Origin of the sequence: Achromobacter spanius (genome assembly GCF_003994415.1) — a bacterium.
GTDB classification, from domain to species: Bacteria; Pseudomonadota; Gammaproteobacteria; order Burkholderiales; family Burkholderiaceae_B; genus Achromobacter; species Achromobacter spanius_C.
Window position 1 is genome coordinate 281,558 of sequence record NZ_CP034689.1, and the last position, 57,671, is coordinate 339,228.

The following is a 57,671-nucleotide window of genomic DNA, read 5'->3' on the forward strand; positions in this document are numbered from 1 at the left end:
GACCAGCGGCTCGCTCTACATCGTCGACACCTTCCTGACCGTGGTGTTCGGCGGCGCGGCCAGTCTTTTCGGCACCATCGCATCGGCCTTCGTCATCGCGCAGACGCAATCGATCTCGGAGTTCTTCCTGACGGGTTCGATGGCAAAAGTGCTGACGCTGTCGGCCATCGTGATCATTCTGATGCTGCGCCCGCAAGGCCTGTTCAGCATCAAGGTACGCAAGTAGGGGGCGGATCATGCAGAAATTCTTTCGCAATGTCGTGGGTGGGCGCGAAGGGCTGGCTGGGCTGGTGATACTGGCGCTGCTGCTCTTTGTGGTGTTTCCGCTAAGCCTGGACGTCTTCCGGCTCAACCTCATTGGCAAATACCTTTCCTATGCCTTTGTCGCGCTCGGCCTGGTGCTGTGCTGGGGCTATGGCGGCATTCTGAGCCTGGGCCAGGGGGTGTTTTTCGGCTTGGGCGGTTATTGCATGGCCATGTTCCTGAAGCTGGAAGCCTCGACGCCGGAGGCCACCAAGATTCAGTCCACGCCCGGCATCCCCGACTTCATGGACTGGAACCAACTGACCTCGCTGCCCTGGCTCTGGGTGCCCTTCAAAAGCTTCTGGTTCACCTTGATGGCGGTACCGGTGCTGCCCTGCCTGCTGGCCTTGATTCTGGGCGCGGCCATGTTCAAGCGCCGCGTGGGCGACACTTACTTCGCCATCGTGACGCAGGCCGTGGCCTTGATTCTGTCGGTGCTCATCATCGGCCAGCAAGGCTGGACCGGCGGCGTCAATGGCATCACCGATCTGAAGACGCTGCTGGGCTGGGATATCCGCACCGACAGCGCCCGGCTGGTGCTGTATTTCATCAACGGCGCGCTGCTGTTTGCCTGCATTCTGTTCGGCCGCTACCTGCTTTCTTCCAAGCTGGGCAAGCTCTTGATGGCCATGCGCGACAAAGAAGAGCGCGTGCGCTTCTCGGGCTATGACGTCGCCAGCTTCAAGGTCTTTGTCTTCTGCGTGGCCGCCGTGTTCTCGGCCATAGGGGGGGCCATGTTCACCTTGCAGGTCGGCTTCATGTCGCCGTCCTTCGTGGGTATCGTGCCTTCCATTGAAATGGTCATCTTCGCCGCGGTTGGCGGCCGCCTGTCGCTGCTGGGCGCGGTCTACGGCACGCTGCTGGTCAACTTCGGAAAAAGCTATTTCTCGGAGGCTTTCCCGCAGCTCTGGCTGTTCCTGATGGGCGGCCTGTTCATCGCCGTCGTGATGGCCTTTCCCAACGGGCTGGCTGGTCTGTATCAGCAATACGCCCAAAAACGCCTGACGCGCAAAGCATCGCGCCGGCAGGCGGATGGCGCCACGGAGGCCGCATGAACCCGTCCGAGTTCGCCTTGTACGTCGAAGGCCTGACCGTCTCGTTCAACGGCTTTGTCGCCGTCAACGACCTCAACCTGTATGTTGATCAGGGAGAGCTGCGCGTGATCATCGGCCCCAATGGCGCCGGCAAGACCACGCTGCTGGATCTGATCTGCGGCCGCACCAAGGCCACCGCCGGCTCCATCCGCTTCAAGGACACGGAACTCACCGGCCTAGCCGAGTATGAAATCGTGCGTGCGGGTGTGGGCCGAAAATTCCAGACCCCTTCCATCTACGAAACCCTGTCCGTGCGCGAAAACCTGGAAGTGTCGTTCCCGGCCGGGCGCAGCGTGTTTGGCGCGCTGACCTTTCGGCGTAGCGCGGCCGTGATCGAACGGGTCGAGCAGGTGGCCGAAGAGATCTTTCTTGCCGATCATCTGGACCGATCAGCGGAGCTGCTCTCGCACGGCCAGAAGCAATGGCTGGAAATCGGCATGCTGCTGATGCAGGAGCCCGAGCTGATGATGCTGGACGAACCGGTGGCCGGCATGAGCGTGTCCGAGCGTGAGCGCACGGCCGAATTGCTCAATCGAATCAGCCGCAATCGATCGCTCATCGTGATCGAGCATGACATGGAATTCGTGAAGAACATCGCGCACAAGGTCACGGTGCTGCACCAGGGCCGTGTGCTGGCCGAGGGCAGCATGGACAAGGTGCAGTCCGATCCGCGCGTGGTTGAAGTCTATCTCGGCCACTGAGGCCAGGAGGCAATATGTTCAATATCGCTGGCCTGGTTTCAGGCTATGGGCAAAGCAAAGTCATCCACGGTGTCGACCTGGCCGTGGCGTCCGGTGAAATCGTCGCCGTGATGGGCCGCAACGGCATGGGCAAGACCACGCTGTTCAAAACCATGATGGGCATGCTGCCCACCATGCAGGGCTCGATCTTGCTGGACGGCAAGCCGCTCGAACGCCTGGAGAGCCATCAGCGCGTGCGCAGCGGAGTGGCTTACGTGCCACAGGGCCGCATGATCTTTCCGACGCTGACCGTTGAAGAGAACATCCGTACCGGCATGCGCGGGCGGGCGCTGCGCGACACCATTCCGGAAGACATCTACGCCCTGTTTCCGGTGTTGCACGACATGCGCGGCCGGCGTGGCGGCGATCTGTCGGGCGGGCAGCAACAGCAGCTTGCCATCGCCCGCGCCCTGGTCACCAACCCGCGCGTGCTGCTGCTGGACGAACCCACCGAGGGCATACAGCCGTCCATCATCAAGGACATCGCCCGCAGCCTGCTGGAGATTCGCAAGCTGCGCAATCTGGCCATTGTGGTGTCCGAACAAGTCTTGAGTTTCACCATGCAGATCGCCGACCGGCTCATCGTGATCGACAAGGGCCGCTTCGTGCACGAAGACCCGCGCGAGCGCGTGGACGAGAAGACGATCAGCAAATACCTGTCTGTCTGAAGTCGTTGTCCATCTCAAAGGAGCATGACATGCCTGAAACCCTGATCAAGGTCGACCTGGCCCAATCCCCCTACGAAAACGAAGGCGTGCACAATCGCTGGCACCCCGATATTCCCATGGCGACGTGGGTCAAGCCGGGCGATGACTTCGTGCTTGAAACCTACGACTGGACGGGCGGCGCGATCAAGAACGATGACGATGCCTCTGACGTGCGCGATGTGGATCTGTCCACGGTGCACTTCCTGTCCGGCCCGGTCGGCGTCGAAGGCGCCGAGCCCGGTGATTTGCTGGTGGTGGACCTGCTGGATATCGGCGCCAAGCAGGAAAGCCTGTGGGGCTTCAATGGCTTTTTCAGCAAGAACAATGGCGGCGGCTTTCTGACCGAACACTTCCCCTCGGCGCAAAAGTCGATCTGGGATTTTGAAGGCATGTTCACCACCTCGCGCCATATCCCCGGTGTGCGCTTCGCCGGCCTAATTCACCCGGGCTTGATCGGCTGCCTGCCGGATCAGGCACTGCTGGACACGTGGAATGAGCGTGAACAGAAGCTGATCGACAGCGACCCCGAACGCGTGCCGCCCCTGGCCAATCCGCCCGCGCCCAAGACGGCGCATATGGGCAAGCTGAAGGGGGCCGAGCGGGATCGCGCTGCAGCCTCCGGCGCACGTACCGTGCCGCCGCGCGAGCATGGCGGCAACTGCGACATCAAGGATCTGTCGCGCGGTTCCCGGGTGTTCTTTCCGGTCTACGTCAACGGTGGCGGCCTGTCTGTCGGCGACCTGCACTTCTCGCAAGGCGATGGCGAGATCACCTTTTGCGGCGCCATCGAAATGGCGGGCTGGGTGCATATGCGCGTGTCGCTCATCAAGGGCGGCATGGCCAAGTACGGCATTCGCAATCCCATCTTCAAGCCCAGCCCCATCACGCCGAACTACAAAGACTATCTGATCTTCGAAGGCATTTCGGTCGATGAAGGCGGCAAGCAGCACTATCTGGACGTACACATCGCCTATCGCCAGGCCTGCCTGAACGCCATTGAATACCTGAAGAAGTTTGGCTATTCGGGCGCGCAGGCGTATTCGATATTGGGCACCGCGCCGGTGCAGGGCCACATCAGCGGCGTGGTGGACATCCCCAATGCCTGCGCGACCTTGTGGCTGCCGACCGAGATCTTCGACATCGACATCCAGCCCAACGCGCTGGGCGACGTGCCGCAGATAACGCGCGGCATGGACATGCCTATCGCCAAAGACCTTTAAGGAGGCGCCATGCCGCTCTATGACTATCGCTGCCAGGACTGCGGCGAGTTCTCGGTGCTAAGGCCCTTGTCGCAATGGCGTGACCCCGCGCCTTGCCCCGATTGCGGCGGCGCCTGCGAGCGCTTTGTGAGCGGCGCGCCGGCGGTCTCGGCGCTGTCATCGGCAATGCACCGCGCCCGCGCCGTCAACGAACGCGCCGCCCATGAACCCCGCAGCACCCGCAGCGGCCACGGCATGGGTTGCGCTTGCTGCTCAGGCGCCAAGGCTACTGGTCGAACACGCCAGACAGCCGACGGCGGCAAAACCTTCGCCGGCGCCCGGCCCTGGATGATCAGTCACTGAAAGCGGGCGGCGACAGCGTAAAAGACTCCCGCATGTCGCGCGCCTCTTCAACCGGAGTTCGCCCAAACAGGCGCTTGAATTCACGGCTGAACTGCGAGGTGCTTTCATACCCCACGCGGCCGGCTGCCGCCGCCGCAGTGAGGCCGTCGCGGATCATCATCAGGCGTGCTTGGTGCAGCCGAGTGGACTTGATGTACTGGATGGGCGACGTCTGCGTCACCGTGCGGAAGTTTGCGTGAAACGCCGGCACGCTCATGCCGGCTTCTTCAGCAAGGTGCGTCACATTCAGCGGCGCGGCATAGTCAATGTGGATGCGCTTCAGCGCTTTCGCGACGCGGCCGAATCGGCCGTGGTGGGCTAGCGCCGCACGCATCGCGCCGCCCTGTCCACCCGTCAATACGCGATAGCAGATCTCGCGCACCAGACTGGGCCCCAGAATCTTGGCGTCCCTGGGCACCGTCAGCGCCTCCAGCAGCCGCACCGTCGCGCTGGCCAGGTTGTCGTCAAGCTTGGTCGACACCATGCCATTGGGGGGTCGTCGGCCAGGCCCGTGGCGCCGATCTGTGTGATCAGGTCGCTGAGCTCCAGCAAATCCAAACGGATGGATACCGCAAGCATCGGTTCCTCTGGCGAGGCCTGCGTTTCCGTTGAGAACGGCAACGGTACCGACAGCACCAGGTAGTGCTGTGCGTCGTAGATATAGACCTCGCTGCCCAAAAAGCCCAGTTTGCGGCCCTGGCAAACGATCACGATGCTTGGTTCATAGAGCACCGGCGTACGACCTAGCGGGCGATCAGAGCGCATCAGCCGAACGCTTTCCAGCGTGGTCTGGGTGTAGCCCTCGTTAGGCGCCAGCTTTTGAATAAGGCTGACCATCTTGATCGAGGCGGGGGAACGGGCTGTCGACACCGCGGTCTCCTGGTGGTTCGCGATAGCCGGAATTCTAACTGCATGCTGCGCAGGGTATCCGCGCGAACGATAGGAATAGGCAATAACCGCATTGCTCCGTGTATTCGCCGGAGAGCTAGCCATCCCTATCATTCATTTAGCGGCACATAAGAAATGTCGCTTCATTCAGGGCCGTAACCCGGCAACGGCGGTATCAGGGATCAGCGTGGGCGTCGTCAGCCAGAGTCGAACCAACGATAGGAGTATGCAATATGGCACGAAATTCGAACGAGTCCAAAGTCATTCTGATCACGGGCGCCAGCAGCGGTATTGGCGAGGGCGCCGCCCGCTTGCTTGCGGCACAGGGCCACCGGCTTGTCATTGGCGCGCGCCGCACCGACAGGCTTGCCGAACTGGCTCAATCGATTGAAACGACCGGCGGCGTTGTTCGCTATCGCGAACTTGACGTGACCTTGGCCGATGACACGGCGGCGTTTGCACGCTTCGCCCTTGAAGCGTTTGGCCGCATTGATGTGCTGGTCAACAACGCGGGCGTGATGCCGCTCTCGCCGCTTAACGCGCTGAAGGTCGACGAGTGGAACCGCATGATCGACGTGAATGTGCGTGGCGTGCTGCATGGCATCGCCGCCGTGCTGCCGACGATGGAAGCGCAAGAACAGGGCCAGATCATCAACATTTCGTCGATCGGCGGCCTGTCGGTGTCGCCCACGGCGGCGGTGTACTGCGCGACCAAGTTCGCGGTGCGCGCCATCTCCGACGGGCTGCGCCAGGAAACGGACAAGATCCGCGTCACGGTGATCTGCCCCGGTGTCGTGGAGTCCGAGCTTGCCAACACCATCTCCGACGACACCGCGCGCAAGGCCATGCGGGAATTCCGCCGCATCGCCATCACGCCGGATGCCATCGCCCGCGCCATCGCCTACGCGGTTGAGCAGCCCGCTGACGTCGACGTCAGCGAGATCGTGGTGCGGCCTACTGCCAGCCCTTACTGAACGCCGCTGGCAGGGCTGACAGAAGCGCTGACGGCAGAAGTGGCCGAGCTGGGCATCCGTGCAACCGTGGTGTGTCCCGGCCGGCGCGTCCGACTTCCTGAGCAGCGACGCATTGGCCGTCGCCAAGCATAAGTCATTGATTTAAAAGCGTTTTGGATGGTTTTTGTTTTTTTGTTCAAAACCATCCAAAACGCAATGAAATCATGTGCTTAGCTGTTTGCAGCCGCCTGCGCACGCAACCACGCCGCCACCGTCTGAACCGGCGCCGAACTCGGCCGGTCGGCATACATCGCCAGGTGATAAGTGTGCCCATCAATCTCGGGCCCGAAGGGCTGCACCAAATGGCCGGCTGCCAACTCGTCGGCAATCAACGCCAGGCTGACCAGCGCAATCCCGTGCCCGGCCACGGCCGCTTGTATCGCATGCCCCTCATCTGAAAAGCGCAACTGGCTTGCTTGTTGCGGCAGCGGCAATTGCGCGACGGCGAACCAGCGTTCCCAGGTGGGGTTTTCGGGATGGGCCTGCTTCCAGTCGAAACGGATCAGGGGCACGCGCGCCAGATCCGCCGGCGATGTGGCGCCGAGACGCGGGTTCGCCACGGGGGCGAAGCGGTCGGTGAACAAGGGTTGCGTGACCAAGCCGGGATAGGGCCCACGACCGTAGCGAATGGCGATGTCGACCGCCGTGGATCGCAGGTCGGCAAGCTCGTCGCTGGCTTGCAACTGCAGGTCAATGCCGGGATGCTGGCTGCGGAAATCGCTCATGCGCGGCACCAGCCATTTCACGGTGAACGCATTGGTGGCCGAGATGCTGACTTGAATCCGCGTGCGCTGTTGGGTCAATCGGGCGAGCGTCGCCTCGAAGGCATCGAAGCCGTCACGCAGCACCGGGAACAACTGCGCGCCCGCTTCGGTCAGCGCCACCTTGCGCACTTGGCGGTCGAACAGCGCCAGACCGGTCTGCGCTTCCAGAGCGCGAATCTGATGGCTGACGGCGGTTGGCGTTACCGCCAGTTCGGTGGCGGCGGCCTTGAAGCTGCCCAGGCGGGCGGCGGCTTCGAAGGCGCGCAGTGCAGATAGCGGAAGGGTGCGGCGGTGCATGGCGGAATGAGGGCTGGGGTGGCGTATAGATGAATTTATCTCGTCTTATAGCTGACAAATGAACCTTTGTCAGCGCAGCGGCGCATTCCTACAGTAGAGGCATGGATCAGTCATCTACGGCTGATCTTCCAACCATCTACAAATGAGGAAATATTCATCATGCTGAAACGTGTCACGACCCAACCCGACAACTACGCGCCCTTCCTGCTGTCGCAGGGCATCCAGTTTGGCAATCTGCTTTTCATCTCGGGACAAGCGGGCGCCGCGGATGACGGCAAGATTGTGGAAGGCGGCTTCATGGCGCAAGGCGAGCAGGCTTTCTCCAACCTGCGCCGCGCGCTGGAAGCGGGCGGCTCCAGCCTGGACGACGTCATCAAGGTCACCATCTTCGTGACCGACATGGGGCACTTCAAGGACGTCGTGGCCCTGCGCCGCCGCTTCTTCTCGGCACCCTATCCGGCCGACACCATCGCCGAGATCAAGGCCTTGTACGACCCCGCCGCCATGATCGAAATCGAAGCCATCGCGGCCGTGCGCCACCAAGAGGGCGACTGACATGAACACGCCTGTCGATCGTCCCGCGAGCCACACGCCGACCGCGCACGCGGGGCTGTTCACGCCGCTGCGGGTAGGCACAGCGCTAAGCCTGCCCAACCGTCTTGTCGTTGCGCCCATGACCCGCGTCAGCGCCACGGCGGGTGGCCACGCCACGGCGTTGGTGGCCGATTACTACGAGGCCTTCGCGGCTGGCGGCTTTGGCCTGGTGATTACCGAGGGCATCTATACGGACAAGGCTTACGCGCAGGGCTATCTCTTTCAGCCGGGGCTGGCCGACGACGCGCAGCGCGATGCGTGGCGCGCCGTGGTGGACCGCGTGCACGGCCAAGGCGGCCGCATCGTGGCGCAGTTGATGCAGGCGGGCGCGCTGTCGCAGGGCAACCCCTATCGCGATACGGCAAAGGGGCCTTCGGCGGTGCTGCCGAAGGGGCAGCAGATGGCTTTCTATCGTGGCGAAGGGCCGTACCGCATGCCCGAAGCGATGTCGGCCGATGACATCGCCGAGGCGATCGACGGGTTTGCGCAAGCCGCGCGCCGGGCGCAAGAGGCCGGGTTTGATGGTGTGGAAATCCACGGCGCCAATGGCTATCTGCTGGACCAGTTTCTGACGGCCCATACCAACGTGCGCAATGACGGTTACGGCGGCAGCCTGGACAAGCGGCTGCGCCTGACAGTGGACGTCATTCAGGCGGTTCGGCAGGCCACGTCTGCGCCATTCGTGGTGGGAGTGCGCTGCTCACAAGGCAAGGTCAACGACTTCACGCACAAGTGGGAAGGCGGCGAGGCCGATGCGGCGCACATCTTCCGCACGCTGGGGGCGCAGCCCATCGATTACCTGCACACGACGGAATTCGAAGCCTGGCGGCCTGCTTTCGGTGAGCATGGTGCAAGCCTTGCGGCGCTGGCGCGCCAGCACGTTTCCGTGCCGGTGCTGGCCAACGGTTCCTTGCATGACGCCACGCAGGCCGAAGGCATGCTTGCCCGGCAAGAGGCGGACTTCGTGTCGCTGGGCCGGGGGGCGCTGACGCATGCCGATTGGCCCGCTAGGCTGCGCGCGGGTGCGGCGCGCGAGACCTTTGATCGTGGTCTTCTTGCGCCAATTGCTGACCTGGCCAACGCGATTCGGCATCGGGCTCAGCGCCAGCCTTCTGTTGCGGACGCGGCGGCGGGTTAGACGCCTTGTCTTCGGTGCCACTGCGCAGCTTCTCCGCCTGGTTCACCGGGGCAACCGTGGCGGACGTGGGCTGCGCTGCCGCGCTCAAGGGCAGCGGCAGCATTGGCGGCACGCCGACCACGAAGCGATACGGCAACTGCGGCAACAGGCCCTGGATGGTGCCCAGGTCATTGGCCGCTTCGGCGCGCACCTGCAAGGCGGTCTGTTCGTCGCGCAGGGCCCGGTTGACGGCGATGGCATGCGCGTCCAGCCTGGCCTGCTGATCGTGAAACGCCTGGATGGCCAGTTTCAAACAGTGGGCGGTGTACGCATCGCGCAGCGGGTTCAAGGACGCGCCCGCCTCATCGCTTCCCGTCTTGTTTGCTTGCCGGCTGGGCGTCGCGGCTGCTGCCGGCACAGCCTGCCGCGCTGCGTGGATGCGCGCAAACTGCTGCGCCTGCGGGCGTGCCGCGTGTTGGGCGCGGTAAGGGTCCGGGATCGTGTCGATACGGGTGTGCCCAATCGGGTCGACGGCTCTGGAACTCATGACAACTCCTTGCGTGGCCGTGGCGATTTACGGCGCATGGCGCGATGGCATACCGTTGCGGCATGGCGGCTCAGCATGGCGAGCGGCTACCGTTTCCCGCCGCTTGCTTTCTGGGCGCGTCGTTGCAGGCGTAGCCAAATCAGTTGCACGGCCGAGCCCACCAGAAACACCGCGAACCATGTGGCAAGCGCGCCGCGCACCAAGGGGGCTTGCGGGCCGTCAGCAAGTGGATGGCTAACGGGCAGCCGCGTCAGCGTTTCCGCGATGCCCGGCACGCACATCAGGAAAAAGCTGAAAGAAAACCCAAGCTGAGACAGATAAGGATGCGCGCGCGACAACAGCGGCAGTCGCGGCACGAGCAATGCGCCTGCCACCGACAGCAGCGCCAGGATACCCAGCGCGTGCCCGACATTGAATCCGCCGGAACTGGACAGCCCGAACGACGTCAGCACCGCCACCAGCAAGCCGCCCAGGTAGATCTTGCCGGCGCGCGTTGCGCTGTCGATGCCGCGATAGCGCACAAAGCTGTACGCGCCAGCCGCAAGAGGCACCAGGCTGATGAGGGTGTGTGCGGCCCCCAGGGTGGAAATAGGATGTGGCATGGGGATGTCTCCGAAAGAAAATCAACCGACTAGTTGGTTGGTATTGAAGTTAAAAAAAGCGCACCCGTTTGTGACTTGCGGGTGCGCGTTCTGCGGTGATCAGGCCGAGACGGCCAGTTGCTTGATGGCCGCGCTTGAAATCGTGGCGAATACCTTGGGGTCTTCCAACGCGCGCGCGGTCAGCATCGCGCCGTGCAGGGTCGACATGAACGCTTGCGCGTCCGCCTCGGCGCTGTCGCGCAACTGGAACTGCCCCTGCGACACACCGCTTTCCAGCACCGCCTTGATCCACGCCGTGAGTTCGCCGAAATAGGCGCGCACCTCGTCTGCGATGGGCTGCGGAATCATCGGCATTTCGGCGGCCAGCATCGCGCAGATGCACATGGGCATCGTGCCCTCGCGGATGCAGGTGGCCCAGTAGTCGGCATAGGCGGTCAAGCGCGCACGCGGGTCGGGCACATGTTGGTCCAGCGCCGCCAGGCCCTGCCGGGCTTGCGCGCGGTGATGCGACACCACGGTCAGCACCAGGTCCGCCTTGGTGGGGAAATGATGATGGATGCTGGGCTTGCCGATATGCACTCGTTCGGACACATCGGCGTAGCTGAACCCGTGATAGCCGCCGACAGCCAGCAGCAGTCGGGTCTGCTCAACGATTTCAAGGGCGCGGGGGGAAAGCTCCAAGCTCATGGGTAACAACTCTGGTCTGCTGAAAAAAAACGAAGCGCCGGTGTGCGCAATGGCGCAGCGCCGGTGGTTGGCTACGCATGGCAGCCAATCTACTAGTTGGTCGGTTACGTTGTCAAGCGACGCCGCAACCGGAATGCTTGCGTGCCCGAGGGGCGCATGGCTAGCACGGCTCGGTTACCTGAATTGGAAACTGATAATATTTTTTTCAGTTATTAATTAATAACCGTTGCCTGAGTCGATATTATGGCGCTGTGTTATCGGTTTTCAATTTCGTGAATTAACAATAAAAAACACGAATTTCAATATTCGCTAACAACTCTGCGACATCGCTATGTTGCAGTTTGTGTAATGAATGTAATTATTTGAGGGAATCTCCGGGGTTTATTGCGGAGTTCCAGACTTATTTGCACAGCAAAATAAATCTTTAGAAAGAAAATTGCTGTTCATGGCCTCTACGATTCGTCTGCTCGCCGCCCAGCAGCTGTATTTGGGTATCGGGTTGTAACACTCCCCCTAGCAATAAGTCCGCCCAAGCGAGGCAAAAGTAAATCGATTTCGCGTCGATTTTTTGTCTTTTGGGCGTCGATTTCTAGTGTCCCAGACACGACGAAAACAGTGAGGCCCCCGTGGTAAAGAGAATCGCAGTGTGTGGCCTTGGTTATGTCGGCCTGCCCGTGGCAGTCGCATTTTCCAAGCGCTTTGATGTCATCGGCTTTGATGTGGATAAGCGGCGAATCGCGACACTGAAAGAGGGACATGACTGGACTGGCGAGATCGAACGTGACGCATTGCTGGCGTCCCCCATGACCTTCACCGACCAGATCTCCGAACTGGAAGGTTGCGACTTCTTCGTGGTGGCCGTCCCGACTCCGGTGGACGAAAAAAACAACCCCGACTTTTCCCTGCTGGTGCGGGCGTGCCGGTCCATCGGCCCCGTGCTGCGTCCGGGTTGCATCGTTGTCTTTGAATCCACCGTGCACCCCGGCGCCACCGAGGAAATCTGCGGACCCGAGCTTGAAAAGGTGTCGGGCTTGCGCTGCGGTGTCGACTTCAAGCTGGGCTACAGCCCCGAACGCATCAACCCGGGCGACCGTGAGCACCCGCTGGAAAAGATCGTCAAGATCGTGTCCGGCCAGGACGAAGCGTCGCTGGAAATCATTGCGGGCGTCTACGAAAAAATCATTGATGCGGGCGTGCACCGCGCCTCGTCCATCAAGGTGGCCGAGGCCGCCAAGGTGCTGGAGAACACCCAGCGCGACATCAACATCGCGTTGATGAACGAGATGTCGAAGATCTGCGACCTGGTCGGCATCCGCACGTCGGAAGTCTTGAACGCCGCGGGCACCAAGTGGAACTTCCTGAAGTTCTCGCCGGGCCTGGTGGGCGGCCACTGCATTGGTGTCGACCCGTACTACCTGACGTCCAAAGCGCAGGAACTGGGCTATCACCCCGAAGTGATTCTGTCGGGCCGTCGCATCAATGACGGCATGGCCACTCATGTGGCGTCGCGCGTGGTCCAGACCCTGGCCCGCAATGGCCGCCTGAATGCGTCGATCCGCGTCGGCATCCTGGGCATGACCTTCAAGGAAAACGTGCCCGACATCCGCAACTCCAAGGTCGTCGATCTGTACAAGGCGCTTGGTGACTACGGCATTACCCCGGTGGCGTGCGACCCGATGGTCGATCCTGACCAGATGGAGCACGAATACGGCATCAAGCTCGTCAAGCGCGACGAATTCCGCGACATGGACGTGCTGATTCTTGCGGTTCCGCACCGCGAAACCATGGAGACCATCTGGGAAGACTTGCCCAGCCTGGTCAAGGCCGGAGGCATGGTGTGCGACTTGAAGTCCGTGCTTGATAGCAAGCGGCTCGCCTCCGACCTCTTGTACTGGACTCTTTAAGTTCAGGTTCGCCGTCCATCACTGCAGGAGAGACCCTGAATGACTGCATTTACCATCGCTCCGATCGGCACCTGCCGCATCCACACCCCGCTGCGCGATGCCGTGGGCCGCTACCCCATCAAGCTGCAGCTTGGTCGCAACTACGGCTTCGTGCACACCAGCGCCGAGGCGCTGCAGCAAGCGCGCTTCATGTTCGGCCAGACCGATATTCCGGCCGACGTGCAACGCCTGATCTTCCGACCGTCCAACGGCGAGCAGGCTCGCCGTGGCACGCACAAGCCAGCCGACCTGTACATGGTTGAGCTGTCTTCGCGCAAGCTGCTGACCATTGATGGCCACCCCATCCAGTCCAACTACCTGGTCCGCTACTTCAGCGAATTCTTCGCCGACCGCACGCGCACCCGGATGTTCTGGTCCCTGGCTCACGCCGACCGCCTGGCTGAACGCCGCGCGCTGTTGGACCAGGATCCGGTCTTCAAGGGGCTTTCCCAGGACGACCGCGAGCTGCTGGCCCGCATCGTCAAGCGCGACCAGACGGACGAAGAGATCGACGGCGAGATGCGTCAGTTGGTGGACCTGCTGGGCCACGACAAAGTGGTGTTCGTCACGCACGTGAACGCCTTGACGCCGGACAACCTGCCGATTGAACAGCGCGCGCAATTGATTGCAGCGGTAGCCGCCGGCGCGCAGCGCATCGGTGTGCCTTGCTATGACCCGACGCCGCTGATGAACAAGATCGGCCAGGCCGATGCCATGGAAGACGGCGGGCTGGACTTGACGCACTACACGCAGACGTTCGCCGAGCGGCTGTACGCCGAGTGGTTCAAGAACTACATGCGTCCGCGCATGAGCACCGCCACGACGCAGCCCGTTGTGCCCAAGCTTGGCGCGGACGAAAGCGCCGAGCGCATTGAAAAGATCTGGGAATCGGGCGACCTGCGCGAGGCATCGCGCCGTGTGCGCGACGTGCTGCGCCGCCATCCCGGCCTGCCCGAGCACACGCTGCTGTTCGCCCGCATTCAAGAAGAGCTGGGCGACTACGAAGGCTCGCTGGCGCTGCTGGGCAGCGCGGACGGCGCAGACGGTGCGTTGGCCACCGGCAGCAAGGCCGAGCAGGTGCTGATGCGCAACCACTTCAAGCTGGGTCACCACGACGTGGCGTACTCGCTGGCGGCCGGCCTGCTGGGCGACGAAATCGAGACCCCGGAAATCGTGCGTATCGCAGCGGTGTCGGCGGGGCAGTTGGGCTATGTGGACGAAGCGCTGGGCAACTGGAAGCAGTTGTTCCGCATTTCCTCGCCGGACGAGGCCAGCGCGCTGGAAGCGGCCGACACGGTGCTGTCACTGCTGCAGACCAGCGGCGACATGGAAGCCGTGCTTCGCTGGGTTCAGGAAGTGCGCGCGGTCATTCCGTCGCATGGCCGAGGCTTTGCGGTGCTGTGGCGTGACAGGCTGTTGAATGGTGACCGCGCGGCGCTGCGCGTGCTGGCGTCCGAGTCAGCGGCGTTGGAAGACGTGGTGGCGCTGGAACTGGTCAAAGAGGCTTCCTGGCGCGGCTTCATTCTGGCCGCCGCCGCGTTGGCAGTGTCTTGCCAACTGGCCCAGAGCGAGCAGGAAGACATTCGCGCCTGGCTGCAATCGCAGTCGTCGGCGTGGGCCGAAGAAGGCACCCGCGCCCTGGAAGAAGGGCGCTTGCGCGATGCGGCCGAACGCATCTGCGCGCACCGCCTGCTCAACCCCGACGCCTTGACCGCCCTGCGCTCGCAACGCGCCTTCGAACGCGCCATGCGCCTGGGCGTGCGCGCCGCGCTCTTGGCGGGCAACCACAAGGAAGTGATCGACCTGACGGACATCGCCCTGGATAGCCAGGTTGACTTCCCCGAGCTCGACACGATGCGCGGCCGCGCGGCCGACGCCCTGGGCGACAAGCAAACCGCCATGCGCCACCTTGAGCAGGCCGCGGCGGAAGAGGCCGCCCCGCTCAGCACGCAGCTGTACTTTGCGCGCGTGGCCTTCAATGGCGGCTGGTTCGGCGAAGCGATCGACGCCTACAAGATGGTGCTGGCGCATGCATCGGCCGACCAAAGCGCCAAGGACGAAGCCGAACGCCAGCTTGGCCGCCTGGGTCCGCGCGCCATTCGCGCCGCCCGCGAAATCCTGGCCGCCGGCGACCATCGCGGCGCCTGGAACCTGCTGGAGCGCGTGGCGCAGTCGTGGCCGGACATGACCGAGGTCGAACACGAAAAGCGTCGCATCATCGCGGTCTTGTACGCCGAAGCGCGCGCGCTGGACCCGGCCAGCACCACCGAGCGCCTGGCGCTGGGCGAACGCATCCTGCAACTGGTGCCCAACGATGTGATCGGCCTGCGTCTGGCTGCCGTGGGCGCCATGCGCCTGCATCGCTTCGAGCACGCCCTGCCTTACTGGCGGCGCCTGAAGGAGCAGTCCGACAAGCCGGCGCAGTTCGATCATTACATCGACCGCTGCCTGGTATGGATTGAAAAGGCCAACCGCAGGAAGGCCGCATGAACCCGCCGCTGACAGCCGAGCGGACTGGCGTAATGTCCGACCTGCAATGGGTGCATGCCCAGTTGGAGGAGATCGTTGCGGCGTCGGTGCGGGTTCAGGTCGCCCAGGAAAACCTGCCGCGCGCCGAGGCCTTGGCGCGCGACCACCTGGAAGACTCCAAAGTGCGCTTCCTGCTCCTACGCCTGAAGGAGCAGGCGGGCTTGAATGAAGGCATGGCCGAGCAGTGGGCCACGCTGTTGAAAGAATGGCCGGACGATCTTCAGATCGTTCGCTATTGCGCGACTCGCCTCGTGAAAGAACGGCATGTCGACGAGGCCATGGCCTTGGTCGACCGCCACCTGCCCGAGTCGTCGGAGAACCCTTCGCGCTTGTTCGCCCGGGCCAAGTTGTTGAGCGACATCCGCGCGCATGCGCAGTCGGATGCCTTGTTTCGGCGCTTGATCCTGCAACATACGGATCGCAATATCCGCGTTGAATTCGCCAAGCGTTTGCGCAAACGCGGCTTGCTGCTTGAAGCCTATGAGGCGATCCGGCCCGTGGCGAGCCATCTGGCGCCGGGCAGCAAGGCGGCGGAATTGGCCGAGGGCCTGGCCCGCGACTACGCCTTCTATCGCGGCCTGGAACCTGAAGCGGCCTTGGCGGGCAAGGACATCAGGATCGTGTCGATGAAGCACGCGATCCTGCATTTTCGCAATCGGCAGATTGCCGAGCAGCCGCCCGAAAAGCCGATATCGGTGGCGCTGGTGACCGGCAGCCTGGGGCCGGGCGGCGCCGAACGGCAACTGACGCGCTTGGCTGGCGAATTGACGCGCATGGCCGAATTGCCGGATCAGATTTTGCCGGGCAATGGCACGGCGCCCGTGCCGATGCGGCCGGAGAAGGTGGAGGTGATGGTCAAGCAGCACACCGAGCCGACCGGTTCCTCCAAGAAGCAGGGGCTGGATTTCTTTTTGCCCGTGCTGGTCAAGGCGCAGATTCCGGTCACCGAAATCAACCGCCTGCCCGCCGTGTCGGTCGCGCATCAAGCCGTGCCCGACGGTCGTCTGGGCCGTCTGCTGGAACAGTTGCCGCCGCCCGTGCACTATGGCGTCACGCGGCTGGCGCCGGTCTTGCGCGCCAACCCGTTCGACGTGGTCAGCCTGTGGCAGGACGGCACCTGCCTGTTCGGCGCATTGGCCGCATTGCTTGCGGGCGCGCCGACCATCCATCTGGTGTTTCGTGGGTTGCCGCCCAACATCCGCAAGGATAGATTCCGCGAGGAATACCCCGAGCTGTTCCAGGCGCTGGCGCAAGTGCCTGGAGTGTATTTCGTCAGCAACAGCCGCACGGCCGCCGAAGCCTATGCGGACTGGCTCGGCATCCCCATCGTGCGCTTTCACGTCTTGTACAACGGCGTGCCGGACCTGGCGGTCAATGCCTCGCCCGCGGACGAAGCCAAGTGGGAGGCCTTCAAGGAAAGCACCCCTGACGCGACCGAAACCATCGGCGGCGTGTTCCGCCTGGAACCCGACAAGCGCCCGCAATTGTGGATCAAGCTTGCCGCGCTTTATCTGAAGCGACGACCGCAGGCGCGCTTTGTCATCGTGGGCGACGGACGCCTGCACGACAACATCGTGGCGCTGGCCGAAGAGCTGCGCGTGCAAGACCGGCTGCTGCTGGTCGGGCTGTCGAACCACGTTGGCTACTGGTATTCGCAGATGGATGCCAGCGTGCTGCTGTCGCGCTACGAGGGCTTGCCCAACGTGCTGATCGAGGCGCAGCTTCTGGGCGTGCCGGTGATCTCCACACCGGCCGGCGGCGCGGGCGAGTGCTTTGTCGAGAACGAGACGGGGCATCTGCTTTCGGATGTCGAACACCCGGACATGCACGAGGCCTGCGACAAGGTGGAGTCGATGGTCGACCTGGCGCGCACCAACCAGGAATTGAAGACGCAAAGCCGGCAGCGGGCGCAGAACCTGTTTTCGCTGGACGCAATGTTGTCCATGTTCCTGAGTCTGTGCGTACCCGTCATGCCCGTCTCCGAGAACGATGAACGCATCGACTTCGTGCCGATGCAACGGATGCTGGCCTGATAGGCAGCCATGGGTGGCTGATCAGCGCTTGCGCTGATCAGCCGCTCATTCTTCCGAGGTCTTAAAGGTTAAGGTTTTTATGCAAATGAACGTCCCGGCTCCGAGCCTGCGGCGCAACGCGGCAATCACCCTGATGGTGCTTGCCGCACTGTCACTGACGGGCTGCCAACTGCCGCGTTCCGGTCCCATGTTGAGCGAGATGACGGGGGCACACGACGACAAGGATGTCATCGTGATGCCGGCCTCGCGCGAGCTTGTGCAGGCAAGCAGGGTGCCTGACGTGGCGGACTTTCCGGTCCGCTACCGTGACCTGACCGAGGCGGGGTTCGACCGCCTGGTGCCGGGCGACGGCATCAACGTAAAAGTGTGGGAGCGCGGTGGCCTGGGCGTGTTCGCCGCGGATCCGTCCGGCGTCAGCGACCTGGGCAACCAGCAGATCGACCGGGCGGGCAACGTCTATTTCCCCATCATCGGAAAATTCCAGGCCGGCGGTCTGACGCTGGCCCAGTTGCACGACGCCATCGTGAAGCGCCTGGCCAAACTGGTGGTGGGCGCCGACGTCAGCGTGACGCGCGCCGCCGCCGAGCGTGGCCAGATGGTGACCGTGCAGGGCAACCTGACCAAGCCCGGCATGTATCCCATCACGCAGACCTCGCAACGGCTGAGCAGCGCGCTGGCGCAAGCCGCGCCCGTGCAGACGAATCCCGAGCAACTGGTCATCAGCCTGCGCCGCAACAACCAGGTGGCGTCCGTGCGGCTGTCGGACATCTACCGCAACCAGAACAACGACATTCTGTTGCGGCCGGGTGATGTCATCACCGCCTACGATTCGCGCGAGTACCTGACGGTGCTGGGCGCGGCCGGCACGCAAGGGCGCGTGGCCATCAGCAAGCGCAACTACAGCGTGCTGGACGCGCTGGCCGATTCGCGCGGCCTGGACGACAAGCTGGCCGATCCGCGTTCGGTGTTCCTGTTCACGCCCGCGAAGGCGGGTGTGGAAGGCAAGCCGGACATGCTGCCCGTGGTTTATCAGTTTGACCTGACCCGTCCGGAACAGGTGGCGCTGGCGCGTGAGTTCACCGTGCACGAAGGCCAGGCCATCTACATTTCGGATGCGCCGTTTACCCAGGTTCAGAAGGTCTTGTCGGCATTCCGCGTCACCATGAGCGCCGGCTTCAGCGCCACGCGGGCGATCGACAGCGATTCGGGCGGCAGCTCTACCGGCGTGTCTCAATAGCGTGTCGATGAGCAACGAGGACCGGATCAAGGGTTGGCGTTCGCGCCGCAAGGACAGTCGTTACGAGGTAGGGTCCGGGGTCGCCGCGTGGCGGCTGGACCCGGCCGTGCTGTTTGAAGCCAAGGCGCCGCCTGCCGTCTTGTTCAAGCCTTTGCTGGCGCGCCTGCAGGGCGAGCCGCACGATTCCGTGGCCGCCCGCCGGGCGGTGTACGAGGCTGTGCAGGCGGAACTGGACGCGGAGATCGCGCGCGGCAAAGTCGATGAGACCGTCGCTGATTTTTCGCGGCGCAGGCTGCGCATCATCGTGCGTCTGCTTGAGCAGGACATCCGCGCGGGCGTCGAGGTGTTCGCGCCGGGCTACATGCCGGCCAAGCTGGTGGCGGAAGACCAACGCCTGGCCGATGCGCATGCGCGGCGCGTGGAGCGGCGCAAACAGGACGAGGCGCGGGATGCGCGCCGCCATGCCTCGCGCAACGACATCGCGCTGGAAGTCGAGCTGCCGCGTGACGAGGCCGCTGATCTGGCGATCCTGCGGCAACACCTGCGGACGCTGCATGACGGGTATCACCCGCGCATGGCCGAACACCGTCCCGTGGGGCGCACCCTGCTGGCGCTGTTCGTGTTTCAGTTGCGCGTGATCCACGGCGAAAGCCGCATCGCGCTGCTGTGGGCCCTGGTGGGCCCCGTGGTGCTGCTGACGCTGATTTCGTCGCTGTACATCCTGATGGGCACGCACTACATCCTGGGCATGGATGTGCAGACGTTTTCGCTCTTGGGCGCGACCACCTGGATCATGTTCCGGCAGATCATTTTCAGAAGCAGCGCGGCCTATATCTCGGCGCGCGGCATCTTGAATTTTCAGGGGGTGACGCCGCTGATGTGCGCGCTGGTGCAGTCGCTTATCTACCTGTCGGTATACCTGGTGGTGTTCGCGATATTGATCAGCGCCGGCCACGCGCTGGGGTTCATCACGCTGCCGATCAGCTGGGGCGGGTTTGTGCTGTATGTGGTGCTGATGGGGTGTTGCGGCTCGGCCATGGGTTTGCTGTTCGGGTCGATTGCCACCTACTGGCATTTCTTCCTGCGGCTGGCGCCCGTGATCGAACGCTTCTTGCAGATTTTCTCAGGCGTGTTCTTCGTGTCGGAACAGCTGCCCGAGCATCTGCGCCCGTGGATCCTGTGGTCGCCGTTCGCGCATGGCATGCAGCTGTTGCGCTCCGCCTATTTCGAAGCCTACGAATCGACCGACGCCAGCGTGGGCTACTTCCTGACGTCCTTGGTGTTCCTGATGGTGGTCGCCTTGGCGGCCGAGCGTCTGGCCCGCCCCAATATCCAGCCAATGTGAGGCACGACGATGATTCATCTGAACGGCGTCACCGACGAGCCCTTTGCCTTTGGCGCCAGGCAGGCGCTGCTGGCCAACGTCACCCTGGACATTCCGGTGGGGCGCTATGCCTTGCTGTCGCCCGCGCCGGAAATGCATCGCCAGATTATCGACGTGCTGTGCAACCTGCGCCCGCCGCGCCAGGGCTTCGTGAAGCACGACGGCAACGTGTCGTGGGCCATCGGCCGGCAAGGCTTCATTCGCGGCAAGGCAAACGGCCTGAGCATGATCGACTTCGTCAGCGAGATGTACGAGATCGACGCGGATGCCACCTACGAACTGGTGGCCGACCTGGTCAGCGACCCCAAGACCCTGGCCAAGCCCATGGAGCATTGGCCGCTCTACGCACGGCAGGAATTTTCGTTCGCACTGGCGTTGGCGCCGGCGTTCGACGTGTATGTGATCGAAGGGTCCATCCCTTTCGAACCCTGCCGTTTCACCCGTCTCTGGCTGGCGCTGTTCGAAGAGCGGCTGATTGGCCGGACATTGATTTTTTCCAGTTATCGCCAGAATCAGTTGGCGGACTATTGCCTGAAAGGCTTGATTTATGAACGAAGCGACCTCCGGATCGAAGACGACCTCGACCAATGCATCAGCCGGTTCCCCCCAAGACGATCAAGGAATGAATCCGGCAGCGCAGGCGACGACGTCTTCGGAGGCTTCGAAGACAGCCAGCTTGGCATCTGAGGGCGGGTCCGAGATCGAACGCCGCCGTCTGGAACGGCAGGCGTCGATACGCCAGCGCCGCCGTCACCGCTGGATCAACGCGTTGATTGTCATCGCGCCGGTGGCGATTGCCCTGGTGTACGCGCTGATCATCGCCACGCCGCGCTACGAAGCGGAATCGCGCTTCTTCGTGCAGGCGGGTTCCGGCCAGCAAGGCGGTGGCGGTGGACCGGCAAGCCTGCTTACCACCGGCAACATGGGCGGCATGCTGGGCGGCTTTGTGGACGGCTGGGCGGTGGCCGACTTCCTGAAATCGCGCGACGCCATGCAGCAGCTGGATCAACGCGTCGGCCTGCGCCAATACCTGGTGCATGCGGGCGTGGACCCGCTGAACCATCTTTCCGAAGACTCAAGCAATGATGATCTTTACCGTGCCTATCAACGGGCGGTGCACGTGTCGTTCAATGCGCTTGAGCAGATCGACGTCTTGCGCGTCAGCGCGTATTCACCCGACGACGCCGCCACCTTGTCCCGCGCGCTGATCGGGCTGGCCGAGGAATTCGTCAGTTCGATGAACAAGAAAGGCGTGGCCGACAAGCTCAAGGTCAGCGAAGAATCGGTCCGGCTGGCCGAGCAAAAGGCGCTTGCCGCTCGCGAGGCGCTGACGGCGTGGCGCACCACGCACGGCAATATCGACCCGACGGCCACGGTGTCGATGCTGCTGAACCTGTCCAGCCAGCTCGAGACCGAGTTGAGCAGCGCGCAGATCAATCTGGACAAGATCCGCGCGCTGGGCAACAAAGACCATTTCATGCTGAAGCCCGCCCAGATGCAGGTGGTGGCCTTGAAGAAGCGGATCGAGTCGGTGCGCCGTCGCCTGAGCGGCCAGGGCAACACCGAAGCCAAGCAGCTCAAGTCCTACGAGGCGCTGAGAAATACCCAGGCCTTCGCCGATTCGAACCTGACCTTGGCGCAGCAGTCGTATCAGCAGGCCATGACGGACGCGCTGCGCTTGCAGCGGTACCTGTCGATCATTGCGCAACCGGTGCCGACCGACCGGCCGAGCAGCCCGCGTACCGCCATCTTGTTGCTGCAAGCGCTGGCGCTGGGATTCGTGTTGATGTTCATCACCCGTGTGGGGATGGCGTTGTTGAGGGGGCTGCGACATGGTTGAAAATTCGGTTGAAAACCCGGTTCAAAATTCAGTTCAAAAAACGGTTGATCCCGTTGTTGCTTCGGCGCCCGATCCTGCTGTCGCGGCTCGCCGCGCGCAGGCCGACGCCACCACGCGGCTGCGCGAAGTCATCCAGGAAATCCTGGACGCCGACGACCCCGCGCGCGACATGGCCAAGCTTGCGCCGGTGCTGGCGGGCGCAAGCGATGGCTGGCGCGATGTGCGCCGCTTGCTGGTTTCGCCGTACATGCGGGAAGGACGGCTTGCGCTTGCCATCGCCGCGCTTGAGGCGCTGATTGCCGCCTACCCCTTGCGCGCCGATGAACGCCGTACGCTGGCCAGCCTGCTGGGGCGCACCGAACAGTGGGAACGCGCCATCGCCGAAGCCGACGCGGCCGGCGCGCTGGCGCCGGAATCGGCGGCCATGCATGCCGCGCGGATCCAGTTGCGAATGCAGGCCGGCCGTGTTGCCGAGGCCGCCGACGTCGCCCGGGCCACGCTAAACATCGCGCACGCGGACCCCGGCGAAGCGCACTTCTGGATGCTGGCCTTTTCGCGCAATGGCGACGCGGCCGACGCGGCGGGCATTGCGGCGATGCTGGATCCGGCCAAGCTGCCGAACGAGCGCGTGGCGACCGTTGCCGTGCGCGCCTTGCTGGACGATGAACGCGCCGAGGCCGCCATCCAGCTTGGCAATGCGGCGCTGGGCGCGGGCCACGATAGTGCCGCATTGCGCTCGTCGCTGGGCCTGTCGCACCTTCGACGCAGCACCGAAGACGACCGCAAGGTGCATGCGCTGACGCACTTCGAGGCGGGCTTGCGCGCGTCGCCGGCCGACGTCAGGCTGCTGACGCTTTATGGTGAAACCCTGCTGCGCGCTGGCCGCTACAAGGACGCCGTGGCGCCGCTTGCGCAAGCCATTGAACTGGCGCCTGACCTGGAGCAGACGCGTGCGTTGTATGCGCGCGCGCTGCGCTACACCTTGCAGTACGACGAAGCCGCCGAGCAGATGCTGAAGCTGTTGGAGAAATCGCCCGAGAAGCGGCTGTGGCAGCGCGCGGCCATCGGCGCCTTGTCACAGGCGGGCCGCAAGCAAGAGGCCGAAGCGCTGTACGACAAGTATGTCGCGGCGCGTAGCGAGCAACTGCCCGCGACCTTTCAGGAAGCCGTGCGCCAGATGGAAGCGCGCCTGGATTCCGCGCCCATTCCGCAGGCGCGTCTGGACTGGGCCTGGTCGTTGCGCGGTGATAAGGATATTGACCGCGTGGAATGGGAGCGCCGGGTGCGCTGGGGCCACATGATGGACCACCTGCTGTTCGACTGGCTGGAATGCCGCGAGGACAGCGTCGAAGAGGCCATGCAGGTGCTGGGCGAACTGGACACCGGCGAACGCTTCTTTGCACCGCTCTTGGCGGCCGGCCGGGGGGTGGTGGTTGCCACGGCCCACGTCGGCCCCATGTATGCCGGGCTGATGGCGTTGGAATTGCTGGGCATCCCGTCGCGGTGGTTGGCGACAGCGCCCAGCGTTGCTCAGAGCAGCTACGCCACGGCCTTGATTTCCACCGCTGACCAGACCGAGGCGCAGGTGGCCAAGGCCTGCATGCGCGCATTGAACTCGGGCTATGTGCTGTGCCTGGCCATCGATGGCGCGGCGAACCCGGCCGCGCCGCGAACCACGTTCGAAGGGCAGGAGGTCACGTATTCCAGCTTTGCGTCGCACCTGGCGCATCGGCTGGGCGTGCCGTCGGTGTTCTACGTGCCGCGTTGGGAGAACGGCCAAGTGGCCTACACGCTGGAAATGCTGCCCGCCGCCAATCCCGGGGAAGACGCCGATGCGTATGCGGAGCGCTGGAAGGCCGCCTACTTCGAACGGCTGCGCGAACACCTGGCCGGCCCGCCGGAAGACCTGCGCGCAAGCGGCGGAATCTGGCGCCACGTGACGCCCGCGGATCGCTCCGCGCAGTAACAAGGAGGGCGCGTATGCAGCCTGGAAAGAAGCCAGAAACGAAGACCCGAACGAAGCCTGGAATGAAGGCGATGCGTCGCTTCCTGGCCTGGGCTATTGCGGCCTTCGCCATGTTGGCGGGCGGCACCGCGGCGGCCAGTGAATCGTGCGCCAGCCCGGATGAAAGCTGCGCCTGGGTTTCGTCGCTGCTGCAACAGCGCGAGGGCTACGGCGCCCGGGCCACGGGCGGCTTGGGCGGCAGGCTGATCGAGGTCACCTCCGACCAGGACGCGGGGCCGGGCACGCTGCGCGCCGCGCTGGCGCAAGCCAAGAAGGGTCCCACCTGGATCCGCTTCGCGTCCGACATGACGATCGTGCTGAAGAAGCAGCTTCGCGTGCCCTCCAACACCACGATCGACGGGCGTGGCAAGCGTGTCGCCTTGATCGACGACGGTCTGGGCGTGTATGGCAGCCAGAACGTGATCCTGACGCATCTGACGATCGACGGACGCCTGAACCGGCTGACGCAGGCGGTGAACGTGGCCAATGGCAGCCGCGACGTGTGGGTTGACCATATGGATCTTTCACGCATGTCCGACCGACTGCTGAACGTGAAGAACGGCTCGACCGACGTCACGATCTCTTGGACCAAGTTCCATAACTCGAACAAGGTCATGCTGCTGAACAACATTACGTCCAAAGACCTGTTCCACAACTACGAGCGCGATTCCATCGCGCGCGTGACGCTGCATCACAACTATTTTTTCAATACCGTGCAGCGCAATCCGCGCGGGCAATTCGGCACTTTCCACCTGTTCAACAACCTGCTTGAAAACTGGGATTTCTACGGCATGAGCTTCAGCCTGGAAGCCAAGGCGCTGGTGGAAGGAAACATCTTCAACAACGACACGAAACGCAAATGTGTCGAGCCGGAATTCTTCCCCACGGTGGAAGGCATCAATGTGAATTACTGCCGCTACATCCCCATTGCGTCGGGGCGCAGCGCGCTGGACAACGGCGAATCGGATCGCGGCGCCTACGAAAAATTGAAGGCCGTGCATGGCTACACGCGCGACTACAAAGCCTTCCTGCGCTTGAAAGACAACCTGTACCTGGGCGATGCCAAGCCCGTGCTCAAGGACTACCGCCCCGAGTCTGCTCCCACGCCGCCGTACTGCTACAGCTACGAGCGGCCAACGCCGGAACTGGCCGAGAAGATTCGCAAGTTTGCCGGCAACACGTCCGGCGATACGCCCTTGGCGGCGTCACGCACCGGGTCGGGATGCCCGACGCGGTAGTGCGGCAAAGGCCCTGTGCCGTGGCGTAGCGCGGCCGGCCCTAGGGAAACCACGGGGTTATGCCGCGTTACGCCGTTCTCCTAAAATAATTCCTGTCTCCTTTCGCAAGGAGGCCGACCCGGTAAGTTCCAAAGGCGCAACTGCCGCAGCGGTCGTTCAGCAATCCTCTAGTCGACAACGACGTCGACATTCTGCCGGTCTCTCGGCATATCCCAACACCTACTCACGTCTACGCAACTTCGGCGTCGGCCTCTGCTCGTCCGTGCGTTTCGCGCCGGGGGCAAGTGCTGCGCGCCGCCTGCGCACAAGGGGCTTACCAACATGAGCATGAACCGCCGCCAGTTCCTGTCTTCCACCGCCGTCACCGCCGCGTCCGCCACGCTGGCGGGCCTGACGGGCACACGCGCCTTCGCCGCCGGCGAAGAAAAAATCAATGTTGCCGCCATCTATGACCTGTCGGGCGGGCTGGACATCTATGGCAAGCCGGTCATGGACGCGCTGCGCTTCGCGGCGGAAGAAATCAATGCCAACGGCGGCCTGCTGGGCCGGCAACTGAACTTCATCGCCTATGACGCGCAATCCAACATGCAGCTCTATGCGCAGTTCGCGCAACAGGCGGCCTTGCGCGACAAGGCCGCCGTGGTGCATGCGGGAATCACGTCGGCCTCGCGCGAGGTGGTGCGCCCCGTGCTGAATCGTTACCGCACGCTGTACTTCTACGACAACCAATATGAAGGCGGCGTGTGCGACCGGAACTACTTCGCCGCGGGCGTGACGCCGGCGCAAACCGTGCAGAAGCTGGCGCCGCATGCGGTGAAGCAATGGGGCAAGAAGGTCTACATCGTGGCGGCCGACTACAACTACGGCCAGATCGTTTCCAACTGGGTGCGCAAGTACGCGGCCGACGTCGGCGGCAAGACCGTCGCCACTGAATTCTTTCCGTTGGATGTGACCGACTTTGGCGCGGCCATTTCGAAGATCCAGGCGGCATCGCCGGACTTCATCTGGTCCGCCCTGGTGGGCGGCGCGCATATGTCGTTCTATCGCCAATGGAAGGCGACCGGCATGACCGGCAAGATTCCGCTTGCCTCGACCACGTTCGCGGGCGGCAATGAACACATCGTGCTGTCGCCGGAAGAATGCAACGGCTTTCTGGTCTGCCAGAACTACCTGCAAGAGCTGCCGGGCGCGGCCAACGCCGACTTCGTCAAGCGCTTCCACGCGCGTTATGGCGCCGATTACCCCTACATCACCGAGCTGGCCATGGGCGCCTACCAAGGCTTCATGCTGTGGGCCGAAGGCGTGCGCAAGGCCGGGTCGATCGACCGCATGAAGGTTATCGAAGCGCTGGAATCGGGCGTGGCCATCGACGCGCCCAGCGGCCGCGTAACGCTGGACCCCGCCACGCACCATTGCACGCTGGACGTGCACATTGCCGAAGTGCGCGACCGCAAGCTCAACCTGGTGGAAAGCTTCCCGCAGCAACAGCCGGGCGATACCGCGGCGGTGTGCGACCTGATCAAGAACCCGGCGGACAACCGCCAGTACGCCATCAAGTTCTGAGCACTCCATGGATCTCGTTGCCATCTATGCCATCGATATCCTGGGGGCAATCGCCATCCTCGCGCTCTTGAGCGTGGGGCTGGCGGTTGTGTTCGGGATGATGAAGATCATCAATCTCGCGCATGGCGAATTCATGATGCTGGGCGGGTATGTCGCCATCCTGGCCACCAACCAATGGGGCGTGCCGATCTGGATTTCCATGCTGGTGCTGGCGCCCTTGGCCGTGGGCCTCTTCGGCGTGCTGGTCGAACATCTGCTGGTGCGTCACCTCTATGGCCGCATGATCGACACCATGCTTGCCACCTGGGGCTTGTCGCTGGCCGTCATCGGCATGGCCACCATGGTGTTCGGCAATACCACCGTGGGTATCTCGTCGCCCTTGGGCGGCATTGCCATCGGCGCGCGCCAGGCCAGCGGTTATACGCTGTTCCTGATCGGTCTGGCGGCCATGGTGATGCTGGCGCTGTGGTGCCTGCTGCGCTTCACCGACTTTGGCTTGCGGGCACGTGCCTGCATGCAGAACGCCGCCATGGCCAACGCGCTGGGCATGAATCCCAACGGGGTCTACAAGCTGACGTTCGGCCTGGGCGCGGCGCTGTCGGGGCTGGCGGGCGCGGTGCTGGCGCCGTTGACCGGCGTCATCCCGACGATAGGCGCGGCGTATATCGCCAAGGCCTTCATCACGGTCATCAGCGGCGGCTCGGCCGTCATCGCGGGCACCGTGAGCGCCTCGGGCATCTTCGGCGCCATCAGCCAGGGCGTGACGTTTCTTGCCACGCCGGTCTATGGGCAGGTGGCCTTGCTGCTGGCCGCCATCGTGCTGATCCGCTTGCTGCCGCAAGGCATCACCGGTCGATTCTTCAAGCGAGCAATCTGATGCGTGTACCTGTCTTTTCCCTGGCGCTGGGCGCGGTGGCGGTTGCGGCCGCCGTGGCGCTGCCCTTTGTGGTGGATATGTTCAGCCTGCTGTCCATGACGGTCTATCTGATCATGGCGCTGCTGGCCCTTAGCCTGGCTTTTGTCTGGGGCCACGGCGGCATCCTGTGCTTTGGCCAGGCGGCCTTCTTCGGCTTGGGCGCCTATGCCTGGGCCGTCGGCGCGTTCAACTTCGGGCCGGGCCTGGGCGCGCTGGCGTTGGCGGTCGCGGTGCCGGCGGCGTGCGCCGCGTTGCTGGGCTACTTCATGTTCTACGGCAAGATCAGCGACGTCTATCTGGGCGTCATCACGCTGGCCGTCACGCTGATTCTGTTCAACCTGATGAACTCCACCTCGGGTGACAGCTATCGCATTGGCGAGGCCCTGTTGGGTGGATTCAACGGCATCCCCTCGATTCCGCCGCTGACCTTGCCCGGCGCCGCCGAACCGCTGTCGCCAGAAGGCACCTTCACGCTGGCGGCGCTTGTGCTCATCGCCGCCTATTTTGGTTTGCGCGCCGTGATGGCGTCGCGCTTTGGCCGCGTGGTGGCTGCCGTGCGCGAGAACGAGCAACGCGCCATGCTGCTGGGCTACAACGCCAGTTTCTACAAGCTGGCCGCCTTCACGCTGGGCGGCGCGCTGGCGGGCCTGGCCGGCATGCTCTATGCCAACTGGGGCGCGTTCGTCAGCCCCGGTGTGTTCGGGCTGGCGCAGTCGGCGCAGATCATCATCTGGGTCATTGTGGGCGGGCGCGGCACGCTGATCGGCCCCATCGTCGCCTGCGTTGCGCTGCAAGCCATGGTCACGCGGCTGGGTGCGCAACATACGGTGGACACAGGCTTGGTGCTGGGCGTGATCCTGATCCTGTTCGTGCTGCTGATTCCGCGCGGGCTGGCGCCCACCATCGCGGATGCCGCGCGCCGCCTGTGGCGGTCGTCATCGCGCTCGGCCACGCCTGCCGTCAAGGAGCAAGCATGAACGACATGCTGTTGGAAACGCAGGGCTTGAGCGTCAGCTTTGGCGGCGTGCACGCCGTGCGCGATGTGGACTTCCGCTTGCAGCGCGGCGAGGTGCGCTGCCTGATCGGCCCCAATGGGGCAGGCAAGAGCACCTTCTTCAAGATGCTGTCGGGCCAGCTGCGGCCCAGCCGGGGCGAAATCCGCTTCAAGGGTAAACCGCTGCGCGGCCTGGCCACGCACGAAGTTGCCCGGCTGGGCATAGGCATCAAGACGCAGGTGCCCAGCGTCTTTGAAGGGCTGGATGTGCTTGAAGGCTTGCGGCTGGCCGCGGGCCGTCGCAGCGACGGCGATCCCGCCGACATCGCCGCGCGGGTACTGCAGGAAATCGGCCTGCAATCCGTGGCGCATCAAGCAGTCAATGCGTTGGCGCACGGCCAACGCCAATGGGTGGAGCTGGGCATGATCCTGGCCTCGCGTCCCGAACTGGTGTTGCTGGACGAACCCGCCGCCGGCATGACCCAGCAAGAAGTACGCAAGACCGCGGACCTGATCGCCGCCATCAACCGCCACAGCACCGTGGTGGTGGTTGAACACGACATGGCCTTCATCCGCCTGATTGCCGGCCGCATCACGGTCTTCAACCAGGGCGAGGTGCTGGCCGAAGGCAGCTTTGACGACATCATGGCGCACGCTGAAGTGCGTGCCGCCTATCTGGGCAAGCAAGGAGAGCCGCATGCTCAAAGCGCATGAACTGAAGGCCGGCTATGGCCGCATTCCCGTGCTGCACGGCGTGGGGTTCGAGATGGCCCCGGGTGAATTCACCGGTGTGCTGGGGCGCAACGGCATGGGCAAGACCACGCTGCTGCGCACGCTGATGGGCGAACTTCCGCTGACCGGGGGCTCTCTGTCCATGGATGGCCGGGACCTGGGCGCGTTGGCGCCGTATGCGCGCGCCCGCCATGGGCTGGGTTTCGTGCCGCAGGGCCGGCAGATCTTCCCGGCGTTGACCGTGGCCGAAAACCTGCGCATGGGCTGCGTGAAGCAATTGAGCCAGGCCGACGCCAAGATCGCGTCGGTGCTGAAGGTGTTCCCGCGTTTGCAGCGCCTGCTGGACCGGCCGGGCGGCAGCCTGTCGGGCGGCGAGCAGCAATTGCTGGCGCTGGCCCGCTGCCTGTGCGGCGACCCCAAGCTGATGTTGCTGGACGAACCCACCGAAGGCATCCAGCCTTCAATTTGCGACGAGATCGTGGAGGCCTTGCAGAACCTGCGGGCGTCCCATGGCATCGCCATTTTGCTGGTCGAGCAAGACATCGACTTCCTGTGCGCCTTGTCCGACCGGATTCTGGTGCTGGAGAAAGGCGAACTGATCGCCGATGTGCCGACCGCTTCCACCACACCCCAAGAGATCGCCCGGCGTTACGGCGGTCTGCAATCCTGATACGGAATCCGAGATGTCCCTTCCCCGTCCCACTCTGGAAGCGCTGGACCAGGCCGCGCGTCGCATCGGCCTGAATCTGGACGACGCCACGCTGCGCGCCTACGACAGCATTCTGGAAGCCACCTTTGCCGAGTATGACCAGGTCGACGCCATGATCGACCAGCCGCCGGTGGTGCGTTACCCGCGCACCCCGGGCGTGCAGCCCGAAGACAATCCGCTCAACGCCTGGTACGTTCGCACCGAGATCGACGGCCGCCCGGACGGCCCGCTGGCGGGCAAGCGCGTGGTCTTGAAGGACAACATCTGCCTGGCTGGCGTGCCCATGATGAATGGCGCGGCCACGCTGCGCGGCTATGTGCCCGACCAGGACGCCACGGTGGCCACGCGCATCTTGGATGCCGGCGGCCGCATCGTGGGCAAGGCCCATTGCGAATACTTCTGCGTGTCGGGCAGCAGCCACACCGGCGCGGCCGGCCCGGTGCGCAATCCGCGCAACCCGGCGCATGCGGCGGGCGGCTCCTCGTCCGGCGCGGCGGCGCTGGTGGGCGCCGGCGAAGCGGACATCGCCATTGGCACCGACCAGGGCGGTTCCGTTCGCATACCGGCCGCCTATTCCGGCATCTACGGCATGAAGCCCACCCACGGCCTGATTCCGTACACCGGCATCATGCCCATCGAAATGACGCTGGACCATGCCGGCATCATGAGCGCCAACGTGGTCGACAACGCCCGCTTGCTGGATGCCGTGGCCGGCCCCGACGGCCTGGACCCGCGCCAGCAGAACCTGCCCGCCGAACGCCCCGCTTACGTCGATGCGCTTGACCTGCCCGCGCAGGGCCTGCCCTTGAAAGGCCTGCGCGTGGGCGTGGTGCCGGAAGGGTTTGGATGGAGCAACAGCGATCCCGAGGTCGATCGCGCCGTGCGCCAGGCCGCCGGCCACTTGGCCGCGCTGGGCGCCGAGGTGAGCGAGGTGTCGGTCCCCCTGCATCGCAAAGGCCACGCGATCTGGACCCCGATTGCCGTGGAAGGCACGACGCAGCAAATGAAGGGGTATAACTACGGCACCAACTGGAAAGGGCTCTATGTGACCGGATTGATGCAGGCGCAGCGCCACTGGCGCGATCACGCCGACGAGTTCCCGCATGACGTCAAAACCTGCCTGCTGGCGGGTGAATACTTCCATGCGCGCTACGGCGGCCAGTACTACGGCAAGGCCCAGAACCTGGCGCGCCGTTTGCGTCTGGCCTACGACCAGGCGCTTGGCCAGGTGGACATGCTGCTGATGCCCACGGTGCCGATGCGCGCGCCCCGGCTGATCGACGCCACCGCCGCGCCGGACGTCTTCGTGACCCGCGCCTTGGAAATGAACGCCAACACCGCCCCGTTCGACGTCACCGGCCATCCGGCCATCTCTGTGCCCTGCGCGCTGCGCGACGGGCTGCCGGTGGGCATGATGCTGGTGGGCCGCCACTTCGACGAATCCACGCTGTACCGCGCGGCCCACGCTTTTGAGCGCGACCTTGATTGGACGGCACTGTGAGCGCGCGCGACGGTCACCGGGTCGGTCTGCTGTTCTCGCACGAGAGCCTGACGGCCGCCACCGAGATCACCCAGGAAAACGCCACGCTGATGGCCATCGACGAGGTCAACGCGGCGGGCGGTATCGATGGCGTTCCGCTGGTGCCGGTGAGCGCGCGCGTGGGTGCGCAACCGCCCGATTACCGCCAGGCGGCCGAATGGCTGTGCGACAGCCAGCGCGTGCCGCTGATCTTCGGCACGCATATGTCCAGCACGCGCAAGGCCGTGCTGCCGGTGGTGGAAAGCCGCCGCGCGCTGCTCTTTTACGCCACGCTGTACGAAGGCTTTGAGTATTCGCCGTATTGCTTCTACACCGGCTCGGTGCCCAACCAGAATTCGGTGCAGCTTGCCAGCTATGTGATCCGTCATTTCGGCAACCGGGTGCTGTTCATCGGCGGGCAGTACGTATACCCGCGCGAATCCAACCGCATCATGCGCGAGCTCTACGAACAGGCCGGCGGGGAAGTGGTCGACGAGGTCTATCTGCCGCTCAACGCACCGCAGGAAGACTTGGCCGAGGTGCTCAAGCGCGCCGTGGCGCTGCGCCCGGACGCCATCTACTCGACCATGGTCGGGCGCGACATCGTCAAGCTCTATCGGGCCTACCGCGAGCTGGGCCTGGACCCCGCGCGCATGCCGATTGTCAGCCTGGCCACCAACGAAACCGATGTGGCGGCGTTGACGGCCGAGCAGGCCGAGGGCCACATCACCGCCGCACCCTACTTCGCCACGCTGGACACCGAACCCAGCCGGCGCTTCTCGCGGGCCTACCAGGCCCGCTTTGGCGAAGACAGCCCCATCACGGCGGGGGCCGAAGCCGCCTACTTTCAGGTGCATCTGGTGGCCGACGCGGCCCGTCGCGCGGGCGGCCTGGCCTTGCCGGCCCTGGTCAACGCGCTGGACGGGGCCAGCTTCGAAGCGCCGCAGGGCCTGGTCACCATCGATGGCGACACCCAGCACACCTCGCTCTGGCCGCGCATTGCCCGCGTGAACGCGCGCCGTCAGTTCGAAATCGTCTACGCGGCGCGCGCCGCGGTACGGCCGGTGCCGTACCTGGTGGACCACGCGCTGGACCCCGAGGCCCTGGCCCTATCGTGACGGCGCCTCGTAACCGGCCCGCGCGCAGCAGCACCGCGCTGCGCGAACTCAACGGCCTGCGCGTGATGGTCCTGCTGCCGCAGGACGCCGAATCACGCTTGCTGATGTCGCACCTGAAGCGCATCGGCTGTGTGCCGACGCAGCAATGGCCCTTGCCCGAACGGCTGGGCGCGGATGCCGACGTGGTGGTGCTGCCCATTGAAGAAGACCAGCGCGACGCCATCCAGCGTCTGGCGGACAGTCTTACCGAGCTGAGCCCGCCCTTGGTCGGCATCGTGGAATACGAAAACCCCGCCACCCTGCAACTGGTGCTGCAAAGCGGTTGTACCGGCGTCATCGAACGCCCCATCCGGCCCTTCGGCCTGTTGACGCAGCTGTTGCTGGCGCGTACCGCGTGGCGCCAGCAGGCCGCCACGCTGGCCCATGTGCGCAAGCTGGAAGGCCGCTATGCGGCCGCCAGCAAGGTGGCTACGGCCAAGACCTTGCTGATCGCTCGCGAGGGCATTACCGAACAGGAAGCGCATCGCCGCATCCAAAGCCGCGCCATGGCCACGCGCTCGTCGCTTGAAGACGTTGCCCAATCCCTTATCAACGAACTGTCCTGATCCCATGACCGCCTTCTCATTTCAGACTGTTGCCCATCTTGTCGTCGAACCCGGACTGGCCCGCCGCCTGGGCGCGTTGTTGCGCGAACGATACGCGGGCGAGCGTGCCGTGCTGGTGACCGACAGCTTCCTGCATCGCAGCGGCGCATTGCAGCCCGCGCTGGACAGCCTGGCGGCCACCGGCTGGCAGACGCTGGTGATCGACGATGTGGTGGCTGACCCGCCTGAAGCCGTGGTCGAGGCCGCGGCCGCGCGCGCACGCGCCTTCAACGCCGACATGGTCATTGGGTTTGGCGGCGGCTCGTCCATGGACGTGGCCAAGCTCGTGGCGGTGTTGTGTCAGGGCGAGCAGCCCTTGTCGGCCATGTATGGCATCGATCAGGTGCGCGGCAAGCGCCTGCCGCTGGTACAGGTGCCGACCACGGCCGGCACCGGCTCGGAAGTCACGCCCATTTCCATCGTCACCACGGGGGCAACGACCAAGAGCGGCGTGGTCGCGCCGCAGCTCTATGCCGATGCCGCCTATCTGGATGCCGAGCTTACCGTCGGCTTGCCGCCGGCCGCCACGGCCGCCACCGGCGTGGACGCGATGGTTCACGCCATCGAGGCCTACACCAGCAAGCGCCTGAAGAATCCCCTGTCGGACCACCTGGCGGTGCTGGCCCTGAAGCTGCTTAGCGCCAATCTGCTGACCGTGTGCCGCGACGGCACGAATTTGCAGGCGCGTTCCGACATGCTGTTGGGCGCCATGCTGGCCGGGCAGGCGTTTGCCAACGCGCCCGTCGGTGGCGTCCACGCCTTGGCGTATCCGGTGGGCGGCATCTTCCATGTGCCCCACGGGCTGTCCAACGCCTTGGTGCTGCCCGCCGTGCTGCACTTCAATGCCCAGGCCGCCGCGCCGCTCTATGCCGAACTGGGTGCGGCGGTGGGCTTGCCGGCAAGCACGGACGCCGCGGCCGGGGCCGCCGCCTTCATCGCCTTCCTGGAAGACCTGATCCGCCAGGCGCAGTTGCCTCAAGGCCTGCGGGCGGTGGGCATTACCGAGGCCGACCTGCCCGCGTTGGCCAGTTCGGCCATGCTGCAGCAACGCCTGTTGATGAACAATCCGCTGCCCATCGACGAGGCGCAGGCGCTGGCCATCTATCGCACGGCGTACTGAGGCGCGGCATAGCCCTTACTGGCTGCCGCCTTGCACCTGGGCGTACTCCACCACCGCGATGTCGCGAAACGCCCGGATCAGCGCCAGCCGGGGCGACACCCGTGACCAGATCAGGCCGAAGCGGCGCGGCTCGCAGTGTTCGGGCAGTGGCAGGGCCAACAAGCCCAGCCGTTCGATCGCGCCGTTGGTGGATTGCGGCAGGATGGCCACGCCCAGGTCGCGGCTGACCATCACCGCAATCGATTCAATGGCGTTCAGTTCGAAACGTTCGCGCGGCGTAATGCCCACGCGCCGCAGATAGTCGTCAACGTGGCGGCCGCCCCAGTCGCTGCGCTGATAGCGGATGAAGGGCTCGGTGGTCAGCAGGCTGTGCGGATGCCGCCCGGCATGGCGGGGCGCCGCCGCCAGCACATAGGGTTCTTCGCGCAGCAACTGCCAGCCCAGGCTTTTTGATAAGGGGTAAGGCGCCTCCAGGGCGATGGCGGCGTCCAGCTCGCCGCTTTCGATGGCGGGATAGAAGCGCACCGAATGCCCCGGCTGAATCTCAACGTTGATCAGTGGATGGCGGCTGACCAGGTGTTCCAGAATGGCCGGCACCATGGAGTTCAAGGCCGTGTTGCCCGCGCCCAGCCTGAGCTCGCCCATCATTTCGTCGGACCGCGCCAGGTAGCGGATCTTCTCGATACGCTCCAGAACCTCGCGCATGGGGCCGATCAGTTCAATCGCCTTGGCCGTCAGGTGCACGGTGCGACCGGCGCGCGCCACCAGCGCCACGCCCAATTCCTGTTCCAGTTTGCGCACTTGCTGCGCCACGGCGCCGTGGGTCAGCCCCAGGCGGCGAGCGGCCTCGGCCATGGATCCATGCTGGCCCACGGCGGCCAGCGTATGTAGGAAGTCGGTGTTCATAACGATAGATATTCTATCTTCTTATCGTAATTTGGCTGTCCCCTGGCGGCGTGGCCCAGCGCCACAATGCCACCAGGAGACTCCAATGAGAAGCAAGCTATTCGTGCCGGGTTCGCGCCCGGACCTCTTCGATAAAGCCATGGCCAGTCAGGCGGATGCGCTGTCTTTCGACCTGGAGGACGCCGTTGCGCCCACCCGCAAGCAAGAGGCGCGCAACACCCTGGCCTACTGGTTGGCGTCGCCCGGGTTCGCGGCGGCACAGGCCTTACATCCCAAGAAAATTATCGTCCGCGTGAACGCGGCCGACACCCCGTACTTTGCCGCCGACCTGGACGCGCTTGGCGGCTTGCCGATTGACCTCTTGAATCTGCCCAAGGTGGAAAGCGCCACCGCGCTGTGCGAGGCTGCCGCCCAAGCCATTGCCGCCGGCTTCCAGAATGAATTCCTCATCACCGTGGAAACCCCGCGCGCCTTGGCCTGCGCGGCCGAATTGGCCGCCGCGCATCCGCGTGTGGCCGGTTTGCAATTGGGCCTGGCCGACCTGTTCGAGCCGCTGGGCATAGACCGATATCAACCCGAAACGCTGCGCGCCGTGATGCTGTCCTTGCGCTTGGGCGCGGGTTGCGCGGGCAAGTACGCCATGGACGCGGCCTATGCGCGCGTGCGCGACGCCGACGGCTTTCGGGCCGAAGCGCAACTGGCCCGTTCGCTGGGTTTTCTGGGCAAGTCCTGCGTGCATCCCAGCCAGATCGCCATTGCCAACGAGGTGTTCGGCTTCAGCGCCGAAGAGGTCGCCGAGGCCGAGCGCATCGTGTCGGCCAGCCGCGAGCAAGACGGCGTGGGCGCCTTCCTGCTGGACGGAAAGATGATCGACGCGCCCTTCGTGCAGCGCGCCCGCGACGTGCTGCTGGCTGCCGGCCGCGCGGCCTGAATCGGGCCTAGGACCTGGCCCCTGGATATTGAGTGAATCGCAACATGGAATTTGAATCCCCCGCCAATCTGCCGCTGGCAGGCATCAAGGTGCTGGACCTTAGCGCCTATATTGCCGGCCCCTACGGCTGCGCCCTGCTGGGCGACATGGGCGCCGACGTGATCAAGGTGGAGCCGCCCGAAGGCGACAACCTGCGCAAGTACCCGTCCACCTTGGCGTCTGAAAGCCGCGCCTTTCTGGGCATCAACCGCAACAAGCGCGGCCTGTGCCTGAACCTGAAAGACGCGGCCGGCCACGACGTGCTGCTTCGGCTGGTGCGCGAGGCCGACGTGCTGGTCCACAACTTCCGGCCGGGTGTGCCGGAACGCCTGCGGATCGACTTCGCCACCCTGTCGGCCGTCAACCCCCGCCTGATCTACTGCGCCATGACGGGCTACGGCGCGGTGGGCCCGATGGCGCGCCACGCGGGTTACGACCAGGTGCTGCAGTCCATGACGGGCATGTGCGCGGCGCAGGCCAAGGCCGACGGCCCGCCCGAAGTGCTGTACGGATCGGTCGTTGACTATTACGGCGCCGCCTTGATCTCGAACAGCGTGTCGGCGGCGCTCTACCAGCGCGAGAAGACGGGGCGGGGCCAGGCTATCGAGGTTTCCTTGCTGGGCAGTGCGCTGGCCATGCAATCGGCCCGCCTGGTATGGGCCGAGGGCGAACCGCGCCACATCGAACGCGACATGCGCTCGGGCGGTATCACGGGCATTCATCCCACGCGCGAAGGCCATCTGTATTTGTCGGCCAACACGCCGCATTTCTGGCGCGCGCTGTGCGGCCACCTGGATCTGCCCGAGCTGGCGGACCACCCCGACTACGACACCGTCAAGAAGCGCGCGGCGCAGGCGGCCGTGCTGGTGCCGCTGGTGCGTCAGGCTTTGTCGCGCGCATCGGCCCGTGAATGGGCGGAGCGCTTTGGCCAGAGCGTGCCCTGCGCCGAGGTGCGGCCGGTGGAAGACATGTTCGACCACCCGCAAGTTGAAGCCATGGGGCTGATGCGCCCGTATCACAGCAAGCAGGCGGGCAATTATCTGGGCCTGGCGCAATGGGCGCATTTCGATGCGTCCGGCGACGCCCGCGCCAGCGTAGGCAAGACCACCGTAGAGGTCACCGAGAACCCCACGGGGAGTGTCGCGGGGCCCGCCACGGGAAGCGCCAACGACAACGCCATCGGCCGCGCCGCGCCGAGTCTGGGGGAACACAGCAAAAAAATACTGTCCACCCTGGGATACACCGCGCAGGAAATTGAGCAATTAATGCAGTCCGCCGTGGTGCAATAAGCCGTAACAAAACGATAGCAAAATTCGTCTGTCACAGGACGAGGAGACCGCAGCCATGAATCAAGCACGCCGCTACCAGCATCGGCCGGAAGGATCGAATTGGGGGGACTTCGGGCACGACGACCAGCTCGGCACCCTGAATCATCTGGACAGCCAGGCGCGCTTGGCCGCGATTGCTGAAATTCAGACCGGCCTGTCGTTTTCCTTGAGCCTGCCGCTGAACGTACCGCGCGCGCCCGTGCTCAACCCGCGCCGCAAGGGCCCGGTGATCCAGCCCGCTGAAAAGAATGGCGTGCCGGTTTACCGCTACCCCTTGGCGCGCGACGTGCCCGGCGCCACCGACGTCGTCAGCGACGACCGCGTCACCCTGTCGCCGCAGTACTCCACGCAATGGGATGCGCTGGGCCATGTGGGGTCGATGTACGACGCCCATGGCACCGGCGACGCCCAGCCCACCGGCTACAACGGCTTTACCGTCAGTGAACCTCAAACCGACAACTTCACCGGCACCCAGGACCTGTCCATTGCGCCGATGGCGCGGCACGGCATTCAGGGCCGTGGCGTGATGGTGGACTTGCGCGCCCGCTTTGGCGACGCGCACCGCAAGGTGTCCTATCGCGACCTGATGGACGTGATGCAGGCCGATGGCGTGCAGGTCAGGCCGGGCGACGTGCTGTGCCTGCACACGGGCCTGGCCGATTTGGCGCTGACCTTGGGCGACGACGAACAAGACCGGCTCAAGACCAGTTGCTGCGTGCTGGATGGCGCGGATGCGCAACTGCTGGCCTGGATCAAGGACAGCCGTATCGCGGCCATCGCCGCCGACAACCACGCGGTGGAATTGCGCAACCATCATCTGGATTCGGGCACGGGGCCGTTGCTGCCCCTGCACGAACAATGTCTTTTCAAGCTGGGCCTGCCGCTGGGCGAGCTTTGGCACCTGACCCCGCTGGCGCAATGGTTGCGCCAGCATGGCCGACACGCTTTTTTCCTGACCGCCGCACCCATGTACGTGCCCGGCCTGGTGGGCGCGCCGGTCAACCCCATCGCGACTGTCTGACTTTGCCGGGCGGATCGCGCCACGATTCCATGATCCATTTGACATCCCCGTAGGGGGGATTTGAGGAGCACACATGAAGAAGACCTACATTGCGGCCCTGGCCGCCACCATTGGCCTGACCAGCGCGTTGGGCACGGCCCACGCCGCCGGTTACCCCGACCAGCCCATCACCCTGGTGGTGCCGTATTCCGCGGGCGGCGGCGCCGACAACGCCGCGCGCATCATCGCGCAAGGCATGAGCGAAGTGGCCGGCCAAAGCGTGGTCATTGAAAACAAGGGCGGCGCCAGCGGCGCGATCGGCGCGTCTTACGTGGCGCGTGCGAAGCCGGACGGCTACACGGTGCTGTACGACGCATCCGCCTTCGCGATCAACCCGGCGCTGCGCAAGCTGCCCTACGACGTGAAGAAGGACTTCATCCCGGTCTCGCAAGCCATCAGCGTGCCGAACATCCTGGTGGCGGCGCCCGGCTCGGCCTTCAACAACCTGCCTGACTTCATCAGCGCCGCGCGCGCCAACCCGGGTCGCTACACCTTCGCGTCCTACGGCCCCGGCAGCCTGGCGCAGATGGCCGCCGAACTGCTCAAGAAAGACGCGGGCATCGACGTGGTGCATGTGCCCTACAAGGGCGGTGCGCCGGCCATCGTCGACGTCATGGGCGGTCAGGTCGACGTCTATTTCGCCAACGCCGCATCCAGCCTGAACTACGTCAGCGGCGGCAAGCTGAAGGCGCTGGCGGTGTCGTCGGCCAAGCGCATGCCCGAACTGCCGAAGGTGGCGACCGTTGGCGAAGCCGGCATCAAGGACTTTGACGTGTCGGAGTGGAACGGCTTCTTCCTGCCGGCCGGTTCCGACCCCGCCGTGGTGGCCAAGCTGCAAGACCTGGTGCAAAAGGCGCTGGCGCGCCCCGACACCCGCGAAAAGCTCGGCAAGCTGGGCCTGACCGCGGTGGGCAGCAGCGCGGCTGACTTCGCCAAGTTCGTCGACGCCGAACAAGTGCGTTGGGCCGAGGTCGTGAAAGCCAATAACATCTCGGTGAATTGATCGACATGGGCGCGGGCGGATTTTCTGCCCGTGCCCCTGTCCTCAGGCATTCACGCAAAGAGGGATCACATGAGCCGGGAAGACGATTTCGAGCGGGGCTTGGCCAACCGCCGCGCAGTGCTGGGCGATGAATGGGTGCAGCGCTCGCTGGACCGCGCCACCACGTTCACGGCCGACTACCAGAACATGATCACGCGCTATGCGTGGCACGACATCTGGAGCCGGCCCGGCCTGCCGCACAAGGCCCGTCGCATGATGGTGCTGGCGGTGACGCTGTCGCTGGGCCGCTGGGAAGAATTCGAGCTGCATGTGCGCGCCGCGTTGACGGCGTCGGATGACTCTCGCCTGACACCGGATGAGCTCAAGGAAGTGTTGCTGCAGAACGCGATCTACGCGGGCGTGCCCGCCGCCAACACCGCGTTCAACCTGGCGCAGGCCATCCTGCGCGAGGTCGCCGAGCAGATCGGCTACGAGCTGACCGCCGCCGACCCGCGCCAGGCGGATCTGTTCAGCGGCGCGTCATCCTGATCCAAGCTTGTCTTTACCCCGGGCCGGAGTGAAAATCGCCGCTTGGCGTGCTGCACGGCAGCACATGGACGATGTCAGATCCGGCCGCCAGGGGAACGCAGTGAAGGATGCAGTCCAATACCAGACGCACACCGTAGCCGAACTCGTACCTGACTCGTCGTCGAAGTGGCTGTATCGCTGCGCGATGAGCTTGCTCAAGCATCCGGTGGACGACGCCATCGCCGAGCAGTTGTCTTTCATGGGCGAAACATCGGATGTCGACCGCGCCTGGTTCATTGAATACCGGCCCGACATGCTGCGCTTTCGCAACACCCATGAATGGTGCCGGGGCCAGACGCAGCCCTTCGTGGCCGAGCTTCAGGATGTGCCCACGACCTTGATCGCGTGGCTGCACAAGTTCATGGTGCAAGGCTATGCCGTGGCCATCCACGATGTGCACGACCTGCCGCGCACCGCGCGCATCATCCAGGCCGAATTCGTGCGCCAGGGCAACAAGAGCGTGCTGAGCGTGCCGGTATTCCACGACAAGAAGCTATGCGGGATCATCGGCTTCGACACCACGGTCCAGCATCGGACCTGGTCCGCCGCCGAGATCAACGCCCTGTATCAATGCGCCAACCTGATCGGGCAGGCCAAGTATGCGCAAAGCCTGCGGCAGAGCCGCACGGCGATGCATGAAAGCGCCACGTCCGTGGTCTATCTGAACATGCGCGGCGTGGTGCGAGGCGTACAGCCCGAGGCCATCGTGGGCGTGCGATCGGCCGGCAACTACAGCGAGATCTGGCTGGAAGACGGTTCGATGGTGCTGGATTCCCGCTCCTTGGGGCTGTGGTCGACCTTGCTGCCCGACAAGCTCTTCTTCCGCGTGCACCGCACCGCCATTGCCAATGCCTTGCATGTCATGGACGTGGACCGCCGACGCGTCGACAAGTGGCTGATCCGGATGCGATCAGTGGAGAACGCCTGGCCGGTGTCGCGCTCGTACCGCCGCCCGTTGCGCGAACGCATGGGGATTTGACTCCGGGGTTTTGACCCCCGGATTTGACTCACCCCGCCATGCCGTTCGTCATGCCGGAATGTTGTTTCGTCCTTGCAATGTGGCCAATGCCGGAGTTTTTGGGATCATCTCGCTTGGCGGGACTTCCCGCTTCCCCAAGGCACTCTTGAGAGAATCGGCATGCTGGCGTCTCGCGTCCTATCGCGCTTTACCTTCCTGGCCGTGGCCGCCGCTTGCGTGTTGGGCACGACCCCGGCCCGCGCCACGGACCTGGCCTTGCAAGACGCCGTGTCCATGGCCGGCATGCAGCTCTATCTGAACGCTGGCGCACCCGCCGTCATCATCGCCGTGGTGCGCGGCGATGATGTGTTCATTCAGGGCTATGGAGAAACGGCGCCTGGCAATGGCGTGGAACCCGACGAACATTCCATCTTCCGGATCGCCTCGGTCTCCAAGGTATTCGCTGGCGACGTGCTGGCATCGCTGGCGGCTCAGGACAAGCTTAAGCTGACGGATCCCCTGTCCAAGTACGCACCCGCCAACGCCAGCGTGCAGACCCAGGGCCGCCCCATCACCCTGCTGGACCTGGCCACGCATTCGGCGGGCCTGCCGCGCGAACTGCCGGACCCGAACGCCAAGCCGTCCGACAACCCCTTCGCCGCCTTCGACCGCGCGTACTACTGGAAGTGGATCGGCGCCAACCCGCCCGCCTATCGGCCCGGCACCACCACGCTGTACTCGAACCTGGGCTTTGGCCTGTTGGGCGATGCGCTGGCGCGGGCGGGGGGCGCCGACTATTCCACGGTGCTGACCAACGAAGTCATCAAGCCCGCCGGGCTGGTCGACACGACCAACGTGCTGAACGACGCGCAGAAAAAGCGCTTGATGACGGGCCTGGATCCCTTCGACAAACCCGATCCGAACGCGCCGGTTCCTGACGTGATGTACGCCAGCGCCGGCATCTATTCCACGGCCGGCGACATGGCGCGTTGGATGCGCTGGCACCTGGACGGCGCCAGGCAAGGCAAGGAAGCGTTCACCCTGGCCCACACGATGTGGCTGCCGTATGACGGCTTGAAGTCGGTGGTGGGCACGGAAGTGACCGATGCCGATGGCATGGGCCTGGGCTGGGTCGTCAGCCTGCCCCGCGATGGCGCGCCCTTGTTGCTGGGCAAAAGCGGCGGCCTGGGCGGCTTCATGAGCTACGCGGTGTTGTCGCCCAATCGTGATCTGGGCATATTCGTCGTGGCCAGTCGGGTCAACTTCGCCATGTTCGGGAACATCCATTCCCAAGTGCGCGAACTGGCGGCCGAGCTGGCGCGGTGATCGGGTTTGGCCGGTGTCCAGCAATGGGCGCGTGTATTGCAAAATCGCTTTGCCAGGCCAGTGCCTTGTTCGCCCTGGCGGCTGGCGCGGTGTCCGCGCAAGAGGGCCCCGACCCCTTCAAGACCGAGATCTTCCTGACGCCCTACAGCCAGTTGGGCGACGGCGCGGACGCCTATCCGCATGTGAACGGCCGCTTCTTGCTGATGACCGGCTACACCGGCTTCTTTGGCATCCAGGACGATAACGGACAGATTCCGCGTTCGCATTGGAGCAGCGTGCAGCCCACGGCGGAAGCCGCGCTGGTCTTGCAACTGACGCAGCGCTTTTCGATCCGGACCAAGGCCACGCTCAACTCGTCAAACAACGAAACGAAGGACAACGCCTTTTCGGATCTGGGCGTGGACCTGGACAACCTGTTCGCCGCCTACACCGCGGACCGCTACGCGCTGTACGGCGGCAAGATGGACCTGGGCTTTGGCGACGCCTGGCACGTCATCGACGGCCTGTACAGCGGCTTCAACGAGAACTCGGAATTTCGCGGATCCATCGGCCTGGGTGGTCGCTACACCCTCGACGCCGGCGGCCATGGCACGCACTCGGTGGCGGCGGTGCTGTTCAAGCGCGACGACACTGCCCTGAACCATCGGCTTAGCGTGGACGATGGTTTCATCCGGCCCGACCAGCCGCCGCCATTCAGCGACCAACTGAAATCGTTCATCGTGTCTTATGACTTTCGTGGCTTGCCGGGCTGGGACGGGCTGTCCGGCGGGGTGGACGCCGGCCGCTTGCATGTGGACCCGGGCCAGGGCGAAAGCGCCAACACGGTTTCCGCCCGGCTTCGTTACGACGCGCCGCTTGCCAACGCCTGGAACCTGAGCTGGTTCAACGAAGCCACCTACGCCAGCGCGTTCCGGGGCGCGCCGGTAGGCAACGGCAATGGGGTGACGTCGGTATCGCTGTCGCGGGAACGCTGGCAATTCACCGCGACGGCCGCCGCGCGCAAGTTGTCGGGTAGCAACGGCAAGCTGGCGCAGTACGGCTTGCAAGACGAGTGGGACTGGGCGCTATCGGGCGCGGTCACCTACGTGACGCCGATGGGCTTCATCATTCAGGCCGGCATCACGCATCAGCGCGATCAGGCCATCCGCATCAACCAGGGCGTGTTCCGCATCGCCTATCAAGCGGGGTTCTAAGGTCATCATGACGAACAAAAAATCCATCATCGCCAGCGCGGTCGTGCTGGCATTGGGCGCGTCGATGGCGGCGCGGGCGCAGCCGATTTCCATTGAAAGCCACACCAGCCCGCCTGCGGACGCCATCGCGATCCCGGCGGGCAGCAAGGACCTGGCGGTGAAGAACTTGCCGGGCATTGTTCAGGACATCATGGCGCGCAGCCAGGTGCCCGGCATGGCAGTGGCGGTGGTCATCGATGGCAAGACGGTGCTGGCCCAAGGCTGGGGCACGCGCGAGGCAGGCAAGAACGCGCCCGTGGATGCGCGCACGGTGTTCCAGATTGCGTCCATCTCGAAGTCGCTGTCGGCGACCGTGGCGGCCATCGAGGTTTCCCAGGGCAAGGTGTCGTGGGACGACCCGGTTGCGCGGTATCTGCCGGACTTCGCGCTCAGCAACGCCTACGTTTCCACGCACGGCACCATCGGCGATTTCTTCGCGCACCGCTCGGGGCTGCCAGGCACGGCGGGCGACGACCTGGAAGACCTGGGCTATACGCGCAACGACGTCATTGCGCGGCTGCGGCTGCAACCCTTGGACGCGTTTCGCACGTCGTATCACTACGCGAACTTCAGCACGACGATAGGCGCCGAGGCGGTCGCGAAAGCGGCGGGCCGGCCTTGGGAAAGCCTGGCGCAAGACCTGCTGTTCAAGCCGTTGGGGATGACGTCCACCAGTTATCGCTACGACGACTTCATGGCGCACGCCAATCGCGCCGTGCTGCACGGCTATCAGAAGGGCAAGTTCGTGCCGCTGGGGCAGCGCAATGCCGATCAGCAGGCGCCGGCGGGCGGCGTGTCGTCCACGGTGGTCGATCTGGCGCAATGGCTGAAGCTGTTGCTGGCCAACGGCCAATACCAGGGCAAGCCCATGATTGCCGCCAGCGCGCTGCTGCCCGCCTTGTCGCCGCAATCATTCAGCGCGCGTGCCCACGACATCGACGCGCGTTCCGGCTTCTATGGCTATGGTTTCAACGTCAACACGGAGTTGGGCGGACGCCCATCGATGGGGCATTCCGGCGCGTTCCTGATGGGCACGGGCACCACGTTCAAGGTCGTCCCGTCCGCCGGCATCGGCATCGTGGTGCTGACCAATGGGGCGCCGGTGGGCGCCGCCGAATCCGTAGCGGCCACCTTCATCGATACGGCGCTGTACGGCAAGCCCACGCGCGACTGGTACGCGGCTTATCACGGCGCCATGCTGGGCTTCTTTGAACCGCAGGCCGATCTTTCCGGCGCCGCCAAACCCGCGACGCCCACCCCCGCCAAGCCGCTGCGCCAGTACGTGGGCCGCTATGACAACGCCTACTACGGCCCTGCCGAGATTCAAGAGGCCGGCGGCGCGCTGACGCTGGTGCTTGGGCCCAAGGGCATGCGGTTTCCGATGAGGCACTGGGACGGCGACACGTTCGCCTTCGCGCCCGCCGGGGAAGCGGATCTGGTCGACTCGCAGGCTTCTATCGTGTTCAAGATGGGCCAGGGCCAGGCCAGCGGCCTGGACATCAAGTTCTATGACGAGACCGGCCTGGGGCGCTGGGTCCGCAAGTAAGGGCAAGCCGTCGCAAGACGGCGGTGTGATGGGGGCCTGATCGCAGGTGGTATCTTGTGCCTGTTTTCACCACCCGCCCTACCCATGTCCGACCCCCATCTTCCCGCCGACGCGGCGCCTTCCGACGCCGCATCTTCCGACGCGCCCGCCGCCATCCATCGGCCTTTCGTCCAGAACGCCGGCACGCGCCGCACGCTGCATTTCACGCAGAAGGAAATCCAGAGCAGCATGTCGGTGCTCAACCCCGATGCGCTGGAAATCGAATACACGCGAATGATGATGGGCTTCGTGCTGTTCAAGCCGGAGCCCGCCCGCATGCTGATGGTGGGCCTGGGCGGTGGCTCACTGCCCAAGTTCTGCTATCGCTACCTGGCCGGCACCCAGATCGAAGTGGTCGAGATCGACCCCGCTGTCATCGCGCTGCGCGACACCTTCATGGTGCCGCGCGACGATGAGCGCTTCCAGGTCATCCAGGCCGACGCCGCCGACCATCTGCGCGGCCTGTCTGACCACGCCGACGTGATTTTCCTGGACGGTTACGGCGTGGGCGGCATCCCCGACGCCCTGTGCTCGGAAGCGTTCTACGCCGACTGCTTCCGTGCGCTACGCGACGACGGCATTCTGGTCATCAACTACCACGTGAACCACCCCATGCACCACGACTACCTGGCCCGCGTGCGCGCCTCGTTCGGGCCGGCAATGTTCGAAGTGGTGGACGACGACATGACCAACAGCATCGTCTTTGCCTGCAAGGGCGACCTGTTGAACGACCCCGCCGCCGCGGAACTGAAGCGGCCAGCGTCGATACCCCGTGACGCCTGGCGCCAGTTGATGCCGACGATGCGGGTGATCGGGGCGACGCTGGAGCTTCGATAGGCCACCGGATGCTTGGCCGTCCGGCTAGCTACGCCACCTTTCGAATCAGCACCGGAATCGACTTGTAGCTGGGCGTGCCGCTTTGCTTGTCCTGGTAGTCCAGCGGGCAAAGGTCATTGGCTTCGGGGTAGTACGCGCCGACCGAGCCGGCCGCGATGTCGTAGGCAATCGCCGTCAACCGCAGGCGCCGATGCGACTGGCCGGGCAGGTCGGTCTGAAGCTCGACGTCGTCGCCGGGTTCCAGGCCGTGGCGCGTCAGGTCGGATGCATTCATGAACAGCACGTCGCGCCGGCCGAACACGCCACGGTAGCGATCGTCCAGGCCGTAGATGGTGGTGTTGTATTGGTCGTGGCTGCGCAGCGTGGTCAGCGTCAGGCTGCCGGGCGATCCGGCGGGGTCTTCCTGCAAGCCACCATCTTGTATTCCCTTGAACGGCAGAAACTCAGCGCGGCCCGAGGGCGTTTTCCAGATGCGCTCGGTGGGCGGCAGCGGCAGGCGGAAGCCGCCCGGCTTCAGGATGCGTTCGTTGTAGCCATGAAAGTCCGGGTACACCTGTTCGATCAGGTCGCGGATGCGGCCGTAGTCTTCCACCAGTTGTCGCCACGGGACGCGGCTGGCGGGCAGCGTGGCGGCGGCCATGGCGGCGATGATGGCGGGTTCCGAGCGCAGGTGCTCGGACGCCGGCGCCAGCTTGCCGCGCGAGGCATGCACCATCGACATTGAGTCTTCCACGGTGATGGACTGCGCGCCGCTGGCCTGCACGTCGCTTTCCGTGCGGCCCAGCACCGGCAGGATGATCGCGTCGCGGCCAATCAGCAACTGCGAGCGGTTCAGCTTGGTGTTCATGTGCACGGCAAGGTCCAGGCGGCGCATACCGGCCTCGCACTGGCTGGTGTCGGACAAGGCCATGGCAAGGTTGCCGCCCAGGCAGATCAGCGCGCGCGCCTCACCGTTCACCATCGCCTTCATGGCGTCAACAGCGTCGTGTCCATGGCGTTCGGGCGGGCGGAAGCCAAACGTCTTTTCAAAGTTGTCGAACATCACCGGGTCGATCTTTTCGGTGATGCCGACGCTGCGGTTGCCTTGCACATTGGAGTGCCCACGCAGCGGGCAGATACCGGCGCCGGGCTTGCCGAAGTTGCCCCGCATCAGCAGCAGCGCGGCGATCTGCTGCACGTTCTGCGTGCCGCGCGCATGCTGGGTGATACCCATGCCGTAAGTGACGATGGTGGCCTTGGACCTGGCGTAGGCGGCGGCCACCTGTTCCAGTTCCGCGCGCGCCAGGCCGCTGGCTTGTTCGATGTCGGCCCAGGCGGTGTCGTCCAGGTCTTGCACGTAGGCGTCAAACCCGTTCGTGTGCTCCGCGATGAACGCGTGATCCAGAACGCCAGACGCCTTGCGGTCCGCCTCCACCAGCGCCTTCATGATGCCCTTGAGCGCCGCCGCGTCGCCGCCAACCTTCACCTGGTAATACGTGGACGCGATGCGGGTCGAGCCGAACGTACCCATTTCGATGGGGTCTTGCGGGTCGGCGAAGCGTTCCAGCGCGCGTTCGCGCAAGGGGTTGAACACGATGATCGGCACGCCGCGCCGGGCGCATTCATGCAAGGTGCCCATCATGCGCGGGTGATTGGTGCCGGGGTTGTGGCCCATCGAGATGATCAGGTCGCAGGCGTCGAAATCATCCAGCGACACCGTGCCCTTGCCGATGCCGATGGCTTGCGGCAACCCGACGCTGGTGGCCTCGTGGCACATGTTCGAGCAGTCGGGAAAGTTGTTGGTGCCGAACTCGCGCGCAAACACGCTTAACAGAAAGGCGGCCTCGTTGGAGGCGCGGCCAGACGTGTAGAACTCCACCATGTCGGGGGCCGGCAGGCTGGACAGCGTGCGCCCGATGTGGGCAAAGGCCGCGTCCCACGAGATGGGCTGATAGGTGTCGCTGGTGGCGTCGTACCGCAACGGATGCGTCAGGCGGCCGGCGTCTTCCAGCTGGTGATCGCTCCAGGTCAGCAATTCGGTGACGGTGTGCGCGGCGAAGAATTCAGGCGTGACCCGCTTCTTGGTGGCTTCCCAGGTGACCGCCTTGGCGCCGTTTTCGCAGAACTGGAAGGTGGACGTATGGGCCTTGTCGGGCCAGGCGCAGCCCGGGCAGTCAAAGCCGTCCGGCTTGTTGGTGCGCAGCAGAAGCACGGGCGCTTCGGCGATCCGCATCTGGTCGGCCACGGCCTGGGCCGTGGCCTTGAGCGCGCCCCAGCCGCCGGCGGGGGCGTCGTAGCGTTGAATGCCGGTCAGGCGGTTTGGTTTCTTGGGCGGGTTCTTGCTTGGCTTCATAAAAATCTCTGGTTCAAGATGCTATGAAGCACTGTATGCCAAGCGCCGTCAATAAATTGTGACGGACGGGCCTAGCCGATCGGCCACTTCGGCAAACGGATCTTGCGGTATGGCAGGCTGCGCCAATCCGGGCTGGCGGAACCGGGCGCGGCAACGTACAGCACGGCGTGGGCCAGCGGCGCGTAGCGGGCGTAGAAGTGATGGGCCGACTTCACCACGATGAGGCGTTGCGCCTTCAGATCGCAGCCCAACTGCGTGAAGAGGTCCGTGTGATAGGCCTGCGTGCGCAGCGACACCAGCGCGATCAGAATGCCGTCCGCATCGACCAGCGCGCAGTCGCCCAGTGCGATGCGGGTGTCGGCGTTGCCGGTCATCATCATGTTGGCGTGCGTGCCGACCACGCGGCAGCGCGCGTCCACGGGCGAGCCCGACAGCGGGCCGATCTTGCCACCAATGCGCAGGTCCAGTTCCGCGCCCACCCCCGCGTCGAAGGCGATGCGCGCGGCCACGGGGTCCCACATCGGCCCCAGCGCGGCACCGCGAACGCCGCGTTCGCGCAGGCGCGCCAGGATGTACGTCGAGTCGCCGGCCGCGCCGCTGCCGGGGTTGTCGGACCGGTCGGCCAGCACAATCGGACCCTGGCCGAACGCCAGGGCTTCGTCCAGCGCGTCATCCACGCCGCGGTAGGGCACCATCAATTGCTCGCGCATGCCGATCAGTTCGTCGGCCAGGGTTCGCGCCAGCGCTTGCGCGGCGGTAGCGTCGCCATCGGTGTAGACCAGCACCTTGGTGCCCATCTCCGGTACGTCGCCGGTGGCGAAACCCTGCGCCACCGAAATCGACAAGATGCCATCGCGGTTTTCCAGCGCCTTGATGCGGCTGACAAAGGCGCGCGCGGGGTCGCGCGTGGTGTGCATGGGCACCACCATGTCGCAATCCACCAGCGCTGGCGTGGGGTGTTGCCGGCCCTGATGCGCCGCGCGGCACAGCTCAACGAGTTCGCAGGCGCGCTCGTACACATCAATGTGGGGATACTCCTTGAACAGCACCAGCACGGTGGCCTGCTCCACCATCAGTGGCGTCAGATGGGCATGCGGATCCAGTTCGGCGCCCACGGTCACATCGGGGCCGACCAGCTCGCGCACGCGGCGCAGGATGTCGCCTTCGCAATCGTCATAGCCATCGGCAACCATCGCACCATGCAGGCCCAGCAGCACCATGTCCACGGGCAACGCGGCGCGCAGGTCGGCCAGCAGTTCATCACGCAGGGTTTCGTAGGCGGCGCGCGTGGTGATGCCGCCCGGTTGCGCCGACGCGACCAGCCCTTCCACCACCGTCCAGCCGTATTCTTGGGCACGCTCGCGCGCCACCCATAACGGCCCGCCGTAGAACGTCATGTGGTCAGGGTGCGTACCCGCCGGCAGGTATTCGCGCGACGTGAAGGCCGCCAGGCCCGTGGGCAAGGGCGAAAACGTGTTGGTTTCTGTGGCGAGTGCGCCGGTGAAGATACGCATGGGACGGCTCCAAAAGGCGCGCGGCGCCCGATCAGGGTTGGAAGGGGGCGGCGTCGATGGGCAAGGCGCCGCCCGTCATCTGCGCGGTCAGCAAGGCGGCGCTGCCGCAGGCCAGCGTGAAGCCCAGCGCGCCCTGGCCCAGGTTCAGCCACAGGTTGTCGGCGGCGCGGCTTTTGCCGATCAGCGGCTTGCTGGTGGGCGTGGCGGGCCGCACGCCCGCCCAGGCCTGCGCGCGGGACAAGTCCAGGCGGGGAAACGCTTCGACCACCTGGCGCCGCAGCGTGTCCAGCCGCGTGGCGTCCACTTCGTCATGCTTGGCGCCGATGTCGACCATGGCGGCAATGCGCAGCACCTTGCCCAGGCGCGCGTAGACGATGCGCCGCTCGTAGTCGGTGACGCTGATGGTCGGCACGTCGGTGGTGTCCGCCGTGATCGGCACGCTCAGGCTGTAGCCCTTGAGCGGATAGAGCGGTACGCGCTGGCCCAGCGCCGCCAGCAGCGGCCGGCTGCCGATACCCGAGGCGACAACAAAGGCGTCGGCCTGAATATCGCCCGCCGCCGTCTGCGCGGCGACGATGCGGCCGCGTTCGCGGCGCAGGCGCTTGACGCGGGTGTCCATGTGCACCGTCACGTTGCCGGCCTGACGCAGCCGTTGGAACAGGGAATCCGTAAAGCGATGGCAGTCGGCGGTTTCCTCGCCGGGCGTGTAGACCGCGCCCGCGATGCGCGCACCCATGCCCGCCAGCGCGGGTTCGGCCGCCAGCGTTTCGTCGCGCGAGAGCACGCGTTGATCCGTGCCATGCGCCGCTTGATACCGCACCAGCGCGGCAGCCTTGTCCAGCTGCGCGGCATCGCGATACACAATCAGCTTGCCGGTGCGCGACAGGCCGAAATCCATGGGCGCATCCGCCAGCATCGCGTGCAGTGTGTCGCGGCTGAGGTAGGACAAGGACAACAGCTCGGCGGTGGATGCGCGCGATACCGATGCGCGGCAAGCTCGCAGAAACCCCGCCAGCCACAGCCATTGCGACGGATCGAATCGATAGCGCAAACGCAGCGGCGAATCGCGCCGGAACATCCAGCCCGGCATGTCGGCCAAGGCGCCGGGGCCGGCCAGCGGCGCCACGTAGCTGTAGCTGAGTTGCCCGCCGTTGGCAAAGCTGCTGCCCATGGCCGGCTGCGCCCGTTCGTCCACCAACGCCACGTCGTGCCCCGCCCGCGACAACAGGTGCGCCGTCGTCACGCCGACCACGCCCGCCCCAATTACGCATACCCGCATGACTCGCCTCGTAGGTTCAGGTTGGGCACGATTCTGGGCCGCGCAATGAGGCCGGGCAAATTCCAAATCACATGCCATCCATAACCTTGCGATATGTGTGCGGCGCGCGTGCGTCACCCCGTCGCTCGCTGATTGCCGCCCTATCGTTTTCCCTAAAGCGCGAACGTCGTAAAGCGGCTTTCAACCGCTTTTACCGGGAAAAACACGCACACCATAACCTTGGGTTATCCATAGGCGCACGTTAGCTATTTGTGCCGCGAGTGTGCCCCGCCGATGATCCGCTTACGGAACGCAGCGCCGCCTTGAACAGGATGGCGATGACGGATAACCGGCCTATACAAGGGGAAATGATGACGTCTTACCGGAACGCCGCGTGTGTCGCGGCGCTTGCGCCAGCCTGTCCGGGAGCGCAGCCATGAAGGTCTTCAGCGCTGGTCTGGGCACCGAGACCAACACCTTCGCGCCCATGCCCACCAGCCTTGCGGCATTTCAAGAGCGCGACTACTACCCGGCGGGCACGCATCCCGATTCGGTCACCTTCGCAGGCGCGCCGCTCTACGTGGCGCGCCTGCAAGGTCGCGAGGCGGGGTGGACGCTGGCCGAAGGGCTGGTGACATCCGCGCAGCCGGGTGGCATCACCACGCGCGCCGCCTACGAGACCTTGCGCGACGAACTGCTGGCGGATCTGCGCGCCGCGCTACCGGTCGACATGGTGTTGCTGGGCCTGCATGGCGCGATGGTCGCCGATGGCTATGACGATTGCGAAGGCGACCTGCTGCGCCGCGTGCGCGAGCTGGTCGGCCCCAACGTGACCGTGGGCGCCGAACTGGATCCGCATGCGCACCTGACGCCACTGATGGTCGAGCAGGCTACCGTGCTGGTGCTGTTCAAGGAATATCCCCACACCGATATACGCGAACGCGCGGAAGACCTGCTGGCCTTGTGCCTGGATGCGCAGGCCGGCCGCACGCGCCCCGTCGCCGCGTTGGTGGATTGCGAGATGATCGTGCCCATGCACACCACGCGCGAACCGGCGCGCGGCTTTGTCAGCCGCATGAAAGCGCTGGAAGGCCGCGACGGCATTCTGTCGGTGTCCGCCGCGCAGGGCTTTGCAACCGGTGACGTACCCGAGATGGGCACCAAGGTGCTGGTCTACGCCGATGGCGACGCGGCTTCCGCGCAAGCCCTGGCGCGCACGCTGGCTGATGAATTGATCGGCATGCGCGAGCAGTTGATGGTGCCTTACCGCAGCGTGGACGAGGCGCTGGATGAAGCGTTGGCCTTCGATGGCGGCCCCGTGGTGCTGGCCGACCGGCCCGACAACCCGGGCAGCGGTGCACCGGGCGACGCGACCTTCGTCTTGCGCCGCATGCTGGAACGCGGCGTGAGCAACGCGGCGCTTGGGCCGATGTGGGACCCAGTCGCCGCGCGCATCGCGTTCGACGCGGGCGTGGGCGCCGAACTTGACTTGCGTATCGGCGGCAAGGTTGGCCCGCTGTCCGGCGACCCTGTTGATCTGCGCTGCACCGTCCTCGCGGTGCAGGCGGAACTCGTCATGACGGGGCTATCCGGCGCGCCCGCGCCGATGGGCGACTGTGCGCTGGTTGAAGCGCAAGGCATCCAGATCGTGCTGACATCCGTGCGCAACCAGGCCATCAACATGGACCTGTTCACGCAGTTGGGATGCGATCTCTCGGCCAGGAAGATTGTCGTGGTCAAGTCCGCTCAGCATTTCCATGCCTCGTTCTCGCAGGTGGCGCGCCACATCATCTATGTGGGCGGCCGGGGCGTTGCCACGCCCGATTGGAAGACCCTGACGTATCGCAACATCCGGCTGCCGAAGTGGCCGCTTTAAGATCCTGCCGGCGTAAATGCGCCGGCAAATCCACCAATTTGATGGGAGCCTAGTGCGATGAAAAACCGCCTGCTTTGCCTGTTCTCGATGGCCACGCTTGGCCTTGCCTGCACCTTGGGCGCCGCGCCCGCGCAGGCACAAACGCAAGCCAAGACGCTGCGTATCGTTCCGCACGCCGACCTGAAGGTGCTGGACCCGACGTTCACCACCGCCTACATCACGCGCAATTTTGGCTATATGGTTTACGACACGCTGTTCGCGATGGATACGCACAGCAAGCCGCAGCCGCAGATGGTCGAAAAGTACGAGGCCAGCGCCGACAAGAAGACCTGGACCTTCACGCTGCGGCCCGGCCTGAAATTCAGCGACGGTCAGGCGCTGACCACGGCCGATGTGATTGCGTCGCTGGAACGCTGGTCGGCGCGCGACAACATCGGGCAGGCCATCACGCGCGCGGGCGGCAAATGGGAAGCGCAAGACGACAGCCGCTTCACGCTGACGCTGACGCAACCGTTCGACCTGGTATTGGATGGCCTGGCCAAGGTGTCGAGCTACCCTGCTTTCATCCTGCCCAAGCGTCTGGCGTCCCAGCCGGCCACCCGGCCGCTGACCGAAGTGGTCGGCTCGGGCCCCTACATGTTCAAGCGCGACGAGTGGGTGCCCGGCAGCAAGATCGTGTTCGAGAGGAACCCGAACTACATCGGCCCCAAGGCGCCGGCGGACGGCTTGGCTGGCGACAAGACGCCGCACATCGCCCGCGTGGAATGGCGCGTGCTGCCGGACTCCAACAGCGCAACCGCCGCCCTGACCAATGGCGAAGTCGACATGATCGAGCAGGCGCCCGCCGACTACATCGATGCGTTGCGCGCCAACAAGAACGTCAAGATCGGCGTGCTGGAACGCGCGCAAGGCTACATCGTCCTGAATCAGTCCATGCCGCCGTTCGACAACCCGAAGGCGCGCCAGGCCATTGCGCACCTGATCGACCAGGACAAGTTCACCGCCGCCATGGGCTACCCGGATGACCTGCGCATGAAGTACTGCGCCACGGTCTTCATCTGCGGTGGCCCCAACGACAGCACGGCGGGCGCGGCGCCTTATGCCAAGCCCGATCCGGCGCTGGCCAAGAAGCTGCTGGCGGAAGCGGGCTACAAGGGCGAGAAGCTGGCCATCCTGCTGCCCACCGACCTGGCTTATCTGAATTCCGCCACCTTGGTTGCCATCCAGGCCTTGCAGGATATCGGGGTCAACCTGGACATCCAGTCGATGGACTGGGCCACGCTGACGGCGCGCCGCGCGCGCAAAGCCCCTTTGGACAAGGGTGGCTGGAACATCTTCCTGTCGGCCGCCTCTGAATTCAACGTCGACTCGCCGCTCAGCAACACCTATCTGGGCGCGGTGTGCGGCAACAGCCTGCCGGGCTGGCCGTGCGACAAGAAGCTGGACGAATTGCGCCAGCAGTGGATCTCCGCAACCACCTCCGACGAACGCAAGCGGGTGCTGGACCTGTTCCAGGAGCGCGTCTACGAAGTCTTCCCCGTGATCTCGATTGGCCAATATTCGCGAGCCTTCGCCGCGCACAACAGCCTGAAGAACACGGACAAGATCTGGAGCCTGCCCAACCTTTGGGTGTTGGACAAGTAGTCCGCGCCCGCCGCTACCGATACGCGAGACAACTATGGGTTACATCATTCGGCGCGTGCTGGCCATCGTGCCAGTCATGGCGGTGGTGGCAGTGATCGTGTTCCTGCTGATCCACCTGTCGCCCGGCGACCCGGCGGCATTGATCGCCGGGGACTTCGCCACCGCGGAAGACATCGCCACGCTGCACACGGCGCTGGGCCTGGACGAGCCGCTGTGGCGGCAGTTCGGGCTGTGGGCCGGCAAGTTGCTGCAGGGCGATCTGGGCACGTCGATCTTCACGCAGGTTCCCGTGACGCAACTGCTGTCGCAGCGCGTGGAACCGACCTTGTCGATCGCCGCCATCACGATGCTGGTATCCATTCTGGTGGCGGTGCCGCTGGGCGTGTTGGCGGCCTATCGCGCCGGCACCTGGATCGACCGTCTGGTCATGCTGTTCGCGGTGCTGGCGTTTTCCTTGCCGGTGTTCCTGGTGGGTTATCTGCTGATCTACGGCTTTGCCGTCAAGCTGCAATGGCTGCCGGTGCAGGGCTACGTCAGCCTGTCCAATGGCGTCGGGCCGTGGTTGCGCAACCTGACCCTGCCCTGCATCAACCTGGCGCTGGTGTACATCGCGCTGATCACGCGGATGACGCGAGCCACCGTGGTCGAAGTGCTGCACGAAGACTACATCCGCACCGCGCGCGCCAAGGGCCTGGCCGTATTGCCGGTGCTGGAGCACGCGCTGCGCAACGCCGCCATTCCCATTGCCACGACGGTGGGCGTGGGCATTGCGTTGTTGATTGGCGGCGTGGTCGTGACCGAGACGGTGTTCGCCATACCGGGCATTGGCCGCCTGGTCATCGACGCCGTTCAGCACCACGACTACCCCGTGATCCAGAGCGTGCTGCTGATCTCGGCCGGCGCCTACGTGCTGATCAACCTGTTGATCGATCTCAGCTACCGGCTGTTCGATCCGCGTATCCGTTATTGAGCCGTCGCGGGAAAGATTCATGTCAGAAAATTCGATTTCCACCCAAGCGCCCGCCGCGCCCATCCTGCTGCATGAGGCGCTGACGACGGGGGGCCGGCGCTGGCGCTGGATACGCAAACACCCCACGCTGATCATTGGGCTGGTGCTGCTGCTGATCGTGGCGGCCCTGGCGATTGCCGCGCCCTGGATCGCCACGCACAACCCCATCACGATCAACCCCCTGCAGCGCTTGAAGCCGCCGTCGGCGGAACACTATTTCGGCACCGATGCGATGGGCCGCGATGTGTTCAGCCGGGTGGTGTGGGGCGGCCGGGTGTCGCTGGTGGTCGCGATCGTCGTGGCGCTGGTGGCCAGCCTGCTGGGCGTGGTGCTGGGCCTGCTGGCCGGGTTTGTGCGCTGGGCCGACGCCATCATCATGCGCATCATGGACGGCATGATGGCCATCCCGGACATCTTGCTGGCCATTGCGCTGATGGCGGTGATACGCGCCAGCCTCACGACCGTGATCATCGCCATCGCCATTCCACAGGTGCCGCGCGTAGTGCGGCTGGTGCGTTCGCTGGCCTTGACGCTGCGCGAACAACTCTATGTGGAAGCGGCGCATGCCATTGGCACGCGCCTGCCGGTGATACTGCGCCGGCATGTGCTGCCCAACATGGTGACGCCGCTGGTCGTGCAGGCGACTTTCATCGCCGCCACCGCCGTGCTGACCGAAGCGGTGCTGTCGTTCCTGGGCGTCGGCGTGCCGGCCCAGGTACCCAGTTGGGGAAACATGATGGCCGATGCGCGCAACTACGTGGCCGTGGCCTTCTACACCATTCTGTACCCGGGTATCTTGCTGGCCATCACCGTGCTGGCGATCAACCTGATGGGCGACGGCCTGCGCGATGCGCTGGACCCGCGCCTGGCCAACCAACGCTAGGAGGACGCCATGGCTCTATCCCCCGCCAACGCCGTCGCCCCTGGCGACGTGCTGCTGGAAGTCGACAACCTGCGCACGTACTTCGATACCGTTTCCGGCACGGTCCGGTCGGTGGACGGCGTGTCGTATCAAGTGCGGGCCGGTCGCACGCTGGGCGTGGTCGGCGAGTCCGGTTGCGGCAAGAGCGTGACGGCGCTGTCCATTCTGCGTCTGGTGCCGACGCCGCCCGGACGCTTTGCCGGCGGCCAGATCCGGTATCGCGGCACCGACCTGCTCAGCCTGACTGAAAAGCAGATGCGCCAGATTCGCGGCAACCGCATCTCGATGATTTTTCAGGAACCGATGACCTCGCTGAATCCGGTGCTGACCGTGGGGCGCCAGATTGCCGAGACGGTGATGGTGCACCAGAAACTGAGCCGTCGCGACGCCTACCGCCGCGCCGAGGAAATGCTGCGGCTGGTGCAGATTGCCGAGCCCGAACGCCGGGTACACGAGTATCCGTACCAGTTGTCGGGCGGCATGCGGCAGCGCGTGATGATTGCGCTGGCGCTGGCCTGCAACCCCGAGGTGCTGATTGCGGACGAACCCACCACGGCGCTGGACGTCACCATCCAGGCGCAGATCGTGGACCTGCTGCGCAACCTGCAAAAGACCTTGGGCATGGGCATCGTGCTGATCACCCACGACCTGGGCGTGGTGGCCGAATGCTGCGACCGCGTGGCTGTCATGTACGCGGGCCGCAAGGTCGAGGAAGCGCCGGTGGCCGAATTGTTCGACCGCCCTTTGCATCCGTACACGCGGGCACTGATGGGCTCGATGCCGTCGATGAATGCCGCCACGCAACGCCTGGCCGAGATTCCCGGCATGGTGCCCGCGCCCAGCGAGCTGGGCAAAGGCTGTAGTTT

49 protein-coding genes and 1 pseudogene (2 of these 50 running past the window's edge) are annotated in these 57,671 nt (G+C 64.8%); 42 read left to right on the forward strand and 8 right to left on the reverse strand.

What is annotated here, in order from left to right; genetic code table 11:
- The 6 genes in view from urtB to ELS24_RS01315 are tightly spaced (at most 29 nt apart) and all read left to right on the forward strand, a layout consistent with a single transcriptional unit that may run on beyond the window.
- Window positions 1-226: the end of an urea ABC transporter permease subunit UrtB gene (gene urtB, locus ELS24_RS01290; RefSeq protein ID WP_050448139.1), read on the forward strand. The gene continues 692 nt to the left of window position 1, outside the view; 226 of the gene's 918 nt are visible here — the last part of the coding sequence; its start codon lies beyond the left edge, outside the window; its stop codon occupies window positions 224-226.
- Window positions 227-236: 10 nt separating this feature from the next.
- Window positions 237-1,358, forward strand: coding sequence for an urea ABC transporter permease subunit UrtC (gene urtC, locus ELS24_RS01295; protein WP_127183179.1), 1,122 nt, complete (start codon window positions 237-239; stop codon window positions 1,356-1,358).
- On the forward strand, window positions 1,355-2,098 hold the full coding sequence (gene urtD / locus ELS24_RS01300) for an urea ABC transporter ATP-binding protein UrtD (protein WP_050448137.1): 744 nt from the start codon (window positions 1,355-1,357) through the stop codon (window positions 2,096-2,098). The genes urtC and urtD overlap by 4 nt, the downstream gene beginning before the upstream one ends.
- Window positions 2,099-2,112: 14 nt before the next feature.
- Window positions 2,113-2,805, forward strand: a complete 693-nt coding sequence (gene urtE / locus ELS24_RS01305) for an urea ABC transporter ATP-binding subunit UrtE (RefSeq protein WP_050448136.1) — start codon at window positions 2,113-2,115, stop codon at window positions 2,803-2,805.
- A 29-nt stretch (window positions 2,806-2,834) separates the two neighbouring features.
- Window positions 2,835-4,064, forward strand: coding sequence for a formamidase (fmdA, locus tag ELS24_RS01310; RefSeq protein ID WP_127183180.1), 1,230 nt, complete (start codon window positions 2,835-2,837; stop codon window positions 4,062-4,064).
- Between the two features lie 9 nt (window positions 4,065-4,073).
- Complete coding sequence (locus ELS24_RS01315) at window positions 4,074-4,406, forward strand: zinc ribbon domain-containing protein (protein WP_083447447.1); 333 nt, start codon at window positions 4,074-4,076, stop codon at window positions 4,404-4,406.
- Here ELS24_RS01315 and ELS24_RS01320 read toward each other — a convergent pair.
- A pseudogene (locus ELS24_RS01320) lies at window positions 4,396-5,282 on the reverse strand (AraC family transcriptional regulator). The gene ELS24_RS01315 and the pseudogene ELS24_RS01320 sit on opposite strands and share 11 nt — an antisense overlap.
- A gap of 284 nt (window positions 5,283-5,566) precedes the next feature.
- On the opposite strand from ELS24_RS01320, the gene ELS24_RS01325 reads away from it, so the two are divergent.
- On the forward strand, window positions 5,567-6,307 hold the full coding sequence (locus tag ELS24_RS01325) for an SDR family oxidoreductase (RefSeq protein WP_127183181.1): 741 nt from the start codon (window positions 5,567-5,569) through the stop codon (window positions 6,305-6,307).
- Window positions 6,308-6,516: 209 nt separating this feature from the next.
- Here the strand turns inward: ELS24_RS01325 and ELS24_RS01335 are convergent, their stop codons facing one another.
- Window positions 6,517-7,407 (reverse strand): LysR substrate-binding domain-containing protein, encoded by an 891-nt coding sequence (locus tag ELS24_RS01335; protein WP_127183182.1) that lies wholly within the window; start codon window positions 7,405-7,407, stop codon window positions 6,517-6,519.
- Between the two features lie 159 nt (window positions 7,408-7,566).
- Here ELS24_RS01335 and ELS24_RS01340 point away from each other — a divergent pair, with 159 nt between their 5' ends.
- Together ELS24_RS01340 and ELS24_RS01345 are read left to right on the forward strand one after the other, a co-directional pair.
- Complete coding sequence (locus tag ELS24_RS01340; RefSeq protein WP_127183183.1) at window positions 7,567-7,962, forward strand: RidA family protein; 396 nt, start codon at window positions 7,567-7,569, stop codon at window positions 7,960-7,962.
- A 1-nt stretch (window position 7,963) separates the two neighbouring features.
- Window positions 7,964-9,139 (forward strand): tRNA-dihydrouridine synthase, encoded by a 1,176-nt coding sequence (locus ELS24_RS01345; RefSeq protein ID WP_127183184.1) that lies wholly within the window; start codon window positions 7,964-7,966, stop codon window positions 9,137-9,139.
- A 612-nt stretch (window positions 9,140-9,751) separates the two neighbouring features.
- Here ELS24_RS01345 and ELS24_RS01355 read toward each other — a convergent pair.
- Entirely contained in the window at window positions 9,752-10,267 is a 516-nt protein-coding gene (locus ELS24_RS01355) for a hypothetical protein (protein WP_127183185.1), read from the reverse strand.
- Window positions 10,268-10,366: 99 nt separating this feature from the next.
- The gene (locus tag ELS24_RS01360; RefSeq protein ID WP_127183186.1) at window positions 10,367-10,954 is read right to left on the reverse strand and encodes a TetR/AcrR family transcriptional regulator; all 588 of its coding nucleotides are present in this window, start codon (window positions 10,952-10,954) and stop codon (window positions 10,367-10,369) included.
- Between the two features lie 644 nt (window positions 10,955-11,598).
- Here ELS24_RS01360 and ELS24_RS01365 point away from each other — a divergent pair.
- The 18 genes from ELS24_RS01365 (at window position 11,599) to ELS24_RS01450 (ending at window position 34,478) form a co-directional block, all read left to right on the forward strand.
- On the forward strand, window positions 11,599-12,858 hold the full coding sequence (locus ELS24_RS01365) for a nucleotide sugar dehydrogenase (protein ID WP_083447446.1): 1,260 nt from the start codon (window positions 11,599-11,601) through the stop codon (window positions 12,856-12,858).
- Between the two features lie 39 nt (window positions 12,859-12,897).
- Window positions 12,898-15,387, forward strand: coding sequence for a hypothetical protein (locus ELS24_RS01370; RefSeq protein ID WP_050448126.1), 2,490 nt, complete (start codon window positions 12,898-12,900; stop codon window positions 15,385-15,387).
- Window positions 15,384-17,459 (forward strand): glycosyltransferase, encoded by a 2,076-nt coding sequence (locus tag ELS24_RS01375; protein ID WP_127183187.1) that lies wholly within the window; start codon window positions 15,384-15,386, stop codon window positions 17,457-17,459. The genes ELS24_RS01370 and ELS24_RS01375 overlap by 4 nt, the downstream gene beginning before the upstream one ends.
- Window positions 17,460-17,538: 79 nt before the next feature.
- Window positions 17,539-18,696: a polysaccharide biosynthesis/export family protein gene (locus tag ELS24_RS01380; protein WP_050448124.1), complete on the forward strand. Its 1,158-nt coding sequence runs from the start codon at window positions 17,539-17,541 to the stop codon at window positions 18,694-18,696.
- Between the two features lie 7 nt (window positions 18,697-18,703).
- Complete coding sequence (locus ELS24_RS01385; RefSeq protein ID WP_127183188.1) at window positions 18,704-20,041, forward strand: ABC transporter permease; 1,338 nt, start codon at window positions 18,704-18,706, stop codon at window positions 20,039-20,041.
- A gap of 9 nt (window positions 20,042-20,050) precedes the next feature.
- Window positions 20,051-20,767, forward strand: coding sequence for an ATPase (locus ELS24_RS01390; protein WP_050448122.1), 717 nt, complete (start codon window positions 20,051-20,053; stop codon window positions 20,765-20,767).
- Window positions 20,703-21,920, forward strand: coding sequence for a sugar ABC transporter (locus ELS24_RS01395; RefSeq protein ID WP_127183189.1), 1,218 nt, complete (start codon window positions 20,703-20,705; stop codon window positions 21,918-21,920). Before ELS24_RS01390 ends, ELS24_RS01395 begins: the two co-directional genes overlap by 65 nt.
- A complete protein-coding gene (locus ELS24_RS01400) occupies window positions 21,913-23,886 on the forward strand; it encodes a tetratricopeptide repeat protein (protein WP_127183190.1) in 1,974 nt (657 codons plus the stop codon). The genes ELS24_RS01395 and ELS24_RS01400 overlap by 8 nt, the downstream gene beginning before the upstream one ends.
- 71 nt (window positions 23,887-23,957) lie before the next feature.
- A complete protein-coding gene (locus ELS24_RS01405) occupies window positions 23,958-25,163 on the forward strand; it encodes a pectate lyase family protein (RefSeq protein ID WP_428839695.1) in 1,206 nt (401 codons plus the stop codon).
- A gap of 321 nt (window positions 25,164-25,484) precedes the next feature.
- Window positions 25,485-26,726 carry an urea ABC transporter substrate-binding protein gene (locus ELS24_RS01410; RefSeq protein ID WP_050448119.1) on the forward strand — a complete coding sequence of 414 codons (1,242 nt, stop codon included), beginning with the start codon at window positions 25,485-25,487 and terminating at the stop codon, window positions 26,724-26,726.
- Window positions 26,727-26,733: 7 nt separating this feature from the next.
- A complete protein-coding gene (locus ELS24_RS01415; RefSeq protein WP_127183192.1) occupies window positions 26,734-27,603 on the forward strand; it encodes an ABC transporter permease subunit in 870 nt (289 codons plus the stop codon).
- Entirely contained in the window at window positions 27,603-28,619 is a 1,017-nt protein-coding gene (locus tag ELS24_RS01420) for an ABC transporter permease subunit (RefSeq protein ID WP_127183193.1), read from the forward strand. Before ELS24_RS01415 ends, ELS24_RS01420 begins: the two co-directional genes overlap by 1 nt.
- A complete protein-coding gene (locus ELS24_RS01425; protein ID WP_127183194.1) occupies window positions 28,616-29,350 on the forward strand; it encodes an ATP-binding cassette domain-containing protein in 735 nt (244 codons plus the stop codon). The genes ELS24_RS01420 and ELS24_RS01425 overlap by 4 nt, the downstream gene beginning before the upstream one ends.
- Window positions 29,334-30,038, forward strand: coding sequence for an ABC transporter ATP-binding protein (locus ELS24_RS01430; RefSeq protein WP_050448115.1), 705 nt, complete (start codon window positions 29,334-29,336; stop codon window positions 30,036-30,038). Before ELS24_RS01425 ends, ELS24_RS01430 begins: the two co-directional genes overlap by 17 nt.
- A 13-nt stretch (window positions 30,039-30,051) precedes the next feature.
- Entirely contained in the window at window positions 30,052-31,578 is a 1,527-nt protein-coding gene (locus ELS24_RS01435) for an amidase (RefSeq protein ID WP_127183195.1), read from the forward strand.
- The gene (locus tag ELS24_RS01440; protein WP_050449952.1) at window positions 31,575-32,714 is read left to right on the forward strand and encodes a transporter substrate-binding domain-containing protein; all 1,140 of its coding nucleotides are present in this window, start codon (window positions 31,575-31,577) and stop codon (window positions 32,712-32,714) included. The genes ELS24_RS01435 and ELS24_RS01440 overlap by 4 nt, the downstream gene beginning before the upstream one ends.
- On the forward strand, window positions 32,711-33,319 hold the full coding sequence (locus ELS24_RS01445; protein WP_083447559.1) for an ANTAR domain-containing response regulator: 609 nt from the start codon (window positions 32,711-32,713) through the stop codon (window positions 33,317-33,319). Before ELS24_RS01440 ends, ELS24_RS01445 begins: the two co-directional genes overlap by 4 nt.
- 4 nt (window positions 33,320-33,323) lie before the next feature.
- Window positions 33,324-34,478, forward strand: a complete 1,155-nt coding sequence (locus ELS24_RS01450; RefSeq protein ID WP_127183196.1) for an iron-containing alcohol dehydrogenase — start codon at window positions 33,324-33,326, stop codon at window positions 34,476-34,478.
- Window positions 34,479-34,493: 15 nt separating this feature from the next.
- Here the strand turns inward: ELS24_RS01450 and ELS24_RS01455 are convergent, their stop codons facing one another.
- Complete coding sequence (locus tag ELS24_RS01455) at window positions 34,494-35,384, reverse strand: LysR family transcriptional regulator (protein WP_050449949.1); 891 nt, start codon at window positions 35,382-35,384, stop codon at window positions 34,494-34,496.
- A gap of 85 nt (window positions 35,385-35,469) precedes the next feature.
- Between ELS24_RS01455 and ELS24_RS01460 the strand changes: the two genes are divergently transcribed.
- The 10 genes from ELS24_RS01460 (at window position 35,470) to ELS24_RS01505 (ending at window position 46,250) form a co-directional block, all read left to right on the forward strand.
- Window positions 35,470-36,315: an HpcH/HpaI aldolase/citrate lyase family protein gene (locus tag ELS24_RS01460; RefSeq protein ID WP_050449948.1), complete on the forward strand. Its 846-nt coding sequence runs from the start codon at window positions 35,470-35,472 to the stop codon at window positions 36,313-36,315.
- Window positions 36,316-36,359: 44 nt separating this feature from the next.
- Window positions 36,360-37,643 (forward strand): CaiB/BaiF CoA transferase family protein, encoded by a 1,284-nt coding sequence (locus ELS24_RS01465; RefSeq protein WP_127183197.1) that lies wholly within the window; start codon window positions 36,360-36,362, stop codon window positions 37,641-37,643.
- Window positions 37,644-37,698: 55 nt separating this feature from the next.
- Complete coding sequence (locus ELS24_RS01470; RefSeq protein WP_127183198.1) at window positions 37,699-38,703, forward strand: cyclase family protein; 1,005 nt, start codon at window positions 37,699-37,701, stop codon at window positions 38,701-38,703.
- A 73-nt stretch (window positions 38,704-38,776) separates the two neighbouring features.
- A complete protein-coding gene (locus ELS24_RS01475; protein ID WP_050449946.1) occupies window positions 38,777-39,745 on the forward strand; it encodes a tripartite tricarboxylate transporter substrate binding protein in 969 nt (322 codons plus the stop codon).
- Between the two features lie 69 nt (window positions 39,746-39,814).
- A complete protein-coding gene (locus tag ELS24_RS01480; RefSeq protein ID WP_127183199.1) occupies window positions 39,815-40,273 on the forward strand; it encodes a carboxymuconolactone decarboxylase family protein in 459 nt (152 codons plus the stop codon).
- Window positions 40,274-40,373: 100 nt separating this feature from the next.
- Window positions 40,374-41,291, forward strand: coding sequence for a GAF domain-containing DNA-binding protein (locus ELS24_RS01485; RefSeq protein WP_240669415.1), 918 nt, complete (start codon window positions 40,374-40,376; stop codon window positions 41,289-41,291).
- Between the two features lie 159 nt (window positions 41,292-41,450).
- Window positions 41,451-42,596: a D-alanyl-D-alanine-carboxypeptidase/endopeptidase AmpH gene (gene ampH, locus ELS24_RS01490; protein ID WP_127183200.1), complete on the forward strand. Its 1,146-nt coding sequence runs from the start codon at window positions 41,451-41,453 to the stop codon at window positions 42,594-42,596.
- A gap of 65 nt (window positions 42,597-42,661) precedes the next feature.
- The gene (locus ELS24_RS01495; RefSeq protein WP_240669416.1) at window positions 42,662-43,789 is read left to right on the forward strand and encodes a hypothetical protein; all 1,128 of its coding nucleotides are present in this window, start codon (window positions 42,662-42,664) and stop codon (window positions 43,787-43,789) included.
- Window positions 43,790-43,796: 7 nt separating this feature from the next.
- Window positions 43,797-45,374, forward strand: a complete 1,578-nt coding sequence (locus tag ELS24_RS01500; RefSeq protein ID WP_127183202.1) for a serine hydrolase — start codon at window positions 43,797-43,799, stop codon at window positions 45,372-45,374.
- Window positions 45,375-45,458: 84 nt separating this feature from the next.
- Window positions 45,459-46,250: a fused MFS/spermidine synthase gene (locus tag ELS24_RS01505; protein ID WP_127183203.1), complete on the forward strand. Its 792-nt coding sequence runs from the start codon at window positions 45,459-45,461 to the stop codon at window positions 46,248-46,250.
- A gap of 28 nt (window positions 46,251-46,278) precedes the next feature.
- Here ELS24_RS01505 and ELS24_RS01510 read toward each other — a convergent pair whose 3' ends face one another.
- The 3 genes from ELS24_RS01510 to ELS24_RS01520 form a co-directional block, all read right to left on the reverse strand.
- Complete coding sequence (locus ELS24_RS01510) at window positions 46,279-48,582, reverse strand: FdhF/YdeP family oxidoreductase (protein ID WP_127183204.1); 2,304 nt, start codon at window positions 48,580-48,582, stop codon at window positions 46,279-46,281.
- A gap of 71 nt (window positions 48,583-48,653) precedes the next feature.
- Entirely contained in the window at window positions 48,654-50,096 is a 1,443-nt protein-coding gene (locus ELS24_RS01515; protein ID WP_127183205.1) for a M81 family metallopeptidase, read from the reverse strand.
- A 31-nt stretch (window positions 50,097-50,127) separates the two neighbouring features.
- A complete protein-coding gene (locus ELS24_RS01520; RefSeq protein ID WP_127183206.1) occupies window positions 50,128-51,375 on the reverse strand; it encodes a D-amino acid dehydrogenase in 1,248 nt (415 codons plus the stop codon).
- A gap of 415 nt (window positions 51,376-51,790) precedes the next feature.
- Between ELS24_RS01520 and ELS24_RS01525 the strand changes: the two genes are divergently transcribed.
- The 5 genes in view from ELS24_RS01525 to ELS24_RS01545 are tightly spaced (at most 57 nt apart) and all read left to right on the forward strand, a layout consistent with a single transcriptional unit that may run on beyond the window.
- Entirely contained in the window at window positions 51,791-53,230 is a 1,440-nt protein-coding gene (locus tag ELS24_RS01525) for a M81 family metallopeptidase (RefSeq protein ID WP_050449937.1), read from the forward strand.
- Window positions 53,231-53,287: 57 nt separating this feature from the next.
- Window positions 53,288-54,874 (forward strand): ABC transporter substrate-binding protein, encoded by a 1,587-nt coding sequence (locus ELS24_RS01530; protein WP_127183207.1) that lies wholly within the window; start codon window positions 53,288-53,290, stop codon window positions 54,872-54,874.
- A gap of 34 nt (window positions 54,875-54,908) precedes the next feature.
- Window positions 54,909-55,844, forward strand: a complete 936-nt coding sequence (locus ELS24_RS01535) for an ABC transporter permease (protein WP_050449935.1) — start codon at window positions 54,909-54,911, stop codon at window positions 55,842-55,844.
- 19 nt (window positions 55,845-55,863) lie between these two features.
- Window positions 55,864-56,766: an ABC transporter permease gene (locus ELS24_RS01540; protein ID WP_050449934.1), complete on the forward strand. Its 903-nt coding sequence runs from the start codon at window positions 55,864-55,866 to the stop codon at window positions 56,764-56,766.
- A gap of 9 nt (window positions 56,767-56,775) precedes the next feature.
- Window positions 56,776-57,671, forward strand: partial view of an ABC transporter ATP-binding protein gene (locus ELS24_RS01545; protein ID WP_127183208.1) — the 5' portion only. Its footprint extends 178 nt past the window's final position; only the first 896 of its 1,074 coding nucleotides appear in the window; the start codon lies at window positions 56,776-56,778; the stop codon falls past the right edge of the window.

Excerpts from the sequence above, each read along its gene's own strand:
- urtC (WP_127183179.1), top strand. The coding sequence starts at position 237 with ATGCAGAAATTCTTTCGCAATGTCGTGGGTGGGCGCGAAGGGCTGGCT.
- urtD (WP_050448137.1), top strand. The coding sequence starts at position 1,355 with ATGAACCCGTCCGAGTTCGCCTTGTACGTCGAAGGCCTGACCGTCTCG.
- urtE (WP_050448136.1), top strand. The coding sequence starts at position 2,113 with ATGTTCAATATCGCTGGCCTGGTTTCAGGCTATGGGCAAAGCAAAGTC.
- fmdA (WP_127183180.1), top strand. The coding sequence starts at position 2,835 with ATGCCTGAAACCCTGATCAAGGTCGACCTGGCCCAATCCCCCTACGAA.
- ELS24_RS01315 (WP_083447447.1), top strand. The coding sequence starts at position 4,074 with ATGCCGCTCTATGACTATCGCTGCCAGGACTGCGGCGAGTTCTCGGTG.
- ELS24_RS01325 (WP_127183181.1), top strand. The coding sequence starts at position 5,567 with ATGGCACGAAATTCGAACGAGTCCAAAGTCATTCTGATCACGGGCGCC.
- ELS24_RS01335 (WP_127183182.1), bottom strand. The coding sequence starts at position 7,407 with ATGCACCGCCGCACCCTTCCGCTATCTGCACTGCGCGCCTTCGAAGCC.
- ELS24_RS01340 (WP_127183183.1), top strand. The coding sequence starts at position 7,567 with ATGCTGAAACGTGTCACGACCCAACCCGACAACTACGCGCCCTTCCTG.
- ELS24_RS01345 (WP_127183184.1), top strand. The coding sequence starts at position 7,964 with ATGAACACGCCTGTCGATCGTCCCGCGAGCCACACGCCGACCGCGCAC.
- ELS24_RS01355 (WP_127183185.1), bottom strand. The coding sequence starts at position 10,267 with ATGCCACATCCTATTTCCACCCTGGGGGCCGCACACACCCTCATCAGC.
- ELS24_RS01360 (WP_127183186.1), bottom strand. The coding sequence starts at position 10,954 with ATGAGCTTGGAGCTTTCCCCCCGCGCCCTTGAAATCGTTGAGCAGACC.
- ELS24_RS01370 (WP_050448126.1), top strand. The coding sequence starts at position 12,898 with ATGACTGCATTTACCATCGCTCCGATCGGCACCTGCCGCATCCACACC.
- ELS24_RS01375 (WP_127183187.1), top strand. The coding sequence starts at position 15,384 with ATGAACCCGCCGCTGACAGCCGAGCGGACTGGCGTAATGTCCGACCTG.
- ELS24_RS01380 (WP_050448124.1), top strand. The coding sequence starts at position 17,539 with ATGCAAATGAACGTCCCGGCTCCGAGCCTGCGGCGCAACGCGGCAATC.
- ELS24_RS01385 (WP_127183188.1), top strand. The coding sequence starts at position 18,704 with ATGAGCAACGAGGACCGGATCAAGGGTTGGCGTTCGCGCCGCAAGGAC.
- ELS24_RS01390 (WP_050448122.1), top strand. The coding sequence starts at position 20,051 with ATGATTCATCTGAACGGCGTCACCGACGAGCCCTTTGCCTTTGGCGCC.
- ELS24_RS01395 (WP_127183189.1), top strand. The coding sequence starts at position 20,703 with ATGAATCCGGCAGCGCAGGCGACGACGTCTTCGGAGGCTTCGAAGACA.
- ELS24_RS01400 (WP_127183190.1), top strand. The coding sequence starts at position 21,913 with ATGGTTGAAAATTCGGTTGAAAACCCGGTTCAAAATTCAGTTCAAAAA.
- ELS24_RS01405 (WP_428839695.1), top strand. The coding sequence starts at position 23,958 with ATGCGTCGCTTCCTGGCCTGGGCTATTGCGGCCTTCGCCATGTTGGCG.
- ELS24_RS01410 (WP_050448119.1), top strand. The coding sequence starts at position 25,485 with ATGAGCATGAACCGCCGCCAGTTCCTGTCTTCCACCGCCGTCACCGCC.
- ELS24_RS01415 (WP_127183192.1), top strand. The coding sequence starts at position 26,734 with ATGGATCTCGTTGCCATCTATGCCATCGATATCCTGGGGGCAATCGCC.
- ELS24_RS01420 (WP_127183193.1), top strand. The coding sequence starts at position 27,603 with ATGCGTGTACCTGTCTTTTCCCTGGCGCTGGGCGCGGTGGCGGTTGCG.
- ELS24_RS01425 (WP_127183194.1), top strand. The coding sequence starts at position 28,616 with ATGAACGACATGCTGTTGGAAACGCAGGGCTTGAGCGTCAGCTTTGGC.
- ELS24_RS01430 (WP_050448115.1), top strand. The coding sequence starts at position 29,334 with ATGCTCAAAGCGCATGAACTGAAGGCCGGCTATGGCCGCATTCCCGTG.
- ELS24_RS01435 (WP_127183195.1), top strand. The coding sequence starts at position 30,052 with ATGTCCCTTCCCCGTCCCACTCTGGAAGCGCTGGACCAGGCCGCGCGT.
- ELS24_RS01450 (WP_127183196.1), top strand. The coding sequence starts at position 33,324 with ATGACCGCCTTCTCATTTCAGACTGTTGCCCATCTTGTCGTCGAACCC.
- ELS24_RS01455 (WP_050449949.1), bottom strand. The coding sequence starts at position 35,384 with ATGAACACCGACTTCCTACATACGCTGGCCGCCGTGGGCCAGCATGGA.
- ELS24_RS01460 (WP_050449948.1), top strand. The coding sequence starts at position 35,470 with ATGAGAAGCAAGCTATTCGTGCCGGGTTCGCGCCCGGACCTCTTCGAT.
- ELS24_RS01465 (WP_127183197.1), top strand. The coding sequence starts at position 36,360 with ATGGAATTTGAATCCCCCGCCAATCTGCCGCTGGCAGGCATCAAGGTG.
- ELS24_RS01470 (WP_127183198.1), top strand. The coding sequence starts at position 37,699 with ATGAATCAAGCACGCCGCTACCAGCATCGGCCGGAAGGATCGAATTGG.
- ELS24_RS01475 (WP_050449946.1), top strand. The coding sequence starts at position 38,777 with ATGAAGAAGACCTACATTGCGGCCCTGGCCGCCACCATTGGCCTGACC.
- ELS24_RS01480 (WP_127183199.1), top strand. The coding sequence starts at position 39,815 with ATGAGCCGGGAAGACGATTTCGAGCGGGGCTTGGCCAACCGCCGCGCA.
- ampH (WP_127183200.1), top strand. The coding sequence starts at position 41,451 with ATGCTGGCGTCTCGCGTCCTATCGCGCTTTACCTTCCTGGCCGTGGCC.
- ELS24_RS01500 (WP_127183202.1), top strand. The coding sequence starts at position 43,797 with ATGACGAACAAAAAATCCATCATCGCCAGCGCGGTCGTGCTGGCATTG.
- ELS24_RS01505 (WP_127183203.1), top strand. The coding sequence starts at position 45,459 with ATGTCCGACCCCCATCTTCCCGCCGACGCGGCGCCTTCCGACGCCGCA.
- ELS24_RS01510 (WP_127183204.1), bottom strand. The coding sequence starts at position 48,582 with ATGAAGCCAAGCAAGAACCCGCCCAAGAAACCAAACCGCCTGACCGGC.
- ELS24_RS01515 (WP_127183205.1), bottom strand. The coding sequence starts at position 50,096 with ATGCGTATCTTCACCGGCGCACTCGCCACAGAAACCAACACGTTTTCG.
- ELS24_RS01520 (WP_127183206.1), bottom strand. The coding sequence starts at position 51,375 with ATGCGGGTATGCGTAATTGGGGCGGGCGTGGTCGGCGTGACGACGGCG.
- ELS24_RS01525 (WP_050449937.1), top strand. The coding sequence starts at position 51,791 with ATGAAGGTCTTCAGCGCTGGTCTGGGCACCGAGACCAACACCTTCGCG.
- ELS24_RS01530 (WP_127183207.1), top strand. The coding sequence starts at position 53,288 with ATGAAAAACCGCCTGCTTTGCCTGTTCTCGATGGCCACGCTTGGCCTT.
- ELS24_RS01535 (WP_050449935.1), top strand. The coding sequence starts at position 54,909 with ATGGGTTACATCATTCGGCGCGTGCTGGCCATCGTGCCAGTCATGGCG.
- ELS24_RS01540 (WP_050449934.1), top strand. The coding sequence starts at position 55,864 with ATGTCAGAAAATTCGATTTCCACCCAAGCGCCCGCCGCGCCCATCCTG.